This is a genomic window from Corallococcus sp. AB045 (assembly GCF_003668895.1).
Classification (GTDB): Bacteria; Myxococcota; Myxococcia; order Myxococcales; family Myxococcaceae; genus Corallococcus; species Corallococcus coralloides.
Map to the genome: position 1 here is coordinate 1 of NZ_RAWN01000001.1, position 56,574 is coordinate 56,574.

General features: G+C 69.9%; 49 protein-coding genes. 28 read left to right on the forward strand and 21 right to left on the reverse strand.

Translation table 11 applies throughout. The features are described 5' to 3' along the window. Nucleotides 1–127 precede the first annotated feature (127 nt). Nucleotides 128–526: a two-component system response regulator gene (locus D7Y21_RS00005; RefSeq protein ID WP_014399693.1), complete on the forward strand. Its 399-nt coding sequence runs from the start codon at nt 128–130 to the stop codon at nt 524–526. A gap of 1 nt (nt 527) precedes the next feature. Here the strand turns inward: D7Y21_RS00005 and rpe are convergent, their stop codons facing one another. Beyond that, nucleotides 528–1,187 carry a ribulose-phosphate 3-epimerase gene (gene rpe, locus D7Y21_RS00010; RefSeq protein WP_120561422.1) on the reverse strand — a complete coding sequence of 220 codons (660 nt, stop codon included), beginning with the start codon at nt 1,185–1,187 and terminating at the stop codon, nt 528–530. Between the two features lie 173 nt (nt 1,188–1,360). Between rpe and D7Y21_RS00015 the strand changes: the two genes are divergently transcribed. Then, nucleotides 1,361–2,869 (forward strand): HD family phosphohydrolase, encoded by a 1,509-nt coding sequence (locus D7Y21_RS00015; RefSeq protein ID WP_121710432.1) that lies wholly within the window; start codon nt 1,361–1,363, stop codon nt 2,867–2,869. A 9-nt stretch (nt 2,870–2,878) separates the two neighbouring features. Here the strand turns inward: D7Y21_RS00015 and pyk are convergent, their stop codons facing one another. From pyk to D7Y21_RS00035, 4 genes are all read right to left on the reverse strand, one after another. Beyond that, nucleotides 2,879–4,309, reverse strand: coding sequence for a pyruvate kinase (gene pyk, locus D7Y21_RS00020; protein ID WP_120561420.1), 1,431 nt, complete (start codon nt 4,307–4,309; stop codon nt 2,879–2,881). Nucleotides 4,310–4,408: 99 nt separating this feature from the next. Next, nucleotides 4,409–5,224, reverse strand: coding sequence for a hypothetical protein (locus D7Y21_RS00025; protein WP_120561741.1), 816 nt, complete (start codon nt 5,222–5,224; stop codon nt 4,409–4,411). Nucleotides 5,225–5,376: 152 nt separating this feature from the next. Continuing rightward, on the reverse strand, nt 5,377–6,837 hold the full coding sequence (locus D7Y21_RS00030; protein ID WP_120561419.1) for an NFACT RNA binding domain-containing protein: 1,461 nt from the start codon (nt 6,835–6,837) through the stop codon (nt 5,377–5,379). Nucleotides 6,838–6,961: 124 nt separating this feature from the next. Then, complete coding sequence (locus tag D7Y21_RS00035) at nt 6,962–7,168, reverse strand: excinuclease ABC subunit A (protein WP_120561418.1); 207 nt, start codon at nt 7,166–7,168, stop codon at nt 6,962–6,964. Nucleotides 7,169–7,515: 347 nt separating this feature from the next. On the opposite strand from D7Y21_RS00035, the gene D7Y21_RS00040 reads away from it, so the two are divergent. Next, nucleotides 7,516–8,844, forward strand: a complete 1,329-nt coding sequence (locus D7Y21_RS00040; RefSeq protein ID WP_121710434.1) for a glycoside hydrolase family 1 protein — start codon at nt 7,516–7,518, stop codon at nt 8,842–8,844. Here the strand turns inward: D7Y21_RS00040 and dusB are convergent. Then, nucleotides 8,823–9,836, reverse strand: a complete 1,014-nt coding sequence (gene dusB / locus D7Y21_RS00045; RefSeq protein WP_120561416.1) for a tRNA dihydrouridine synthase DusB — start codon at nt 9,834–9,836, stop codon at nt 8,823–8,825. The two genes, D7Y21_RS00040 and dusB, sit on opposite strands and share 22 nt — an antisense overlap. A gap of 96 nt (nt 9,837–9,932) precedes the next feature. Between dusB and D7Y21_RS00050 the strand changes: the two genes are divergently transcribed. The 3 genes from D7Y21_RS00050 to D7Y21_RS00060 all read left to right on the forward strand — a co-directional run bounded on the left by D7Y21_RS00050 (nt 9,933) and on the right by D7Y21_RS00060 (nt 12,823). Next, entirely contained in the window at nt 9,933–11,360 is a 1,428-nt protein-coding gene (locus D7Y21_RS00050) for a site-2 protease family protein (protein ID WP_121710436.1), read from the forward strand. A gap of 96 nt (nt 11,361–11,456) precedes the next feature. Beyond that, the gene (locus D7Y21_RS00055) at nt 11,457–12,044 is read left to right on the forward strand and encodes an RNA polymerase sigma factor (protein ID WP_233611876.1); all 588 of its coding nucleotides are present in this window, start codon (nt 11,457–11,459) and stop codon (nt 12,042–12,044) included. Further along, the gene (locus D7Y21_RS00060) at nt 12,041–12,823 is read left to right on the forward strand and encodes an NrsF family protein (RefSeq protein WP_121710438.1); all 783 of its coding nucleotides are present in this window, start codon (nt 12,041–12,043) and stop codon (nt 12,821–12,823) included. The genes D7Y21_RS00055 and D7Y21_RS00060 overlap by 4 nt, the downstream gene beginning before the upstream one ends. A gap of 16 nt (nt 12,824–12,839) precedes the next feature. Here D7Y21_RS00060 and D7Y21_RS00065 read toward each other — a convergent pair whose 3' ends face one another. Next, nucleotides 12,840–13,280: a peroxiredoxin gene (locus D7Y21_RS00065; protein WP_121710440.1), complete on the reverse strand. Its 441-nt coding sequence runs from the start codon at nt 13,278–13,280 to the stop codon at nt 12,840–12,842. Between the two features lie 176 nt (nt 13,281–13,456). Between D7Y21_RS00065 and D7Y21_RS00070 the strand changes: the two genes are divergently transcribed. Then, nucleotides 13,457–15,568: a chloride channel protein gene (locus D7Y21_RS00070; RefSeq protein WP_233591356.1), complete on the forward strand. Its 2,112-nt coding sequence runs from the start codon at nt 13,457–13,459 to the stop codon at nt 15,566–15,568. A gap of 69 nt (nt 15,569–15,637) precedes the next feature. Further along, nucleotides 15,638–19,198 carry a hypothetical protein gene (locus D7Y21_RS00075; protein ID WP_121710441.1) on the forward strand — a complete coding sequence of 1,187 codons (3,561 nt, stop codon included), beginning with the start codon at nt 15,638–15,640 and terminating at the stop codon, nt 19,196–19,198. A gap of 100 nt (nt 19,199–19,298) precedes the next feature. Here the strand turns inward: D7Y21_RS00075 and D7Y21_RS00080 are convergent, their stop codons facing one another. The 3 genes from D7Y21_RS00080 to D7Y21_RS00090 all read right to left on the reverse strand — a co-directional run bounded on the left by D7Y21_RS00080 (nt 19,299) and on the right by D7Y21_RS00090 (nt 22,476). Next, nucleotides 19,299–20,366, reverse strand: coding sequence for a glycosyltransferase (locus tag D7Y21_RS00080; protein WP_121710443.1), 1,068 nt, complete (start codon nt 20,364–20,366; stop codon nt 19,299–19,301). A 215-nt stretch (nt 20,367–20,581) separates the two neighbouring features. After that, nucleotides 20,582–21,142 (reverse strand): redoxin domain-containing protein, encoded by a 561-nt coding sequence (locus tag D7Y21_RS00085; protein WP_120561409.1) that lies wholly within the window; start codon nt 21,140–21,142, stop codon nt 20,582–20,584. Nucleotides 21,143–21,195: 53 nt separating this feature from the next. Next, complete coding sequence (locus tag D7Y21_RS00090; RefSeq protein ID WP_121710536.1) at nt 21,196–22,476, reverse strand: amidohydrolase family protein; 1,281 nt, start codon at nt 22,474–22,476, stop codon at nt 21,196–21,198. Nucleotides 22,477–22,801: 325 nt separating this feature from the next. On the opposite strand from D7Y21_RS00090, the gene D7Y21_RS00095 reads away from it, so the two are divergent. From D7Y21_RS00095 to D7Y21_RS00105, 3 genes are read left to right on the forward strand one after another with little or no spacing between them, the layout of a single operon-like run. After that, nucleotides 22,802–24,964 (forward strand): serine/threonine-protein kinase, encoded by a 2,163-nt coding sequence (locus tag D7Y21_RS00095; protein ID WP_233591403.1) that lies wholly within the window; start codon nt 22,802–22,804, stop codon nt 24,962–24,964. Nucleotides 24,965–24,973: 9 nt separating this feature from the next. Further along, nucleotides 24,974–25,990 carry a PHB depolymerase family esterase gene (locus D7Y21_RS00100; RefSeq protein ID WP_121710445.1) on the forward strand — a complete coding sequence of 339 codons (1,017 nt, stop codon included), beginning with the start codon at nt 24,974–24,976 and terminating at the stop codon, nt 25,988–25,990. A gap of 33 nt (nt 25,991–26,023) precedes the next feature. Continuing rightward, complete coding sequence (locus D7Y21_RS00105; RefSeq protein ID WP_255427285.1) at nt 26,024–26,764, forward strand: carbohydrate deacetylase; 741 nt, start codon at nt 26,024–26,026, stop codon at nt 26,762–26,764. 51 nt (nt 26,765–26,815) lie between these two features. Here the strand turns inward: D7Y21_RS00105 and D7Y21_RS00110 are convergent, their stop codons facing one another. Continuing rightward, nucleotides 26,816–28,720: an ATP-binding protein gene (locus tag D7Y21_RS00110; protein ID WP_121710449.1), complete on the reverse strand. Its 1,905-nt coding sequence runs from the start codon at nt 28,718–28,720 to the stop codon at nt 26,816–26,818. A gap of 201 nt (nt 28,721–28,921) precedes the next feature. On the opposite strand from D7Y21_RS00110, the gene queF reads away from it, so the two are divergent. Further along, the gene (queF, locus tag D7Y21_RS00115) at nt 28,922–29,287 is read left to right on the forward strand and encodes a preQ(1) synthase (protein ID WP_120525213.1); all 366 of its coding nucleotides are present in this window, start codon (nt 28,922–28,924) and stop codon (nt 29,285–29,287) included. 10 nt (nt 29,288–29,297) lie between these two features. Here queF and D7Y21_RS00120 read toward each other — a convergent pair whose 3' ends face one another. Next, nucleotides 29,298–30,311: a serine/threonine-protein kinase gene (locus D7Y21_RS00120; protein WP_233591402.1), complete on the reverse strand. Its 1,014-nt coding sequence runs from the start codon at nt 30,309–30,311 to the stop codon at nt 29,298–29,300. Between the two features lie 268 nt (nt 30,312–30,579). Between D7Y21_RS00120 and D7Y21_RS00125 the strand changes: the two genes are divergently transcribed. The 5 genes from D7Y21_RS00125 to D7Y21_RS00145 all read left to right on the forward strand — a co-directional run bounded on the left by D7Y21_RS00125 (nt 30,580) and on the right by D7Y21_RS00145 (nt 35,985). After that, nucleotides 30,580–31,353 carry a hypothetical protein gene (locus tag D7Y21_RS00125; RefSeq protein WP_147469150.1) on the forward strand — a complete coding sequence of 258 codons (774 nt, stop codon included), beginning with the start codon at nt 30,580–30,582 and terminating at the stop codon, nt 31,351–31,353. Next, nucleotides 31,350–32,285 (forward strand): DUF3396 domain-containing protein, encoded by a 936-nt coding sequence (locus tag D7Y21_RS00130; protein WP_120561402.1) that lies wholly within the window; start codon nt 31,350–31,352, stop codon nt 32,283–32,285. The genes D7Y21_RS00125 and D7Y21_RS00130 overlap by 4 nt, the downstream gene beginning before the upstream one ends. Before the next feature lie 86 nt (nt 32,286–32,371). Next, a complete protein-coding gene (locus tag D7Y21_RS00135) occupies nt 32,372–32,959 on the forward strand; it encodes a hypothetical protein (RefSeq protein WP_120561401.1) in 588 nt (195 codons plus the stop codon). Between the two features lie 118 nt (nt 32,960–33,077). Next, a complete protein-coding gene (locus D7Y21_RS00140; RefSeq protein WP_121710453.1) occupies nt 33,078–34,598 on the forward strand; it encodes a Ppx/GppA phosphatase family protein in 1,521 nt (506 codons plus the stop codon). 163 nt (nt 34,599–34,761) lie between these two features. Beyond that, entirely contained in the window at nt 34,762–35,985 is a 1,224-nt protein-coding gene (locus D7Y21_RS00145; protein WP_121710455.1) for a zinc-dependent alcohol dehydrogenase, read from the forward strand. Nucleotides 35,986–35,989: 4 nt separating this feature from the next. Here D7Y21_RS00145 and D7Y21_RS00150 read toward each other — a convergent pair whose 3' ends face one another. Together D7Y21_RS00150 and D7Y21_RS00155 are read right to left on the reverse strand one after the other, a co-directional pair. Further along, a complete protein-coding gene (locus tag D7Y21_RS00150; protein ID WP_199735334.1) occupies nt 35,990–37,012 on the reverse strand; it encodes an S-adenosylmethionine:tRNA ribosyltransferase-isomerase in 1,023 nt (340 codons plus the stop codon). After that, the gene (locus tag D7Y21_RS00155) at nt 37,009–37,725 is read right to left on the reverse strand and encodes an SDR family oxidoreductase (protein ID WP_304988547.1); all 717 of its coding nucleotides are present in this window, start codon (nt 37,723–37,725) and stop codon (nt 37,009–37,011) included. The genes D7Y21_RS00150 and D7Y21_RS00155 overlap by 4 nt, the downstream gene beginning before the upstream one ends. 90 nt (nt 37,726–37,815) lie before the next feature. Here D7Y21_RS00155 and D7Y21_RS00160 point away from each other — a divergent pair, with 90 nt between their 5' ends. From D7Y21_RS00160 to D7Y21_RS00175, 4 genes are all read left to right on the forward strand, one after another. Further along, nucleotides 37,816–38,373 carry a helix-turn-helix domain-containing protein gene (locus D7Y21_RS00160; RefSeq protein WP_120561396.1) on the forward strand — a complete coding sequence of 186 codons (558 nt, stop codon included), beginning with the start codon at nt 37,816–37,818 and terminating at the stop codon, nt 38,371–38,373. Nucleotides 38,374–38,738: 365 nt separating this feature from the next. Then, complete coding sequence (locus tag D7Y21_RS42150) at nt 38,739–40,010, forward strand: hypothetical protein (protein ID WP_199735335.1); 1,272 nt, start codon at nt 38,739–38,741, stop codon at nt 40,008–40,010. Beyond that, on the forward strand, nt 40,004–40,363 hold the full coding sequence (locus tag D7Y21_RS00170) for a DUF2019 domain-containing protein (RefSeq protein WP_199724152.1): 360 nt from the start codon (nt 40,004–40,006) through the stop codon (nt 40,361–40,363). Before D7Y21_RS42150 ends, D7Y21_RS00170 begins: the two co-directional genes overlap by 7 nt. A 200-nt stretch (nt 40,364–40,563) precedes the next feature. Continuing rightward, on the forward strand, nt 40,564–41,727 hold the full coding sequence (locus D7Y21_RS00175) for a serine/threonine-protein kinase (RefSeq protein ID WP_120561393.1): 1,164 nt from the start codon (nt 40,564–40,566) through the stop codon (nt 41,725–41,727). Nucleotides 41,728–41,731: 4 nt separating this feature from the next. Here D7Y21_RS00175 and D7Y21_RS00180 read toward each other — a convergent pair whose 3' ends face one another. Beyond that, nucleotides 41,732–42,097, reverse strand: a complete 366-nt coding sequence (locus D7Y21_RS00180) for a helix-turn-helix domain-containing protein (RefSeq protein WP_120561392.1) — start codon at nt 42,095–42,097, stop codon at nt 41,732–41,734. 98 nt (nt 42,098–42,195) lie between these two features. On the opposite strand from D7Y21_RS00180, the gene D7Y21_RS00185 reads away from it, so the two are divergent. Together D7Y21_RS00185 and D7Y21_RS00190 are read left to right on the forward strand one after the other, a co-directional pair. Further along, complete coding sequence (locus D7Y21_RS00185) at nt 42,196–44,010, forward strand: serine/threonine-protein kinase (RefSeq protein ID WP_121710463.1); 1,815 nt, start codon at nt 42,196–42,198, stop codon at nt 44,008–44,010. A gap of 26 nt (nt 44,011–44,036) precedes the next feature. Then, on the forward strand, nt 44,037–44,948 hold the full coding sequence (locus tag D7Y21_RS00190) for a DUF2381 family protein (protein ID WP_121710465.1): 912 nt from the start codon (nt 44,037–44,039) through the stop codon (nt 44,946–44,948). 188 nt (nt 44,949–45,136) lie between these two features. Here D7Y21_RS00190 and D7Y21_RS00195 read toward each other — a convergent pair whose 3' ends face one another. After that, a complete protein-coding gene (locus tag D7Y21_RS00195) occupies nt 45,137–45,883 on the reverse strand; it encodes a hypothetical protein (RefSeq protein WP_120561389.1) in 747 nt (248 codons plus the stop codon). A 172-nt stretch (nt 45,884–46,055) separates the two neighbouring features. Here D7Y21_RS00195 and D7Y21_RS00200 point away from each other — a divergent pair, with 172 nt between their 5' ends. Then, nucleotides 46,056–47,570 (forward strand): hypothetical protein, encoded by a 1,515-nt coding sequence (locus tag D7Y21_RS00200; RefSeq protein ID WP_121710467.1) that lies wholly within the window; start codon nt 46,056–46,058, stop codon nt 47,568–47,570. Nucleotides 47,571–47,645: 75 nt separating this feature from the next. Here D7Y21_RS00200 and D7Y21_RS00205 read toward each other — a convergent pair whose 3' ends face one another. Then, nucleotides 47,646–48,350: a hypothetical protein gene (locus D7Y21_RS00205; RefSeq protein ID WP_121710469.1), complete on the reverse strand. Its 705-nt coding sequence runs from the start codon at nt 48,348–48,350 to the stop codon at nt 47,646–47,648. Between the two features lie 253 nt (nt 48,351–48,603). On the opposite strand from D7Y21_RS00205, the gene D7Y21_RS00210 reads away from it, so the two are divergent. Continuing rightward, nucleotides 48,604–49,146: a hypothetical protein gene (locus D7Y21_RS00210; RefSeq protein ID WP_121710471.1), complete on the forward strand. Its 543-nt coding sequence runs from the start codon at nt 48,604–48,606 to the stop codon at nt 49,144–49,146. 26 nt (nt 49,147–49,172) lie between these two features. Here the strand turns inward: D7Y21_RS00210 and D7Y21_RS00215 are convergent, their stop codons facing one another. Beyond that, complete coding sequence (locus D7Y21_RS00215; RefSeq protein WP_120561385.1) at nt 49,173–49,775, reverse strand: 2OG-Fe(II) oxygenase; 603 nt, start codon at nt 49,773–49,775, stop codon at nt 49,173–49,175. A gap of 95 nt (nt 49,776–49,870) precedes the next feature. Between D7Y21_RS00215 and D7Y21_RS00220 the strand changes: the two genes are divergently transcribed. Together D7Y21_RS00220 and D7Y21_RS00225 are read left to right on the forward strand one after the other, a co-directional pair. Beyond that, a complete protein-coding gene (locus D7Y21_RS00220) occupies nt 49,871–50,488 on the forward strand; it encodes a DUF4230 domain-containing protein (protein ID WP_120561384.1) in 618 nt (205 codons plus the stop codon). Next, nucleotides 50,485–50,994, forward strand: a complete 510-nt coding sequence (locus D7Y21_RS00225) for an O-acetyl-ADP-ribose deacetylase (RefSeq protein ID WP_120561383.1) — start codon at nt 50,485–50,487, stop codon at nt 50,992–50,994. Before D7Y21_RS00220 ends, D7Y21_RS00225 begins: the two co-directional genes overlap by 4 nt. A gap of 1 nt (nt 50,995) precedes the next feature. Here the strand turns inward: D7Y21_RS00225 and D7Y21_RS00230 are convergent, their stop codons facing one another. After that, nucleotides 50,996–51,139 (reverse strand): hypothetical protein, encoded by a 144-nt coding sequence (locus D7Y21_RS00230; protein WP_199735336.1) that lies wholly within the window; start codon nt 51,137–51,139, stop codon nt 50,996–50,998. A gap of 465 nt (nt 51,140–51,604) precedes the next feature. Here D7Y21_RS00230 and D7Y21_RS00235 point away from each other — a divergent pair, with 465 nt between their 5' ends. Next, a complete protein-coding gene (locus D7Y21_RS00235; RefSeq protein ID WP_121710473.1) occupies nt 51,605–53,158 on the forward strand; it encodes an RNA-directed DNA polymerase in 1,554 nt (517 codons plus the stop codon). 64 nt (nt 53,159–53,222) lie between these two features. On the opposite strand, the gene D7Y21_RS00240 is transcribed toward D7Y21_RS00235, so the two are convergent. Both D7Y21_RS00240 and D7Y21_RS00245 read right to left on the reverse strand, forming a co-directional pair. Further along, nucleotides 53,223–54,479, reverse strand: a complete 1,257-nt coding sequence (locus D7Y21_RS00240; protein ID WP_121710475.1) for a tetratricopeptide repeat protein — start codon at nt 54,477–54,479, stop codon at nt 53,223–53,225. Nucleotides 54,480–54,513: 34 nt separating this feature from the next. Further along, nucleotides 54,514–56,547: a hybrid sensor histidine kinase/response regulator gene (locus tag D7Y21_RS00245; protein ID WP_120561738.1), complete on the reverse strand. Its 2,034-nt coding sequence runs from the start codon at nt 56,545–56,547 to the stop codon at nt 54,514–54,516. Between the last annotated feature and the right edge of the window lie 27 nt (nt 56,548–56,574).

Here is a 56,574-nt window from a genome sequence, read left to right on the forward strand (position 1 = left end):
CTCCCCCGACTGTTGTCCTACCTACCCTTCAGGACGGGACAATGTTCACCCTCTTCACAAGATCCAGGCCTTCCTGTAGTTCCAAGCTGTTGCACGTTGATCCGCCCCTGTTCCCCCACAGAGGACCATGACTGCTCCCACTGTCCTCATCTCGGATGATGAGCCCCTTGTCGTGTCCGCACTCGCCCGAGAGGCCAAGCGCTCCGGCCTCGTCTGCGTGTCCGACACCACCTCCGAACATGTGATGGAGCTGGCTCGCAAACACCGGCCCGCGGTCATCATCCTGGACATCAACCAGCACCAGGATGGACGGGATCTGCTCGCGCAGCTGAAGAAGGACCCCGTCACTCGCGACTGCAAGGTCATCATGCTCAGCGGCGTGGAGGATCAGTTCACCCGCCACGTGTGCTTCGAGCTGGGCGCCGACGACTACGAAGTGAAGCCGTGCGACCCCACCTTCATGACCCGCATCGCTCGCATGGCCGCCGCCGCCGTGCGCCCCCCCGCTTCGCCCGAAGCCGCCTGACTCACGACGGCCGCAGCGACCGGATGGCCTCCGCGCGGTCCTTCGCGCCAAACACGTAGCTGCCCGCCACCAACACCGTCGCCCCCGCCTCCACCACGCGCTTCGCCGTCTCGGCGTTGATGCCGCCGTCCACCTCGATGTCCACGCCCTTCAGCCCCCGCGCGTCCAACATCGCGCGCAGCCGGCGGACCTTGTCCACCGTGGACTCGATGAACGACTGGCCCCCGAATCCCGGGTTCACGCTCATCACGAGCACCATGTCCACGTCGCCCAGCACATCTTCAATCGCCGACAGCGGCGTGCCCGGGTTCAACACCACCGCCGGCTTCGCCCCCGCGTGACGGATGTGCTGCAACGTGCGGTGCAGGTGGGGGCTCGCCTCCTGGTGCACCGTCAGCACGTCCGCGCCCGCCTTCACGAACGCGTCCACGTACTTCTCCGGCTCCACAATCATCAGGTGCACGTCCAGCGGCTTCGTCGCCACCCGCTTGATGGCCTCCACGATGACCGGCCCCAACGTGAGATTGGGCACAAACCTGCCATCCATGACATCCACGTGAATCCAATCCGCGCCGGCGGCCTCGATGGCGCGGACCTCCTCACCCAGGCGGCTGAAATCAGAGGAGAGCAGCGACGGAGAGATGCGGACAGGGCGGGTCATGGCGGCGCTTCATAACCGCTTCCGGAGGCCCCTGGTACCTTCGCCCGGCAGGACAGAGGGCTGGCGGACAGAGGTGGACCTGGCAGGTGGGGGGGCCGGGCGGCCGACACACCGTGCGTGCTAAAACCTGGCGTGCCCGCGGCCATCCGCCGCATCCCACGGAGCCCGCCCCGGTGCTTCCCCAGTCCGTGCCCGCGTCCCCCAACCTGTCCCGCCGGCTCGCGAAGCTGACGTCCATCCTGGATGTCGCCAAGGCGATGAGCGCCGAGCGGGACCTGGACCTGCTGCTGCCCCTCATCCTCTATGAGGCCACCAAGGTCGTGGAGTCGGACCGCTGCTCGCTCTTCATCCTGGACCGCGAGCGCGAGGAGCTCTGGAGCAAGGTGGCCCAGGGCTCCAAGAATGAAATCCGCCTCCCCATGGGCAGCGGCATCGCCGGCCAGGTCGCCCACACCGGCGCCGTCATCAACATCCCCGATGCCTACGCCGACGCCCGCTTCAACAGCAGCTTCGATGTCTCCAGCGGCTACCGCACCCACACCATCCTCTGCGTCCCCATGCGCGACGCCAATGGAGAGGTGACAGGCGTCATCCAGGCCCTCAACAAGCGCGGCGGGCAGGTGTTCGACGAGGAGGACGAGGAGCTGCTGCTCGCCCTGGGCGCCCAGGCCGCCGGCGCGATTGAAAACGCCCTCCTCCACGAAGAAATCAACCGCCTCTTCGAGGGCTTCGTCTCCGCGTCCGTCGTCGCCATCGAAGCGCGTGACCCCTCCACCGCCGGCCACTCCGGCCGCGTCGCGGACCTCACCGTGTCCCTGGCCAAGGCGCTGGAGCACCACACCACCGGCCCCTATGCCCAGACGCGCTTCACCGCCGTGGAGCTGCAGGAGCTGCGGTACGCGTCGCTGCTGCACGACTTCGGCAAGGTGGGCGTGCGCGAGAACGTGCTCGTCAAGGCGGAGAAGCTGTATCCGCATGAGCTGGAGGCGCTAAGCGCCCGCTTCCAACTGGCTCGCAAGGATTTGCAGCTGCAGAGCTCCCGGCGCCGGCTTGCCTCCGTGGAGGTCCGAGGCCTGTCCGCCCTGCCCTCCATCCATCAGGAGGAGGACGCGCGGCTCGCCCAGGAGCTGGCCCAGCTGGATGAGGTGATGGGCTTCCTGCTCACCTGCAACAAGCCCACGGTGCTCGCTCAGGGCAACTTCGAGCGGCTCTTGGAGCTGGGCAAGCTCACGTTCACCGACGCGCACGACCATGGACAGCCGCTGCTGCTGTCCCATGAAATCCAATCCCTCTCCATCACCCGCGGCACGCTCTCCCCGGAGGAGCGCCGCGAAATCGAGAGCCACGTCGAGCACACGTACCGCTTCCTGTCGCAGATTCCGTGGACTCGCGCGCTGCGCCGCGTGCCGGAGATTGCGTACGCGCACCACGAGAAGCTGGATGGCACGGGCTACCCTCGCGCCATCCCGGAGATTCCGGTGCAGTCCCGGATGATGTCCATCTGCGACATCTACGACGCGCTCACCGCGAGCGACCGGCCCTACAAGAAGGCCGTGCCGCACACGCTCGCGTTGGACATCCTCAAGAAGGAGGCGGGGTCCGGACAGCTCGACAAGGACCTCTTCACCCTCTTCGTCGAGGCGGAGATTCCCCGCCGGGCTCTCAAGAAGAGCCCGGCGTAGGGCCCTGCATCAGGCGCTGATGGTGTGCAGCCGGAGGCTGTTGATCTTCCCCGGCTGGCCCACCGGCGCGCCGAACACCACCACGATGCGGTCACCCCGGCGCGCGAGGCCCCGCGACACCAGCTCCTCCTCCACGCGGCGGAGCATGGTCTCCGTCTCCTGGATGGGCTCCAGCACGCGCGGCACCACGCCCCAGAGCAGCGACAGGCGGCGGCGCACCTCCTGGTTCGGGCTGAACGCCACAATCGGCACCGTGGGCCGGTAGTGCGCCAAGAGCCGCGCCGTCACGCCCGACAGCGTGAAGGCCGCGATGAGCGTGGCGCCGCTGGCCTTGGCCGCCTCGCACGCCACGCGCGCGATGACGTCCGGGAAGTGCAGCGGCAGGCCCAGCGGGGCCTCAATCTGGCGCGGCAGGAGCTGCGCGCGGGAGGAGGACTCGGCCGCCAGGATGATGCGCTCCATCATCTGCACGGAGTCCAGGGGGAACTTGCCGCTCGCCGTCTCACCCGAGAGCATCAGCGCGTCCGCGCCGTCGTAGACGGCGTTGGCCACGTCGCTGGCCTCCGCGCGCGTGGGGCGCGGGTTGTCGATCATCGAGTTGAGCATCTGCGTGGCCACGATGACGGGCAGGCCGCGCAGGTTGGAGCGCCGGATGATGTCCTTCTGGACGGCGGGCACTTCTTCCGGGGGAATCTCCACGCCCAGGTCGCCGCGGGCCACCATCACGCCGTCCGTCTTGTCGAGGATGGCGTCCAGGCGCGCGATGGCCTCCGGCTTCTCCAGCTTGGAGATGATGGGCACCGTGCGGCCCACCTCCGCCATGGCCTGGCGCGCGGAGTCCAGGTCGGACGGCTGACGCACGAAGGACAGCGCGATGTAGTCCACGCCCGCCTTGAGGCCGAAGATGAGGTCCTCGCGGTCCTTGGGCGTGAGCGCGTCCGCGCGCACCGCCACGCCGGGCAGGTTGATGCCCTTGTTGTTCTTCAGGATGCCGCCGTGCACCACTTCCGTCTTGATGAGCTGCTTCTTGTCCGTCTCCACGACGCGCAGCTCCAGGAGGCCGTCATCCAGCAGGATGCGGTCGCCCGGGTTCACGTCCGCCGCCAGGTGCGGGTACGTGGTGGACACGATTTCGTCCGTGCCCTTCACCGTCTCGTCGGTGGTGATGTGGAAGGTGGCGCCGTGCTTCAGCTCCGTGCTGCCGGTGACGAAGCGGCCGGTGCGAATCTTGGGACCCTGCAGGTCGCCCAGGATGCCCACCGCCTTGCGCACCTTCAGCGAGGCCGCGCGCAGCATGTCGATGTTCGCCTGATGCTGCTCGTGGCTACCGTGGGAGAAGTTGAGCCGGGCCACGTCCATGCCGGCCTCCAGCAGCGCTTCCAACATCTCCGGGGTCTGACTGGCGGGACCGAGGGTGCAGACAATCTTTGCTCGTCGCATATGAGGCCGAACATCCGGCTCCACCGCGTTTCGGTCAAGACATCACCGAATGTGACCGAGCAGGTAAACCAGTAAATGTCCAGGCCGCTCGGCGTGCGCTCAACCGCGCAGCAGCGTGCCCAGGTTCTCGCGCTCCCAACGCAGCGCGGCGGCGTAGTGCGGGTACGTGCGCTCGCGCTCGCGGAAGGCGCGCGGGTGGTGCACGCGGCGCCCGGTGCGATTGCTGCTGGGGAACAGCTGGTGGAGCATCTCGTGGAAGACGATGAACTCCACGAAGAAGGCGGGCACGTCCGGCTTGTCCAGCGCGGGGTGGATGCGGATTTCGCGCGTCTGGTGGTCGTAGACGCCCAGGCGGATGGACTTGCGGCGGCGGCGCGGCGGCATGCGGCCCCAGCCGATGCGGGCCTGGATGGCGTTCTGGAAGTAGGCCTCGTTGACGCCGTTGTAGAGCGCGCGCAGGTCGAAGCAGCGGCCGAGCGGATTCAGCTCCGCGTCGGATTCCCGGCGCAGCTGGCGGATGAGCGGCTGCTGGCCCCGGATGTACTCGTCCAGGAGGGCGCCCGCGGCGCGGTGTCCCCGGCCCGCGTAGTCCGCCACCGCGCGCACGATGACTTCGGGTGCGTCCAGGAACATGTGGTGCAGCCGCAGCTGGAGCACCTGCGCGCCGCGGCGGAAGGACACCATGGTGGAGCGGTTGTCCGTCACGGCCAGGCGCACCGGCATGCCCAGGTTCGCGCTCAACCGCCACGCGAGCGACTCCGCGCGCGACCAGAGTTCCTCACGCGACGCGGTGAGGACGCGCGGCGCTTCCTCCGCGACGCGGTTGCGCGGCGGCAGGGGCGCGGGGCCATCCGGCACGCGCTGCGCGGGAATGGCGGCGCGTTCCGCGGACGAGCCACGCGGGAACAGGGACATCTGGCGGAAGGCTTCGGGCGTCACGCGGGGGGCATCGTACCCGGCACTTCCCGAACCTCAAGGCCAGGGGCTGGATGCCCGTCCGCCTGTCGACCGGGCCCACACGCCGAGCGTGACACCCCGGGTTGAATTCGTCCCAGAGGCATCGTCCTTCAGGACAGGCTGCCCGGGTCGCCATGGCGCGACTTGAGCAGCCGCTCCAGCCGCTCCGGCTCCATGCGCACCACGAAGGTCTTCTCCCGGGCATACGTCACCTGCCCGGGGGCCGCGCCCTTCAGCTTGCGCACGAACTTCACCGGCATGTAGCTCACTTCGCCGCGAGGTTCGCCCTTGGCCCCCGAGTGGTGCAGCGCGAGGTGCGCCGCGTCCAGGAGCACCTCCTGCGCCACCTCCGCGTTCTTCTCCAGCGGCACCACCACGTGGCTGCCCGGCAGGCCCCGCGCGTGCAGCCATATGTGCCACGGACGGGCCACCTTGAAGGTGAGCTGGTCGTTGTCCTCCGCGCCGCGCCCCACCCAGATGCGCGCGCCGCCGTGGCCCACGTACTCCTTGAAGGGGAGGCCCCCCTTCGGGCCCTCTTCCCCCTGGGTCACCTGGAGCACTTCCACCTGCGCGAGCAGCGCGGCGTCATCCATGGCTTCAATCTGGGTGAGCGCCGTCTGCGCGTGCGCCACCTCGCGCGCCAATTCCGCCTCGCGGTGGCGCGCCTGCTCCACGCCACGCAGGAGGCGCCGGTACTGGTGGAAGTGCCAGTCCGCCTCCTCCTTCGGGGTGCGCTTCGGGTCCAGCTTCACCTGGACCTCCTCCACGCCTGCCTCCGTATAGGAGGTGAGAGTCACCTGGGACGCGCCGCGCTTGAGCCGGTGCAGGTTCTGCGCGAGCAGCTCGCCCACCTCGCGGTGCTTCTCCGCCTCCGGGCCTCGCTGGGCCTCCGCGCGCACCTTCTCCAGCGTGCGCGAGGAGCGCTTCAGCCTCGCCCGGTACGGCTGCGCGAGCCGGCGGCGGATGGTGTCCGCGCGGCTGGTGCGGTCCTTCTGTCCGAGCACCCGCTCGGCGGCCTGCAGCCTGGGCAGCGCGTCTTCTTCCTTCGGCTCCAGACGCGAAGGCTGCGCGCGCCCCTTCGCCAGCGCCTCCGCGGACACGGGCTCCGGTGGTGACCACTGCGCTCCGGGATAGAGGTTGCGCCTGGGGCCGAAGCCTTCGCCGGAGAGCATCAGCACCCGGTTGTTATCGCTGAGGAGCAGCAGTCCTCCGGGCGCGCCCACCTCCAGCACCAGCCGGCGGCGCACGTCTTCGCGATCAAACTCCAGGATGATGGCGCGGCTCTCCTCCAGGTAGCGCGCGGCCTGGAGCTTGAAACCGGTGAGCTCCTGGCGCAGCCAGCGCTGGAAGGGGGCGGGCTCGCCTGGCGTGGGGAAGCGGTCCTCCGCGACGGACAGGCGCGACAGCTCGCCTTCGGCGCAGAGGCACAGCACGACCGATCTGCCGGGGACGCGCAGCTCCACGTAGGCCAGGCGGGGAAGCGGGCACCACGCCTTCTGGGCCACCGCGCCCACCAGCCGGGCCGCGGCCTCCGCCACGACCTCACCGAACTCCACCGGACGCAGCGACATGGGCCCCTCCCGGGCGGACACACGAGGAGACGTAAACCCCTGGCCCGCAAAAGAAAAACGGCCCGGCGGGTTTCGCCGAGCCGTTCACCGGACGTCAACCGACGTCCGAAATGACGTCGTTACTTCAGGCTTCCGGGGTCGACGGGGCCGCGGGGGTCGCAGCCTTCCGGCGGGAAGCGGTCTTCTTCTTCGCGGCCTTCTTGGCGACCGGCTTCTTCGCGGCGGCCTTCTTGGCCGTACCGCGCTTGGCGGCAGGGGCCTTGCGGGCGGTCTTCTTCGTCGCGGTCTTCTTCGACGCGGCCTTCTTCGCGGTCTTCTTCTTCGCGGCCATCGGAATCCTCCGTTCAGTGTTGAGGCCCGCGAGGACGCGAGCCCTGCACCCACTTCGAACTGAACGTGAGTGCTTGAAATGAATGGTACGGGCGACATGCCAGTGTGTCAACGCATGGTGATGTATTGCAGTGCGCGGCGAGGCCGATTTTTGGCCTCCGGGCGCGTCGAACCGTTCGTGGCGGTCATTTCGGGGGTCCGACGTGTCGCGCGCGAGGCCGAATTTCCGGCTCCGGACGCACTTCGAGGGTCCGCGCTACGGGGCTGGATGTCCGCTGCCGTGCATCCGGCGCGCGCGCATCGCATCGCTTCCCGTCGTGGAGGCGGCGGCCTACGGTGCGCGCCCGCATGAGCTCCACCGCGCTGACCTTCCCCGCGTCCTTCACCTTCGGCGTCGCTACGTCCGCGTACCAGGTGGAGGGCGGCATCGAGAACGACTGGGCCGAGTGGGAGCGGCTGGGGAAGTTGAAGGAACCCCATGCGAGATGCGGCATCGCGGTGGACCACTGGCGGCGCTACGCGGAGGACTACGCCCTGGCGAAGGCGGTGGGGGCCACGGCGTTCCGGCTGTCGCTGGAGTGGGCGCGAATCGAGCCCGAGCGCGGCCGGTTCGATGGCGCGGTGCTGGAGGGTTACCGCGAGCGGCTGCTGAAGCTGCGCGCGATGGGCCTGCGGCCGGTGGTGACGCTCCATCACTTCACCCACCCCACGTGGTTCCACGCGTCCACGCCCTGGCACCTTCCGGAGAGCCTGGAGGCCTTCCGCCAGTACGTGCGCCGGTGCGCGCCCCTGTTGGAGGGGCTGGACGCGCTCGTCATCTCCTTCAACGAACCGATGGTCCTCTTGTTGGGAGGCTACCTCCAGGGCCTGATGCCGCCGGGCATCACGGACGGGGCGAAGACGATGGCCGCGCTCGGGAACATGGTGCGCGCGCACGTCATCGCTCGGGAAGAGCTGGGCCAGCACCTGGGCCGGGTGGAGCTGGGCATCTCCCAGAACATGCTCGCGTTCGCGCCGGACCGCTGGTGGCATCCCCTGGACCGCTCGCTGGTGAGGCTGGCGGCCCCGGCCTACAACCACGCGTTCCACGAGGCGCTGTCGTCCGGCCACCTGCGCGTGTTCATGCCGGGCGTGGCGTCCACGGACGTGCGCATCGAGGGGGCGCGCGACTCCGTGGAGTTCGTGGGCGTCAACTACTACACGCGCGCGCACCTGCGCTTCATGCCGCGCCCGCCCTTCATCGACTTCAAGTACCGCGACCCGGACGGGCGCGGGCTCACCGACATCGGGTGGGAGCAGCGGCCCGAGGGCTTCCTCCAGCTCCTTCAGGAGGTGAAGCGCTACGGCAAGCCGGTGTGGATTACCGAGAACGGCATCGACGACCGCAAGGGGACGGTGCGGCCGGAGTACCTGCACGCGCACCTGCGCCAGGTGCTGGCCGCGCGCGAGGCGGGCGTGGACGTGCAGGGCTACCTTTATTGGAGCCTGCTGGACAACTTCGAGTGGTTGGAGGGTTGGGGCCCGCGCTTCGGCCTCTACCACGTCGACTTCGACACCCTGGAGCGCCGCCCCACCCCGGCCTGCGACTACTTCCGCGCGGTCGCCACCGGGCGCGTGCTGGTGCCGCCGGCTTCCGTCGCGGGCGTGGCCAGCGCTCAGCCCAGCGCCGCGCGGTAGTCCACCTCCGGCTCCTCTAGAGGTGCCGTGGGGTCCGTGTCCGCGCCCGCGAAGAAGCGGCGCACGCTGTCCTCCACCGCCTCCGGCGAGTCCAGCCCGTTCACCTCCGAGCGGAAGTGCGCCGCGCCCTTGAGGCCGTGGGCGTACCAGGCCAGGTGGCGGCGGAAGGAGCGCACCGCGCTCAAGGGCTCACCGACGAACTCCGCGTGGGTCCGGGCGTGCTCCAGCACCAGCTCGCAGCGCTCCTCCGGCGTGGCGGGTGGGCCGCCCGAAAGCTCGCGGAAGAGCCACGGGTTGCCCAGGGCGCCCCGGCCAATCATCACGAAGTCGCAGCCGGTGCTGTCCAGCATGCGGTGGGCGTCCGCCACCGTCTTCACGTCCCCGTTGCCCATGATGGGCAGCTCCGGGAAGTGGCGCTTCAGGTCCGCGATGTGGGCCCAGTTCGCCTGCCCCGAGTAGCCCTGCTCACGCGTGCGCGGGTGCAGGGCGAGCCCCGCGCACCCGGCCTCCTGCAGCGCCTCCGCCACCTTCAGATAGTTGAGCGTGCGCGCGTCCCAGCCCGAGCGGATCTTGCAGGTGACGGGCAGGCCGGTGGCTTCCCGGATGGCGCGGACGATGTCGGCGGCGCGGGGCACGTCGCACAAGAGGCCGCTGCCGGCGCCGTTGCGCACCACCTTCTTCACCGGGCAGCCCATGTTGATGTCGATGACCTGCGCGCCCGCGGCCTTGCCCACCTGCGCGGCCTGGGCCATGGCCTCCGGCTCGCCGCCGAAAATCTGGAGCGAGTAGGGCTTCTCCACGGCCGGGTCGTAGCGCAGGTACTTGAGGGTGCGCTGGTTCTGGCGCATCAGCCCCTGGGCGCTGACCAGCTCCGTGGGGCAGAGGGCCGCGCCCAGCCGGAAGGCGATGACGCGGAAGGGGCGCTCGCTCACGCCGGCCATGGGCGCGAGGATGTAGGGGTTGGGGAGCGTGTAGGGACCCAGCTTCAGCATGTCGGAAGACACCCTATAACCCGGAGGGGAACAGAAGCGCGCGGGCCATGAGAACGGCCCTGCGCGAGTGGAGGCCAACGATTAAGGTCCCTCCCCATGTTCCGTTTTCGGCTCGGGAGCGTCCCCGTCCACGTCCACACGAGTCACCTGCTGTTCTCCGCGGTGTTCGCCTACCAGTCCCTTCCCCTGCCGGGCCGGCACTCGGGTGCCGGGTGGCTGGGGGACCAGCTGGCCGACGCCGCGTCGCCCGGGCACATGGGCGCGGTGGTGACCTACGTGCTGGCGTGGATGTTCATCGTCTTCGTATCCGTGCTCGTCCATGAGCTGGGGCACGCGGTGGCCTTCCGCTTCTTTGGTTACCAGCCGAGCGTGGACCTGGTGTTCATGGGCGGCGTCACCCGGCCCAACACGGACGCGCCCCTGCCCTGGCACAAGGACGTGGTGAGCAGCTTCGCGGGTCCGCTGGCGGGGCTGACGCTGGGCGTCCTGTGCTGGGTGGTGCTGATGCAGGTGCGGGGCCGCTCGGAGGTGGCGGACTTCTTCCTGAGCAACTTCTTCTTCGCCAACATGGTGTGGGCGGTGCTGAACCTGCTGCCGGTGCCTCCCTTGGATGGCGGGCACATCAGCACGGCGCTGGCGACGCGGATGTTCGGGCGGCGGGGCTTCATCGTGTCGCACGTGCTGGCGCTGGGGCTGTGCGTGGGCCTGGTGCTGCTCAGCATCAAGAGCGGGGCCCTGTTCATGGGCGTCCTCTTCGCCATGTTCGGCTTCCAGGCGTTCCGCGTGCTGTCGGACGTGATGCGCGCGCGCAACGAGGCCAAGGAGGAGGAGGGCCCCACCGCCCAGGCCCTGCGCGAGGCGCAGCAGGCGCTGCGCGAGGACCGGCTGGACGACGCGTGGCGGCAGGGCAACCGGGTGCTGGAGACGGAAGGCCTGTCCCCGGGGCTCACCAGCCGGACCCATTACCTGCTGGGCTGGGTGGCGCTGAAGCAGGGCCACGGGCGGCCCGCGCTGGACCACTTCTCCCAGGTGCAGGGCCAGCCGGTGGAGATGCACGCGGTGGCGGCGGCGTTCTCGCTGGTGGGGGATGACGCCCGGGCGGTGGGCTACTGGAAGCAGGCGTGGGGCGAGTCGCAGGACCGCACCGTGATGCACGAGTACGCGGGCGCGCTCATCCGGCTGGGCCAGGTGAACGAAGCGCTGCGGCTGCCCGGCGTGGACCCGGCGGCCGCGTTCCGGTGCGCGGAGCGGGCGCTGTTCATCCGCGGCGCCTATTCGGAGGCCGCGGCGGTGAGCGAGGCGGCGTTGAAGCACGTGCCGGACCCGGGCATCGCGTACGACGCGGCCTGCGCCTTCGCGCGCGCGGGCAACGTGGCGGACGCGGTGCGGCTGCTCCAGCGGGCGGAGGACCTGGGCTTCAAGGACGCGGCCTATGCCGCCTCCGACGAGGACCTGGCCCACCTGCACGGCCACCCCGCCTTCGAGGCGTGGCTGGCGAGGCTGCGGCCGGCCGCGTCGTCCTGACGGGCGACTTTCTCCCGTGCGGCGCCTTTCGGGCCCTAGAATCCGGGCCCGCCCGTGAGCCCTTCGTCCCCTCCCGTGAAACCTGGTGCCGCGCCCGTGCGTACCGGGGACATGCCGGCGTCTTCAGGAGCTTCCGGCGACCCGGACGAGGTGTTGATGGAGCGGTTCTGCCAGGGAGACGCGCAGGCGTTCGATGCGCTCTTCCAGCGCTACGCGCGCCCCGTCCAGGGCTACCTGGCGCGCCTCACCGGCAGCCCCGCCACCGCCGAGGACCTGGCGCAGCTCACCTTCCTGTCCCTGGTGCGCGCGCGGGGCCGCTATCAGCCCGGGGCCCGCGTCCGGCCGTGGCTGTACGCCATCGCCACCAACGCCGCGCGCGACCATGCGCGCCGCCACCGCCGCCCGGAGGACCTCACGCCAGAGGGGGAATTGCCCCTCACCGCCGTGGCGGACACGCCGGAGCCTCGCGACGCGGGCCTGGAGCGCGCGGTGCAACGAGCCCTGGCGCAGCTTCCCGAAGGCCAGCGGCTGCCCATCCTCATGCACCGCTTCGAGGGCATGGGCTTCGCTGAAATCGCCGAGGCCCTGGGCCTCACCGAGAGCGCCGTGAAGGTCCGCGCCCACCGGGGCTACGCGCGGCTGCGCGAGCTGCTCGCGCCCCTTCAGCAGGAGACTTCACGATGACGCCCGAGTGCGAACGCGTCCTGGACCGACTGGACGGCCCGCTGCCTCCGGACCTGGCGTCACACGCGGCCGGGTGCGCGGACTGCCGCGCCCTGCTGGAGGGCTTCCAGGTGCTGGCGGCACCCTCCTCCGCTCCGCCCGCCGTTCCCATCGACGAGGCCCGGCTCGAACAGACGCGGCGCCAGTCGCTGACGGAGCTGGCGGCGCACCCCCGGCCCACGCCGTGGTGGAAGGAGGTGGCGGTGCTGCTCGCCGCCTATCTGGGCGTGGGCGTGGTGGGGCTGCTCTGGGTGGGCCGGCACGGGATGATGCTCAACTCCGCGTCGCCGCTGGCGGTGGCGCTCGTGGCGCTGCTCATCGTCGTGGGTGTGGGCGGCGGAGCGATGGTGGCCCTGGCGCCGAGGCAGCGCGCCTGGCCCTTCACGCTCGTGGCCGTGGGCGCGCTCGTCGTGGCGCTGGCGCAGCTGACCGGGCGCTCGGGCGTCCAGGTGCGGCCGTTCCTCGTCGGCACCCTGGGGTGCATGGGCGCGGAGGTGGCGCTGTCGGTGGTGCCGCTGGCCCTGGCGCTCGTCCTCTTGTGCCGCTCCGCCTTCCAGCCCGTGCGGGCGATGGCGGCGGGCCTGTCCTCCGCGGGTGTGAGCCTGCTCGTGCTGCACGTGCACTGCCCGGACGGCAGCGCGGGCCACCTGATGCTGGGGCACGTGCTGCCGTGGTTCGTGCTGGCGGGCGTGGCGGTGTTCATCCGCTCGCGCCTGCCGTCCCGCTCTTTCGCGCCTTGAGGGGGAGCTTGGAGTCCTACTGGAGCCGCGACAGCGCTTCCTGGGGGAAGGCGCGCGCGTCCACCTTGGCGTGCCACTCCTTGATGCGGCCGTCCGGCCCGATGACGACGCCCACCCTGCGCGCGTTGGGGGCCGAGGCGTCATCCGCCGCCCCGTAGGCCAGCCCCACCTTGCGATCCACGTCGCACAGGAGCGGGAAGTTGAAGCCGAACTTCTGGGCGAAGGCCTGGTTCTCCTCCGGCGTGTCGAAGCTGATGCCCAGGATGGCGGTGCCCTTCGCCTCGTACTGGGTCTTGTGGTCGCGGAAGGAGCAGCCCTCCGCGGTGCATCCCGGGGTGTCCGCCTTCGGGTAGAACCAGAGCACCACGTTCTTGCCCCGGTAGTCCGACAGCCGGTGCGTCTTCCCCGTCGCGTCCTGCACGGTGAACTCCGGCGCCACGTCTCCCTGCTTGAGCATGTGCGATGCCTCCTTCATGGGGTGGAAACCGGGGCGTCGTAACACGCTCCGGGGGCAGGGAGCCGGGCACCGCTCGGGTGATGTGTGGAGTGGAGTGCAGGCGGACGGCGCCGGAGCGCTGGCGTCATCAAGAGGCTTGAAACCCACCAGCCTCCTCCATTTAGTAGGTGCACCAAATGAACACCTCCGACGAACCTCCGCCTGCCGAAATGCAGCGGATGGCCGCGCTCACGCTCTGGGCGCGACAGAGCCTTTCACGCCTCATCTATTTCCTGCTGGGCGCGTCCAACCGCATCCGCCTGCCGACCCCCTCGGTGTTGCCCATCGCGGGCGCGGTCGTCGGGCTCTACAGCGGACTGGCCGCGGGCATCTTCTCCAACCTCATTGGCGTGATGAGCGGCATCACGTTCAGCGCCGCGGAGCTGGCGGCGACGTTCAAGCCGCAGCGGCTGCGCACGTTGATGGAGTCGCTCTCCTCCGCGCGCTGGCACCTGGAGTACGCGCTGGTAGGCGTGCCGCTGGCGCTGGGCGCTCTCCTGCTGGCGCGGGTGATTGAACCCGGCGGCCCTCGCGATGAGGTGAAGCGCCGCCTGCGCCTGCTGGCGCTGCTGACGCTGGGCGCGCTGTCGCTCTACTACCCGCTCGTGGGCCTGGCGGCCGTGAACGCCGTGTTCGGCCACGCGCACAACCTGCCTGCGGTGCTGCCGCACCTGCCCTGGTGGCTGATGCTGCTCGCTCCCACGGTGGGTGGCCTGGCGGTGGGGCGGCTCTTGCGCGACCGGCCGGAGACGCACGGCCACGGCCTTCCAGAGGTGGTGCGCGCGGTGAAGAGCGGCGCCAACGTGGTGCCGGCGGACCGCGGGTTGCTCAAGCTCATCGCGTCCGCCATCACCATTGGCAGCGGCGGCTCCGCGGGCCGCGAGGGCCCCATCGTCTATGGCGGCGCGGCGTTCGCGTCCAGCGTGGGGCGCGTGCTGGGCTTCAGCCGCAGGGAGCTGTCCATCCTGCTGGCGTGCGGCGCGGGCGCGGGCATCTCCGCGTCCTTCAACGCCCCCATCGCGGGCGCGGTGTTCGCGATGGAGATCATCCTGCGCGAGTTCGAGCTGCGCGTGTTCTCCCCCATCATCCTGGCGAGCGTGGCGGGCACGCTGGTGAGCCGCGGCGTGCTGGACGAAGCGCCCATGCTCAACCGGGTGAACTACGAGCTGGTCAGCGGCGCGGAGGTCTTCGCCTACGCGGCGCTGGGCATCGGGTGCGGGCTGCTCGCGTTCGCGTTCGTGAAGCTGCTGCACGGGGTGGAGCACTTCTTCCACGGCGGCATGGGCGGGAAGCTGTCCCCGTGGCTGGGCCGGAAGCCGCTGCCGGTGCGCGCCGCGCTGGGCGGCCTTTGCACGGGCGTGCTCGTGTTCCTGAGCCCCACGGTGTGGGGCAGCGGGCACGACTACATCAACCTGGCGGCGGCGGGCCAGCTGCCCTTCCTCTTCCTGGTGACGGCGTGCGTGCTGAAGCTCGTGGCCACGTCGCTCACCATCGGCTCGGGCGGGTCCGGCGGCACGTTCTTCCCTGCGGCGCTGATCGGCGCCATGGCGGGCGGCGCGTTCGGCACGCTGGTGCACTACTTCTTCCCGCACGCCACGGGGCCCAGCGGCGCGTACGCCATCGTGGGCATGGGCGGCGCGGTGGCGGCGCTCACGCGCGGTCCGCTCACCGGCATGATGATGCTGTACGAGCTGAGCGGCAGCCATGAAATCATCCTGCCGCTGATGGTGACGTGCACCATCGCGTCCGCGGTGTGTCACTTCCTCACGGAGCGCACGGCGCCCAAGGTGCAGAGCGACGAGGACCTGCTGGCGGCCACGCACGTGCGGGCCCTGATGACGGAGGTGCCGGCGGTGCCCGCGGGTACGCCGCTGCGCGCGCTGACGGACCAGCTGCTCACGTCCGAGGCCGGCACGCTGCCGGTGCTGGACACCGAGGGAAACCTCTACGGCACGGTGCAGGTGGAGCAGCTGCGCGAGGTGTGGCGCGACGAGTCCATGTACCCGCTGCTCGTGGCCAGCGACCTGGCGCGCAAGCTGCCCGCGCTGGCGCCGGACTCGGACCTGGCGCATGCGCTCCAGGTGATGGACCAGGAGGACGTGGACGCGTTGCCGGTGGCGCCCGTGCTGGGACTGGCCCCGTGCGGACTCATCACCCGCGCCGCCGTCCGGCGCTTCCTCTTCGCGCAGCACGCGCGCGCGCACTCGACGGGCAACTACCCCGTCACCCCCTCCGAGGCGGCGCACTGAGCATCGGAGAAAGGACTCGGTCAGGGCGGGTCTGTCAGGAAACCAGGGGAGCAGGCATCCTTGGGCGCCATGTCCGAACCCGCCCTGTCCACCCTGCGCGCCGAGCTGACCTCCACCTTCCATGATGCCCGGGTGCGCCACATGGTGGCCCTGGGGCGCAAGGCCCGGACGGACCCGGAGGCGCAGGCGCTGCTGGATGCGCTGGCCCGGGGGGACGCCTTCGAGCGGCGGCTGGCCCTGGCGGCCCAGTTCACGCGCCGGGATGGCGCGGCGGTGCTGAAGGCCACGGCGGACGAGTCCTCGCGCGTGCGCACGCTGGCGTTCGAGCTGGTGTCACTGGCCTGTGACGACGCGCAGGCGCTGGAGGCGCTGCGGATGGCGCACGGCATGCGCCGCGAGCAGTCCGTGCTGCGCCAGTTGGTGAAGCAGCGGCGCTACCCGGTCATCGACGCGTTCCTCGACGGGCTGGCGGAGGGGGGCGACCACGCCACCTTCGCGGACACGGTGCCCCTGGCCTCCGAGGCGGGCCTGCGCAAGCACCTGGCTCGGGCGTTGGAGCGTCCCAGCCACCGGTTCTGGGCGCGGCTGGCGCGGCGTGCGCCCGCGGTGCTGGGCGAGCTCTTGCTGGAGCAGCTGCGCGCGGTACCCGGCGAGCCGGACCCGGTGACCCGGCAGCATCTGGCGTGGGGCCTCGCGTGGCTGTCGGACCGGACGCCCGACATCGCGGAGACGCTGATGACGCTGATGCTGGAGCGAGGCATCCCGCCAGACGAATATCCCCTGCGGTCGCTGGCGCGGCAGCGCCCCATGCGCATGGTGGCGCTCCTGCGCCAGCACCCCTCGGTGGCCCTCTCGCATCTGCTGTTCGCGAAGTCCCCGGCGTCGCTGGACGCCGAGTCCCTGACGTGGATCGTCCAGCGCGATCCGACGCTGCTGGGCAGCGCGGAGGACGTGCTGGAGGACCTGCCGGAGCCGCTGCACGCGACGCTCACCGAGGCCTGGGCCTCGTCCGTGAAGCGGGCCCCCGCCTGGGGCACGAAGCTCATCGCCCGGATCGTGGCCCCGGCCGTGCGCGAGAGCGTCTACGCGCGCTGGACCGCGGGGGCGCGGAACAGGGACGGCGTCATCCAGTTGGAGCAACTGCGGCACCTGCCGGTGGACCTGCGCGAGCGCGAGGCGCGCCGGCACCTGCATGAGGTGATGGCGCTACATACCCGCGCCGAGAAGCGCATCGCCTACGCGCGCTACCTGCCGTGGAGCGAGGCGCTGGAAGTCCTCCGGGCCGAGATGGGCCACCCGGACGCAGGCATGCGCGGCGCGGCGCTGAGCGCCCTGCTGGCCCTGCCCGGCCTGCGTCCGGACGAGCCCGCGTGCATGGCCCCCGCGCTCGCGGTGGTGCTGGCCCGGAAGAACGAACAGGACCCGGTGCGTGGGCTGATGTTGCAGGCGCTGGCGGACTGGCCCCGGCGGATGTGGCGCGCTGAGCACACCGAGGCACTGGGCCGGGTGCTGCGCGACGCGCTGGATGCCGCGGACCTGTCGATGCCCACGGCGCAGGCGGCGGAGCGGCTGCTGGTGCGGGCGTTCCGCGCGGACCCGGCGTGGGGCGCACAGTGGCTGGGTACCTTCCTCAAGGAGCGCGGGCGCGTCCAGGACGGCGGGCTGGGGCACCGGTTGACGGACGAGGAGGTGCGCCTGTCCGCACCGTACCTGCTGAAAATGGCGAAGGTCTGGGCGGAGCGCGAGCGGGGGGGGCCCCTGCTCCAATTGGCGGCGAGCCTGGGCAAGCGCGCGGTGCTGGTACCCGGCCTGTCTGACTGGCTCGTCTCCGTGCGTGACACCACCCCCCAGGTGCGGTTGTCGCTCGCCCTGACGGTGTGGCTGTCGAGGGAGGACCGGCCCCGCTTCGAGGCGACGCTCGCGGCCACGCTCCGGCTCTGGAGGGACCGGGGCTGGGCCGAAGAGGTCGTGGCGCTGGCTGCTTCCGAGCAGCCAGGGGAACCCCTGCACCCGGAGCTGGTGGGAGAGTTGGAGCGGATGGCGCTGCGGCAGGGCAAGGCGTACGCGTCCGTCCTGTCGATCCTGCGCCACCGCGCATGGAGGGACTTCGACCGGCTCCTGCCCGAGCTGCTCAAGCGGGACGAGAGCATCATCGCCATTTCGGTGGTGCGCGAGTACCTGCACCGGCGGCGGCAGGACCTGCTGGGGCCCTACCTGGACGCGCCGGTCATCACCGGCCAGTTCGCCACGGGGGCGACGCACTGGCTCCTCCCCTTCTTCTCTGGCTTCTTCCGGTGGACGACGGAGCAGTGCCAGGCGTATTCGCGCGCGCTCGCGAGGCTGTGCGCGGACATGGAGCGGGACACACCCACGCTGCTGGGGGCGGTGTCGCTGATGGCGGCGCTGGACTGGGCGCCCATGGACGCGCTGCTCGCGCTGGCGGACGACAAGCGGCCCGCGGTGCAGGAGCGGGCGCTGCGGGTGATGGCGCGGTGCGACCAAGGCCAGGGCGTGCCCACGCTGCTGAGGGCGCTGGAGGATTCACGTGCGCGCATCGCCATCTACGGCCTGCGGCGTGCGTTCAACGGCATGCCGGTCGCGCGGGTGCTGTCGCAGCTCGCGGAGGTGCCGCTGACCAAGGTCACGGTGGCCAAGGAGGTGGTGCGCCTGCTGGGCGAGCTGCGCTCGGACGCGGGCTACGAGCGGCTGCTGGAGCTGGACGCGAAGCCGCTGCACCGCGACGTGCGCATCGCGCTCTTGCGTGCGCTGTGGGACCACCTGGACCGCGAGCCCACGTGGGCGGTGTTCGAGCGCGCCGTCACCGGCGAGGACGCCATCATGGCGGCGCGCGTGGGCGACATCCCGGCAGACCGGCTGACGGAGGCGCTGGATGCGCGGCTGTCCGGGCTGCTCGCGAAGGTGCTGGCGCGGCCGGAGCCGGATGCGCGCATCGACCTGCTGCGGCGCGCAACCTGGCTGTCCGTGAAGGACCGGGAGCGGGTGTTCCTCTCCGCCTGTGGCGCGCGGCTGGCCTCGCCCTATGACGACGAGGTGCGCGCGGCGATGGGGGCGCTGGTGTATCGGGCCGACGAGCGCGACGTGGCGCTGTTCGAGCGGATGCTGGAGGCGGTGGCGCACGACCGGCGCGCGCTGAGCGTGGCGATGGACGCGCTGCTCCAGCCCCGGGACCGGATGCGGCCCGTGCCATTGCATGCCGTGCAGGGACTGGTGACGGGGCTGCTCACGAAGGACCCGCGTCTGGCGACGCTGCGCGTGCGCTGCGCCGTGGTGGCCCTGGCTCCGCCGGCGTTCGCGGGCCACCTGGACACGATGGGCCAGGAGGGCTGGCTCCACGCGGACGCGCTGACGGCGGCGCAGGTGGCGGTGTCGAACCTGCCGGTGGAGACGATGGAAGACGTCGGAGGGCGACTGGCGCGGAGCTCCAGCCCGGAGGCGCGGCGCGTGGCCCTGCACTGCCTGGTGCGCGACGCGGGGGACGGACGCGGCTGGACGGAGGAACGGCTCGCGGCGCTCGCCATGTTCCGGCGGGACGACTCACCGCTCGTGGCCGGCGCCGCGCAGTTCGTTTTCCCGCCTCGGGAGATGGTGACGGCACCGGAAGGGGCATAGGCCCCCGGAGCGGTGCTCCAGAACCTGTCCGACTGTCGGACAGGTTCGTGCGATTCGCCGCCGACCGGGCTTCACGTTCAGCGCCCCGAACTCCGGACACTCAGTTCAGCGAGCGGACCGGGGCCATCCACGCGGCTCCGCGCTCCGCTTCGCTCGCGTATTGCTCCAACTGCAGCGCCCGGTGGGCCACGGTGTGTTCAGCCAGGACCCTGGCCCGGGCCCGCATGCCCAGTTGGCGCCGGTCCGCTTCCGGCATCGCGAGCAGGTAGCGCAGCACGTCCTGCTCCGTGCGGGCGACCATCACCTCCTCGCCCAGCGAGAAGACGTCCTCCAGGCCCGGCCAGGGGTCGCAGATGAGCGCCGCTCCACAGGCCGCGGCCTCGAACAGGTTCGCCCCCGGCGTGTGCTCGGCTTGGGACAGGGCCAGCGTGAAGCGCTGCGCACCGAGGAAGCCCGCGTGCTCCGGGAGTGACGGGGCCTCGTGCCTCGCCACGTTGGCGGGCCAGGCGTCATCCACCGCAGCCAGCGTGCCCGCGAGCACGAAGCGCCCCTCGGGCCAGCCGCGCGCGGCGCCCAGCAGCCATTGCGTCAAGAGTCCCCGCCGCTCCGGCGACGACGGCCCCGCGTACCCCAGGTCCCAGCGCGTCCGCCCGCTTCCAGGCGCGAAGTGCTCCGCGTCCACGCCCGGCAGGAACACGCGCGCGCGAGCCACGCCCCACTCGCGCTCCAGCTGGCGGGGCACCGGGCCTCCACTGGAGCAGAGATAGAGCCGGTAGCCCGTGAACAGGTCCGGCGTCATGCAGGCGGGGTCCTCTCGCAGGGCGTGCCGCGCCAGCGTCCGGGGCGTGTCCCGGTCCCAGAAGACCGTGAGCCCCCGCGCCGTGTTCGTGGCCCAGCGGCTCACGTCCGCGACCTGCGGCACGTCCGCGTCCACCAGCACCAGGTCCGCGCGGCGCACCCGCGAATGGAAGCGCGCGTGCAGGTCCGCCAGGTCCAGGTACGGCTCGGCGGCGGAGGGCTCCTCCCCACGTGCACCGGGCGCCGTGCGCTCCAGGAAGAGGACCGTGTGTCCGCGCCTCCGGAGCGCCTGCGCGAGCTGTCTCGGGGCCGTGGCCGCCTGTGCCTCGGCGGTGGCCCGGCACACGGGGCCCAGGAAGACGATGTCCATCCACTCGGGCCTCCTCACGCCCCCAGCCCGGCGGACGGAGGACGCCCCGCGCGCGGCATGCCCCAGGGCTATCGCTCCGCGACCGGGGCGGACAAGCCAGCAGGCCTCGTGCCGCGTGAACTCCTCAACGGCACGGCCAGCGTCCGGCCCGCGCGTGCCATGAGGACGTCCGCGAGTGGACCGTGCCCTTGTCCCGGAAGCCAGAGCACCTTGGGCTACTTCGTCGCGGGCGCGGCCTGGGTGGGCGGCGTGTTTCCCGCCGGGGCCGCCGCGGGCTTCGCGGCGCCGCCCTTGCGCAGGGGACACGCGGCGATGGCGCCCGAGACGTCGATGGCGTCCTTGCCCTCGCTCACATTGAGCACCTTGCGGTCCTCGCCCACGACGAACGTGTAGCGCTTGGACACCGTCATCACCGGCATCTTCACGTCGTACGCGCCCACCACCTTGCCGTCCGGATCCGGGACGAACACGAAGGGTGCCTTCAGCTCCGTCTTGAAGCGCGCCAGCGTCTCCGCGTCGTCCGTGGAGAAGGCCAGCACCTGGCCCTGCACCTGCTCGATGTCCTTGTAGCGGTCACGGTACGCGGTCAGCTCCTTCGTGCAGCCGCTGGTGAACGCCTTGGGGAAGAAGGCCACGATGACGGGCCCCTTCTTCACCATCTCCGACAGCGTGTAGGTCGTCCCCGCGGTGTCCTTCACCGTGAAGTCCGGGGCGGTTTCACCCACCTGGGGAATCGCTGCGCTGAGCCATCCGACGACGAGCAGGGAGTTGAGCATGCCCGGGACTTAACGGGCCCCGGACACCGCGACAAGCCCCCGCGCCCCCAGCGCTACGGCGACTCCATGCGGGCCCACACGGCGGCGGCGGCCTCGCGCGATTGCTCGGCCACCACGGTGGGGTTCACCGACAGCGGCCTGCGCGCCCACACGCGCCACACGCCGTCCACCATCACCGCCTCCACGTGGCGGCTGCCCAGCCCGTGCACCACGTGCCACGCCAGCGTCTCCGCGGTCAGCGGCGTGGGCGACAGGTAGTCCAGCACCAGCAGGTCCGCGAGCGCCCCCTCGCGCATGGGGCCGATGGCCGCCTCGAACACCTGCGACGCCAGCCGGTGGCCGTTGGCCAGGTAGCGCAGCACGTCGATGGGCTGCCCCGCCTCGCGCGAGCGCAGATACGCCGCCTGCGCCTCCGCGAACAGGTCCGGCGACGTGCCGTCCGTCCCCAGCGACGCGCGCGCCCCGAACTTCAGCGCGGGCGCGTAGCCCACCTCCTGGCCCTGGTTGGAGCGCGGTGTGTGCAGGAACCACGTCCCCGTGGCCAGCACCTGCGCCAGGTCCGCCCACGCCAGATGGCCCGCGTGCGCCGCCATGGCGCGGGGCGACAGCAGGTTGCTGGTGAGCAGCCGCGTCACCGGCGGGTTGCCGTGGCGCTCGGTGGACAGCCGCTCGTCCAGCGGATCCTCCGCGAGCGGGAAGTGCAGCCCGGTGCCGGTGGTGTTGAGCGCCTCGCCCAGGCCCTGGAGCGCGTCGTCGCCCAGCGTAAAGCAGGGGCCCGCGCCCACCTGCCCGCGGAAGCGGCCCCGGGCCTTGCGCGCGAAGCTGACCGTCTCCTCCAGCCCCTCCTCGCGGCCCACCGCGCCCATGCGGTCCGTCACCGCGTAGGACAGCACGCCGCGCACGCCCACCTCATGGAGCCCGCGCGCCGAGCGCAAGAGCGAGCCCGTCACCGCCTTGGGCGAAGCGTGCAAATCAAACAGGGTGGTGGTGCCGCACTGGATGGACTCCAGGCCGCTCGCGGTGGCGGCCACCTGCACCGCGTCCAGGTCCAGCGCGTTCTCGAAGGGCCAGCGCACCTGCTCCAGCAGGGCCTGGTAGGACGTGGGCATCGGACGGACCAGGCCGCGCGACAGCACGGTCGCCAGCCGGTGGTGGGCGTTGACGAGCCCCGGGAAGACGAGCTTGCCGGACAGCGCGACCACCTCGTCGTCGGGGCCGGGCGCAAGGTCCTCGCCCCGCGCCACGATGCGCTCACCTTCGATGCGCAGGTCCACCCGCTCCACGGACGCGGGCTCCAATTCGACGACGAAACCACCCTTGAGGACGGTGCCCAACATCCCTCCCTGCATCCGCGACGGTACGCGAGGTTCGTGAAGGCGGCCCCCTCCCCTTAGGGGTCACGCTTGAGACGGGGGACGTTAGCACTCCCGGCCCGTCCTCCGTCATCGGCTCCACACATCCCTGCACCCACACCCGTCGTCCCGGCCGGCCCAATACGGTGGGCATGCGCGGGGGGACCGGGGACAAGCAGGCAGGCGGCGCGTCATGACGTTGGGCGCCGGGGGCGCGGGCCCGTAGACTGCCGCTACCTTGGTGTCGGAACCCGGCGTTTCCTGGGCAGGCCGCTACCGCTTGAGCGCGCGCATCGCGACAGGCGGCATGGCGGAGGTGTATCTGGCGCGCGCCATCAGCCTGGACGGGCAGCGCGGTCCGGCCGTGGCGGTGAAGCGGCTGATGCCGCACCTGGTCGCGGACCGGCGCATCGTGCAGATGTTCCTCAACGAGGCGCGCATCACCGCGCAGGTGCGCCACCCCAACGTGGTGTCCATCCTGGAGCTGGGCATGGAGGGCGGGGAGCCCTTCATCGCCATGGAGCTGTTGGAGGGTCGCTCGTTCGCGGAGGTGCGGCAGGAGGCCGCCGAGCGTGGCCAGCGCGTTCCGCTGGGCATCACCCTGCGCGTGCTGGTGGATGCGTGCCGGGGATTGGACGCCGCGCACCGCGCCGTGGACGAGGCGGGCCGGCCGCTGCGCATCGTCCACCGCGACTTCACGCCGGACAACATCCACGTCGGGGCGAACGGCGCGGTGAAGGTCATCGACTTCGGCATCGCGAAGGCGGACGCGCTGGGGTCGGGGACGGAGCCCGGGACGCTGAAGGGGAAGTTCTTCTACATGTCGCCGGAGATGATCGCCGGCCGCAGCGTGGACCACCGCGCGGACCTGTTCGCCGCGGGGGTGATGCTCTACGAGCAGCTGTGCGGCCGGCGGCCCTTCACCGGCATGTCCACCGAAGAGGTGCTCACGCGCATCTCCGAAGGAAGGCCGAAGCCGCCCACCGCGTTCGACCCGTCGGTGCCGCAGGCGCTGGAGACGGTGTGTCTCAAGGCGCTCGCGAAGGACCCGGAGGCGCGCTTCGACAGCCTGCAGACGTTCATCGCCGCCATCGAGCTGCTGGGCGGGCCCGCGGAGGTCGCCGCGCCGGCGCAGGTGGCCGCGTACCTGGACACGCTGTTTCCGCCGGACCGTGACCCCAAGCGGCTGGCGCTGCGCAACGCGAGGCTCGCGGATCCGTCCAATTCGGGCGCGGATGGAGCCCCCGGCATGGACGTGCTCCCGCCGTTCGGTGTGCAGGGCATTCCGTCCTGGCCCGTGCCGCCACCGCCGGCCGCCGCTCCGCCGGCTTCACGTCCTCTTCCGCCCCTGGGCACCCACACCGTGTCGATTCGCGGTTCGACCCGGCCCATGACGGCGGAGATTCCGGTCGCGACCTCGGGAAACCCGGCGGAGGGCGCCGCGCACGGCGTGGCCTCCCCGGCGTCCGTGAGCAAGGGACGCGGAGAAGCTCCGGCGGGTGCTCGCGACCCGGCGTCGCGTGGAGCTCCCCGGTCGCGCAGAATCATCGCCATCGTCGCGGGTGTGCTCGCGCTGGGCGGACTGGGCGCGGGGGCCACGTGGTACCTGCGGCGCCCGGACCTGCCGCCCCCCGCGAGGATCGCCGCCGCCGAAGCCGCCACCACGGCGGAGGCGAAGGTGTCCGCGCTGGACGGGCTGGGCAAGGACGTGCGCGCCACGGCCAAGGAGCTGGCTCGCGCGGGCACGCTGCTGCTCGACGCGGGCGCCCACCCGCAGGCCCTGGCGCTGGCGGAGGCCTACACCTCGCGCTTCCCGAAGGAGGCGGAGGCGCACCTGCTCGCCGCGCGCGCCGCCACCGAGCTGCGCATGGGCAAGCGCGCGGAACGCGCCATCGACGAGGCCACCGCCCTGGCCCCCAAGGACGTCCGCGCGCCGCTGGCCCTGGCCGACCTGCGGGCCCTCCAGGGGGATGTGCCGGGCGCGCTGACGGCGCTCGCGAAGGCGTACGCGCAGGCGCCGGGCTCCGCGAAGGTCGCGCCCCGCTACGGCCAGCTCCTGTCCCAGGGAGGCCGGCTGGACGAGGCCGCCACCGTGCTGTCCGCCTGGACGCGCCAGCACGACGACGCCGAGTCCCTGGCGGAGCTGGGCTTCGTGCGCTTCCGCCAGGAGAAGCTGGACGACGCCGTCGCCCTGCTCAAGCGCGCGCAGCGCAAGGCCCCCTCGCTCGCGGTGGCCCATTCCTACCTGGGCGCCGTCCTCTTCCGGCAGGGCGACCTGCGCGGCGCCGAGCGCGAATACCGGGAGGCCGAGCGTCTGGCCCCGGACGACCCCCGCGCCCTCACCGCCCGTTGCCAACTGCACGTCCACGAAGGCGATGCCGCCCGGGTGGCCGAGGTGAAACGTACGCTGGCGGAAAAGTTCCCGGACCGGGCACAGGCCCTCTCGGCAGAGTGCGGCACGGGGGACTAGCTTCCATCCATGCGCCTTCGCCTCCTCGCCCTCGCCGCGTCCAGCCTGCTGCTGACCGCCACCGCGTGCGGCTCCACGGACGACTCCGGCACCCCGCCCGATGACGAAACGGGGCTTCCGGGCACCCCGGCCGGGGACGTGGCCCCCGCGGACCGCACGGCCTGCGCGGGCCTCACCGTGACGCCCGGCACCTACGACTGGACGGTCGAGCACGGCGGCCACACCCGCGCCTTCCGCGTCCACGTCCCCGCGGGCTACGACGCCACGAAGCCCACGCCCGTCGTCCTCAGCTTCCACGGCTTCGGCTCCACCGAACAGGAGCAGGAGCAGCTGACCGGCTTCTCCACCCTGGCCGACGCGGAGGGCTTCATCGCGGTGTACCCGCGCGGCCTCAACTTCCCGGAAGTCTACGGTCGCGGCGAACCGGACACGCGGGGCTGGAACGGCGAGGCGTGCTGTGGCCCGGCGCAGATTGGCAACGTGGACGACGTGGGCTTCGTGGACGCGCTGCTCGCGGACCTGGACACGCGCGTGTGCACCGACCCGCGCCGCGTCTTCGCCAACGGCTTCTCCAACGGGGGTTTCTTCTCCTACCGGCTGGCCTGTGAGCGCGCGCAGCGCATCGCCGCCATCGCGCCCGTGTCGGGCATGGAGGGCGTGACGGATTGCCGCCCGTCGCGCCCCGTCCCCGTGCTCCATATCCACGGCAGCGCAGACGAGACCATCTTCTACGACGGAGGCGAGAACGTCCTCGGAGGCAAGCCCTACCCGTCCGCTCCGGAGTCCGTGCGCCGCTTCGCGGAGTTCAACGGCTGCACCGGCCCCCAGCAACAGACGTATCAGCAGGGCAACAGTACTTGCGTGGCGTATACGGGCTGCCAGCCGGAGAGCGCCACCGCGAGCCTGTGCACCGTCACCGGCGGCAAGCATGCGTGGCCTGGGCAGCCGCTCTACAATGGCGGCACGACGGACCTGGACGCGTCCCTCCAGATGTGGCGCTTCTTCCAGGCGCGTCCCCGCCCCTGAAGGAGGCAAGCCACGCCGCCCCGCGCCCTCATCATCAACGCCGATGACCTGGGCTACGACCCGGGCATCACCCGAGGCATCCTCCAGGCACTGCGCGAGGGCGTCGTCTCCTCCGCCACCCTGCTGGTGAACGCACCGGACTCCGAGTCCGCCGCGAGGCAGGCCCGGGGGCTCGCCATCGGGTTGCACCTGAACCTGGACCGGGGCGCGCCCGTGGCCCCTGGCTTCCCGCGCGAGTGGAGCACCGTCGATGGAAGCCTCGACGGAACCCGAGTGGGAACGCTCCCCGCGGACGTGGTGGAGGCGGAGGCGCTCGCGCAACTGGAGCGGCTGGAACGGCTGCTGGGCCAGGCCGCCACGCACCTGGACGTGCACAAGCACCTGCACCGGAATCCCCAGGTCCTGGAGGGACTGTCACGCGTCGCGAGGCGCGCGGGCCTGCCGGTGCGGTCCATCGACGCGGACATGCGCGGCGCGCTGAGGGCCCGGGGCGTGGCCACGAACGACCACTTCGTGGGCGAGTCCGGCGCGACGGCGTACTGGACGCCAGAGCGCTTCTCCCAGTCCCTGGCGGCGCTGCCCGCGGAAGGCGTCACGGAGTGGATGTGTCACCCCGGCCACCTGCCCGAGCTCGTCACCACGCGCTACGCCGCGCAGCGCGAGGTGGAGTGGACCACCTTCGTGGACGCCCGCTCGCGCACGGCCCTGGAACAAGCGGGAGTGCGCCCCACGGACTTCCGCGTCCTGCGTGAGGCCCCACTCACGCGGGCGTGACGAGCGGAAGCTTCGACTCCACCGGCCTCAGCATCCTCCGCACGGGCAGTCTCACGCGGGCGTGACGAGCGGAAGCTCCGACTCCACCGGAGTCAGCGTCCGGCGCTTCTCGCGCGTCAGCACGGTGCGCACACCCGCGAGCAGCTCCTCCGGGCGGTACGGCCGGGGACACAGCGCGGCGTTCTCCTGCGCCCACCACGGCCGCGCATCCCCCGCCAGCAGGATGGGCACCGGCCGCGCGCGGGGCAGCGTGGCGAAGGTCTCCAGGAAGCTGCCCACCGCGGACTGCGTGGCGCTCGTGGACAGGACGATGAGGTCCACCGGCAGGTGCGTCGCCTTGCGCAGGGCCTCCGCGCCGCTCTGCACGGTGAAGACCTCGAAGCCCTCCGCCCGCAGGGTGCGCTCCGCCGTGGCCTCCTGATTCGAGTCCTCGTCCAGCACCAGCACGCGCCGGGGCAGCCTCCGCACCTCGTGCGCGGGCATGCGCGGCAGGTCCAAGAGGAACGTGGAGCCCTCGCCCTCGCGGCTGCGGAGCGCCAGCGCGCCGCCGTGCATCTTCACGATGGAGTGGCTGATGAACAGGCCCAGGCCCAGCCCGCCGAAGTTGCGGTGCGACACGTTGCGCGCCCGGTAGAAGCGCTGGAACACCAGCGCCTGATCCGCGCCCGGAATCCCGATGCCGTGGTCCTGCACCTGGATGCGCGCGGACTCGCCCGTGCGCCCCACCCGCACCGCGATGGGCGCCCCCGCCGGGCTGTACTTGTGCGCGTTCTCCAGCAGGTTCACCAGCACCTGCTCCAGCCGGTCCCTGTCCCCCAGGACCCAGACGCCGTCGTGCGGCACGTCCACCGTGAAGGGGCGCTCGAAGGCGTGCCGGAAGTGGTCCACCACCTCCGCCACCAGCTGCCCCACCTCCAATGGCGACGAGTCCAGCGCCAGCCGGCCCAGCTCCAGGCGGCTTGCGTCCAGCAGGTCCTCCACCAGCCCCGCGAGCCGGTCCACCTGCCGCTTGGACTTGAGCACGCTCGAGAGCGGCACCGGCTGCCCCGCGGCGATGCGGCGCTCCATGGAGTACAGGCCCAGCTTCAGCGGCGTGAGCGGCGTCTTCAGCTCGTGCGACGCGATGGACATGAACTCCTCGCGCACGCGCAGGGCGGACTGGGCCTCCCGCAACAGCCGCGCGTTCTCCACCGCCACCGCCAGCTGGCTGGCCGCCGCGCTCCACATCTCCAGCTCACGCACGGAGAAGGACGCGCCCTGTTCCTTGTAGATGAGCAGCAGCCCCACCGTGCGGCGCGGCGCGCACAGCGGCACCGCCGCGAACACGGAGCCCACCGCGTCGCCGTAGCCACGCTGGATGCCCAACTGTGGCTGGCGCAGGGCCAGGGCCTGACGGTAGGGGTCCTCGGACGGGTCGAACGCGTCCTGCGGCGCGTCCAGGCCCTCCAGGTCCGACACCGCCATGCGCTTGAGCGTCGCGTCGTCCTCCTCGTAGAGGAACACCTCCGCGCGCCGCACCTGGGCACACCGCACCAGCGAAACCACGGCGGCCGAGCAGACGCGGTCGACCTCCAGCGACTCACCCACCGCGCGAGCAATCTCCCGCACGGCCTGTGAAAACGCGCCCTCGTCGTCCACGCCGGACGGCTCCACCACCAGCCACGCCCCGGCCGTGCCGTTCGTGTGGGTGGGCTTCACCTGCACACGCACCTGCCGGAGCGTGCGGGTGATGACATGGCCGGAGTGGGCCCGGTGCTCGCGGATGGCGCGCTCCAGGGCGTCCAGGCTGCGGCCGGGCTCCAGGGCCTCCAGCAGGGTGCTGCCCGGGGAGAGCGTCACGCCCGTCTTGGCCGCGAAGCCCTCCTCGCACCATTGGACGCGCAAGTCAGGACCCACACGCAGGAGCGCTTGGGGCAGGCACGAGAGGACATCCTCGACGTCATTGGGTGGCAGCATGAGGGGCGGGACGCGCTCGCAACAGGGGTCGCCGGAGGGAGATAGGAATCCCCGAGCATGATCGCCAACCACCCCCGGACGTTCTCCTGTCCCGGAGGGTCGCGGCACGTTGGGCCCCGAACAGAGCCGGCACCGGGCGGCCAGGGAGGCGCCGTTGTGGAGGGCGGTGACACGCGCCGAACGTGTGCTACACGACAGCGCATGTCCTCTCAGCCGTCCAAGGAAATCCAGACCTTCCCCAACCCCGCCGCCGATCGCGACTACGAGATCGCCTTCGACGTGCCGGAGTTCACCTGCCTGTGCCCCCTGACGGGCCAGCCGGACTTCGCGCGCTTCACCATCAAGTACGTGCCGGATCAGCTGTGCGTGGAGCTCAAGAGCTTGAAGCTCTACATGTGGTCCTACCGCAACGAGGGCGCCTTCCACGAGAAGGTGACCAACACCATCGCGGACGACATCATCAAGGCCATCCAGCCGCGCAAGCTCACGGTGGTGGGTGACTTCTTCGTGCGCGGCGGCATCGGGACCATCGTCACCGTCACGCACGACAAGAAGAAGCAGGCCTGAGCCACGCCTCTCAGCGGGTGAGCTGCTCCAGGAGCGGCACCCACTGGGACTGGGACAGGTAGAGGCCGGTGCCCGCCGCCGCGATGCCGGCGGTGAGCGCGGCCAGCACCCATTTGAGTTTGCTCGGAGCGCGTGAGGGCTTCTTCGTGGCGAAGACGTCCAGCACGCCCAGCTCCTGCTGGGTCAGGTGGGCCAGGGCCTCCGTCTCCGTGAGCTTCTCGCGGTAGCGCAGGAAGGCCACGAGCAGCGCGGGGTGGGACACACGCACCTCGTGGGCGAGGAACAGGTCCAGTTCGCGGCGCATGGCCGCGGCGTCCGGGAAGCGGGCCTCCGGCTTCACCGACAGCGCGCGCTTCACGATGCGCGCGAGCGGTGGCGGCACGTTCGGAGCCACCTTCTGGAGCGGCGTGAACTTGCCGTCGCGGATGCGGGCAAAGACTTCGCCGGCCGTCTTGCCCACGAAGGGGCGGGTGCCGGAGAGGGCCTCGTAGAGAAGCACGCCCAGGGAGAAGATGTCGGTCCTCGCGTCGATGGGCGCGCCCGTGACCTGCTCCGGGGACATGTACGACGGCGTGCCCACGGCCATGCCCTGCTGGGTGAGGGCTTCGAGGCTGACGTCCTTGGCGATGCCGAAGTCCATGAGCTTCACCTCACCGGACTTGGTGAGCATGACGTTCGCGGGCTTGAGGTCGCGGTGGATGATGCGGCGGAAGTGCGCGTGGTCGAGCGCGCTGGCGATGCGCGCGCCGATGACGGCGGCGACGTCCGGAGGCAGCGGGCCGTCCTTGATGAGGCCGTGGAGGGTGGGACCGTCCACGTACTCCATGACCATGAAGAGGCTGTCGTTCTTCTCCACCAGGTCATAGAGCGTGACGATGTTCTGGTGGCGGAAGGCGGCGAGCGCCAGCGCCTCGCGGCGGAAGCGGGACAAGGCCTCCTGGTCGCGCTGGCCTTCGGGGAGCAGCTCCTTGATGGCGACCTCGCGCTGAAGCAGCTCATGCAGGCCGCGATACACCAACGCCATGCCGCCGCGGCCCAGCTCGCCGAGCACGCGGCAGGCGCCAATCTTGCGGTGACGGATCCTCTCACTCTTCTCTGCGGCGGCGACGGTCACGGGCCGCAGGGTATCGATTCACGTCTCATGCGTCGATGGGCCCTCCATGGAGGGGTGGGTTCGCACAGGTGTGATGGAAAGGCGCGGTGTCGCTGTCTCACGCCAGGGGGCCTACCTGTGGCGCGGGGACTGGCAGGATGGGGACACGGGACTGGGACGCGGGACGGATTGGCTGTGGGTGTTCGTGGCGGTGGGGCTGGGCGGCTGCGCGGGGCCACGTCCGCGCACGTATGCGCAGCAGGGCATGGACTCGGTGTCGAACACCTGCCGGACCCAGCCTGCGCTGTGCGTCGGGCAGGAGTCGGTGGTGCCCGTCCCACGCGCGGCGCAAGTGGCCACGCTGATGGCGGGGGCGAAGCTGGCCCTGGACGCGGAGGCGAAACGGGCAGTGGAGTCCGTGCTGAAGAAATGCGCGGAGGATGCACGGTCGGAGGTGATGCTCCGGTATCACGATGGGAAGGACCCTACGGTCGAGCAGTGCAACGAACTGGTTCGCAATGCTCGAGGCGAGACCGTGTCCCGTGCCATCTGGCTGGGGGAACAGATGCACGCCGTGGCGCTGGCGTGCGCCGCAGAGGGCCTGGAGGCCGTGATTCCAGGGCGCTTCAGCATCGAGCCGACCTACCGCCTTGCTCAACGCACCGGCACCTTCACGCCCTTGAGTCGCCAAGAGGTCGAACTGCTCAAGCAGCCCCGGTTCCTGTACGAGCTGAAGGGGACGGTCTCACCGGACGTTGTCATTCACTCCGGTGACCTCATCCGGGTCAGCGCGGTCTACGATTTCAAGTTCTTCTGTTCGAACGCCGCCACGACCTCCGCGCCCGGGTGGCGGCCCCTTTCAAAGAGCGCTTCGCCCACCGATCCGACACAGAAAAACACCTATATGGACGCCTTCAATCTAGGCCATGAGCAGGTTCTCCGCGTCATTCCCAGGTGGGGGATACTCCGATGACAAGCCTGCCCCGCGTTCGGATCTACATCAGAGATGACTTCGGGCCAGACCTCCTCGCCGTGAATGACGGCCTCCAGTTGTGTCTCTTCATGCCGCACGCGCACAACGCCTTGAAGCCTCGGATACAGCGGGCGCTCGACCTCTATCGGGAGGCCATTGGAAAGGACGCCCTGGGCTTCTATGGAGATCTCGACGGCCAATGGCAGACAATCGACACGGAGAGCTGGAAGCTCATCCATCATCGCCTTCACGACGAAGATGTCTGCCATCTTCAATTGCTGGGTGGATCCACCTCGGACGTTCCCACGGAACCCCACCGGTACAAGTTCCATTACGTGGGGTACGCGCTCGATCGCCCCCCCGAAGACCTCCATTGGCCGGACGCCGTCAGCGCACTGCGGCTGACCTTCCCCACGGAGTTCCTGGAAGCCCAGGGCCCCGAGCGCTTCCGAGCACTGGCGATTGAGATTGCCGGTATCCTCCCCTTCGGTTCAGGCCATGCGGGTCTTTCATTCAACGGCGAGCCTCTGGCATCTGTCGTCCGCGATGAGGTGAAGGCATTGAGCTTCCGCCATCCGGCCATGGACGTGCTTGAATTCGACGATGTGGCCCGGGACCTGGGCACGCGAGTCCGCGCCCCGGCCTGGATGAACTTCCTGGGTCCACCGGTCCTCCATGAACTGGGGGGAGTGGAAGGTCTGCGCTCCCGGCTGCACTCGCCGGGCACCACCGTGCAAGCACTGGGTCCAGACCGGGCTGTCGTCACGCTGGGCCCATGGCCGGAGGCCGGCGACACCGAGCAGGGACAGACCTTGCCTGCCTACCGGGAGCTCGCGCGCGTGCTCGAACCATGGCTCTACCAGGAGGCCGGGGCAGAGGACTCTGACTTCTTCACCACGACGCGCCGCTGGCAGCGCCGCTTCCTCGACTGAGCGCTCCGTCTCCCGTCCCCCTCCGCCCTGCACCGCCCCGCGGGCGTTCCCATGCTTCTTCCATTCAACGTGCCTGGGAGGACGCCATGACGGAACGGGACGCATACATCCAGAAGATGGAGGCCGAGCAGAGTGAGGCGACCGCTCGCTTCCGCGAAATCGAAGCCCAGGCGGACCTGGCCGACAGTGAGGACACCCTCGATGTCCTCACCGGCGCCCGTGCCTTCAACGACGACGTCAACCGCGAGATCCAGGCGCTCCGCCGCGCGGACCAGCGCGACTGGGACCGCGTCAAAGCCGGCGCGGAGAAGGCCCGCAGCCGATTCCGCGAGCACCTGGACCACGCGGGCAGCCGGTGGGGCGAGCTCCGCGAAGGCTACCAGCGCCAGCGCGAAGCCGAGCTGAAGGAGCTGGGCGCGCAGATGGACCGCTGGGTCGCCTCCCACAAGCGCACCCGGGCCGAGGACTCGCTCCTCACCCGCGAGGAGCTCGACTTCATCACGCGCGGCCTGAAGACCTCCGGCGAGATGCTCAAGAACCTGCGCAACGCGCACGGGCATGTCTGGAAGACCGCCCGCGATCAGTACGAGGCCAACTGGCGCGAACTGCAGGAACGCTCCCGCATCATCCGCTCCGACGGCGCCCAGGATGAATCCGGCGTCTCCCCCTCCTGAAGCCCCATCTTCACCAACGCCACACGGCTGTCACACGGCTACGCTAGGAAACGCCCCCACCTGGAGGGACACGGCCCGGAAGGACCGTGCCCCTCCAGGCGTTTTCGTCCGCGAGCCCATGGCCCTTCCAGCACGCCCCTCCCCGACTCCCGTCCTCGCCGCCATCGATGTGGGCACCAACGCCGTGCGCCTGGAGCTGGCCCGCCCGGACGCCGAGGGCTCGCTTGAAACCCTCCACCAGGAGCGAGACCCCATCCGCCCCGGCGAGGGCGTCTTCAACACCGGCGTGATGCCCCCGGAGACGGCCGACCGCCTCCTGTCCACCCTGCGCCGCTACGCCGCGCTCTGCCGCCGCCACAAGGCCCAGGTGCGCGCCGTCGCCACCAGCGCGCTGCGCGAGGCCCGCAACCAGCAGGACATCGTGCGCCGCGTGCACGAGGAGGCGGGCCTGGAGCTGGAGGTCGTCAGCGGCAAGGAGGAGGCCCGCCTCATCTGCCTGGGCGTGCTGCACAGGAAGCCCGCCAACACCCGCTCGCTCCTCGTGGACATCGGCGGTGGCAGCACGGAGGTCGCCATCGCCACCGGCGAGAAGGCCGACGAGCTCTGGAGCCTCTCCCTGGGCTCCGTGCGCCTCACGGAGGTGTTCGACACCGCGCGCACCGTGACGCCCAAGCAGCTGCGGCTGATGCGCAGCTTCGTGGAAGAGACCCTCCACAAGACACTCCCGGAGAAGCTCCCCGCCCTGCCCCGCGTGGCGCTGGGCTCGTCCGGCACCATTGGCGCCGTGGTCGGCTTCGCCGCCGCGGACAACGGAGGCAATGCCACCGTGCGACAGCTCACCCAGACCGTGGAGGCCCTGGCGAAGATGCCGCCGGAGCGCCGCCGCAAGCGCTTCGACCCGCGCCGCGCGGACATCATCGTCTCCGGCGCCGTCATCCTGGAGGGCGTCGCGCGCCACCTGGGCGTGGAGTCCGTCAGCGTCGTCAACCGCGGCCTGCGCGACGGCCTGCTGGTGGACCTGCTCTACCGCCAGGACGAAACACGCGAAGACCACAGCCTCGCGGACGCGGCCCTCGTCATGGGCCAGCGCTTCCGCTTCGACGAGAAGCACGCCCGCCAGGTGGCTCGCCTGTCCCTGACCCTCTTCGACAGCCTGGCCTCACTGCACCAACTGCCCCTGTCCGTGCGCCCGCACCTGGAGGTCGCCGCGCTGCTGCACGACATCGGCACGGCGGTCAGCTACGAGCGCCACCACCGCCACACGTACTACCTCATCCACAACGCGGACATCCCGGGCCTCGCGGACCGCGAGCGTGAAATCATCGCGCGCGTCGCCCGCTACCACCGGCGCTCCCCGCCGGAGCTGTCCCACTCCGGAATGGCCGGGCTCACTCCGTCCGAAGCGCGGCGCGTGCGCAAGCTGGCCACGCTGCTGCGCCTGGCGAACGCGTTGGACCACAGCCACCACCAGCCCATCCGCGACTTCAAGGTGACGGACGGCCGCGAGGCGGTGACGCTGCACCTGCACGCCCGCCACCCCCTCGACCTGGAGCTGTGGAACGCCGAGCGCGAGGTCGTGGCCTTCCGCAAGGTGTTCGGCAAGCGGCTCGCCTTCCAGGTCCACTCGACGGGACGCTAGGGCCACTGCCTCCCCGCCCGCTCTCCAGCAGAGGGAGCGCGGCGCCGGTCCTGCCCGGCCCCACCGCCGTGCCCAGAGTCCAGACGAACGGGTCCGTGTGCCTTCGAGTAGGCGCCGTGGGCCTTCACGTCTTTCGAGGCCCTGGCGGGGCAAGGAGCGGAACATGAAGGCAGTCGTTTTCCATGGCATCGGGGACATCCGGCTGGACGACGTCCCGGAGCCGAAGCTGAAGGAGCCCACGGACGCCATCATCCGGCTGACCGCCAGCGCCATCTGCGGCACGGACCTGCACATGATCCGCGGCACCATGGCGGGCATGAAGCCCGGCACCATCCTCGGCCACGAAGGCGTGGGCGTCATCGAGGAGCTGGGCAAGGACGTGCGCAACTTCAACGTGGGCGACCGCGTGGTCATCTGCTCCACCATCGCGTGCGGCAACTGCTCTTACTGCCGCGCGGGCTACTACGCCCAATGCAACGACGCGAACCCCAACGGCCCCGCCGCGGGCACCGCCTTCTTCGGAGGGCCGGAGATGACGGGTCCCTTCGACGGCATGCAGGCGGAGAAGGCGCGCATCCCGCACGCGGCGGTCACCATGGTGAAGGTGCCTGAAGGCGTCACCGACGACCAGGCCATCATGGTTTCCGACATCTTCCCCACGGGCTACTTCGGGGCGGAGATGGCGGAGATCAAACCGGGTGACACCGTGGCGGTGTTCGGCTGCGGCCCGGTGGGCCTGTTCGCCATCGTGAGCGCGAGGCTCCTGGGCGCGGGCCGCGTCTTCGCCATCGACAGCCACGAGGACCGGCTGGCGCTCGCGAGGGCCCAGGGCGCGGAGGTCATCAACTTCGAGCAGGAGGACCCGGTGGAGACGCTCAAGCGCCTCACGGCGGGCATCGGCGTGGACCGCGCCATCGACGCGGTGGGCGTGGACGCGCAGCACGCGCACCACGGCCCGGCCGCCAAGAAGGCCAAGGTGGAGAAGCCCGGGTTCAAGCGCGAGGTGGAGCAGGTCGCGCCCAAGCAGAAGCCGGACGGGGACAACTGGGTGCCCGGCGACGCGCCGTCGCAGGCCGCGCAGTGGGCGGTGCAGTCGCTGGCCAAGGCGGGCACGCTGTCCATCATCGGCGTGTATCCGCAGACGATGACCGCGTTCCCCATTGGCGAGGCGATGAACAAGAACCTCACCCTGCGCATGGGCAACTGCAACCACCGCAAGTACATCCCCAAGCTGCTGGAGCTGGTGCGCTCCGGCACGGTGGACCCCACGGCCATCCTGAGCCACGTGAAGTCCATGGCCTCCGCCATCGACGCGTACCGCAACTTCGACCTGCGCAAGCCGGGCTGGGTGAAGGTGGAGCTGGAGCCGGGCGCCACGCTCCAGTGACGCGTCACGAATCCAGGATGAGGCACGTGTCGCCGAACTCGTGCCCCAGGTAGCCCGCCGCTTCCGCGTGCGCCGAGGCCCGGAGCAGGAGCGGAAGCGGCGCGAAGGCTTGCAGCAGCGCATGGTGGCTGCTCCCCGGGTCGTGTACGCCGGTGAGCAGCCCGTGCACCACCCGGGGCACGTAGCCGGGCCCGAGCAGCAGGTCCGTCACGTCCTCGCCCGGCACCAGCCTCCCGTGTTGCGTCGCGCGCCCTTCCAGTGCACGCACCACGGTGGTGCCCACCGCCACCACACGTCCACCCCGAGCCCGAGTCTCCTCCACCAGCGACACGGTGCGCTCGGGGATGTCCGAGCGTTCGGGCCGGGGAAGCGCCGCGTCCAGCGCCGCGTCGCCCGTGGAGGAGAGCCCCGCCGCGTGCGTGAGGGACGCCCAACGCACGCCGCGCGCCTTCAGCCGCAGCAGCACGGACGCGGTGAGGGGCAGACCCGCGGAAGGCATCTCCGCGGCCCACGGCCGTGAGGCGTAGAGCGTCTGCACGTGCCACAGCGCGAGCGGCCCCGCTGTGTACGCGTACTGCACCGGACGGCCCGCGGAGTAGAGGGCCTGCCAGAGCGCCGCGCCGGTCCGGTCGAAGGCCACGCGCAGGAGCCGGGGGGATGGGGGCAGCACCTCCACCACCCGCGCGGTGAGTCCGCCGACTTCCAGGCGCGCGCCCACGGGGAGTTCGGGCGGAGGGGGCCGGTCCTCGGTGCGCCGTCGCCAGTCTCCCGCGCCGAAGAGGACGGCGGTCCAGGTGTCGTCGGGTTCGCGGGAGAGGAGTCGCAGCTCGATGGCGGCGCCCGAGCCGGTGCGGCCCGTGAGGGAGCCGGGCAGCGTGGCCGCGTCGTTCATCACCAGCAGGTCGCCTTCGCGCAGCAGTTGGGGCAGCTCCGAGGCGACGGTGTCGGTGAAGCGTTCGCGGCGGGGCTCCACGTGCAGGAGCCTCGCGGTATCGGGGTGTTCCCGGGGCCAGCGTGCGGCGTTCATGCGGCCTCCCATCTCGCGGCCTCGAAGCGCAGGCCGGACGCGGTGTCCCGGGCCTCCACGAGCGCGAGGATGCGCGCGGCCACGTCCTCCGGCTTCGCCAGCGTCGCGGGGTCGGCGTCCGGGAGCGCGTCGCGGTGCATGGTCGTGTCCATGTCACCGGGGTCCACGGTGAGCAGGCGCACGCCGCTGCCCTCGAACTCAGAGGCCCAGATGCGCGTCAGGTGCTCCAGCGCGGCCTTCGACATGCTGTAGGCGCCCCAGCGGGGATAGGCGGACACGGCGGCGTCGGAGGTGATGTTGAGGATGAGTCCCCGGCCCCGGACGACCATGCTCCCCGCGACGGCCTTCGTCAGACGGAAGGGCCCCAGCAGGTTGACCTCCAGCACCTGCGACACGTCCTCGCACGCCGTGTCGAGCAGGAGCGGCAGGGGCGTGGGACCCAGGGTGCTCGCGTTGTTGATCAGGACGTCCAGCGGGCCCACCAGCGCGGTGGCGGCGCCGACCAGCGGGTAGATGGCCTGCTTTTCCCCCACGTCGAAGGCGAGCCCGTGCACCGCCAGTCCTCGCGCCTTCAGGGGCGCCACCGCCGCCTCCAGCGCTTTCGCGTCGCGCGCCACGCCCACCACCCGGGCGCCCCGCCGGGCAAAGGCCTCCATCAGGGCCCGGCCCAGTCCCCGGCTCGCGCCCGTCACCAGCACTGCTTGATTCCGCATGTCCATGGCGTGTCTCTCCTTGAGGCATGGATAGCGGATGGGTGCCGACGGGATGGCATGGGCGCCAATTTGTTGGCAGAATGCCAGCGTATGAGCGAAGAGGACCTTCCAGGCAGGCTGGCGCGCAACCTGAGGACGCTGCGGGAGACACGAGGGGCCACGCAGGTGCAGCTCGCGAAGCTGGCGGGCGTGCCCCGGGCCACCTGGGCGCATCTGGAGTCCGGCGCGGCGAACCCCACGCTGTCGGTGCTGCACCGGGTGGCGGGGGCGCTGCAGGTGTCACTGGAGGAGCTGCTGGCCCGGCCCAAGGCGAGCGCCCGGCACTACCGGAAAGACAGCCTGCCGATGAAGCAGCGCGGCGCGGCCTTCCTGCGCAAGCTCCTGCCGGATCCGCTGCCGGGCATGGAGTTCGACCGGATGGAGCTGCCGCCCAAGGCGCGCATCACCGGCGTGCCGCACACGCCGGGCACGCGCGAGTACCTGGCCTGTGAAACCGGAACGCTGGCGCTGGTGGCCAGCGGCGAACGCTTCGTGTTGGAGGCCGGTGACGTCGTCGTCTTCCGGGGAGACCAGAAGCACTCCTACGAGAACCCCGGCGCGCGCACGGCGGTGGGCTACTCCGTCGTGCTGCTTGCGCCGTCGCTCTGAGAGTGACCTTGCCTGAAGCCGCGACACCGCAGCACCGGGCTGTCGCGCCTCGATGCCGACGTCATGTCGGCCCCGGGTGGAAGCATTCAGGGCATTCCCCTCCCAGGTGGACTCCCCGGAGATAGACGATGCGCGTGGGTGTCGTAGCGCTGTTCGCGGCCTTTCTGTTGGTGGGCTGCGCGGGCGTGGAGACTTCCTCCACGAGAAGCAGTTCACGGGCCTTCCGGCAAAGCGCCTCGCATGCATCGGACGCGTCCGACGAGGAGGAAGGCAGTCAACGACTCCACCGGCGTCAACCCGTCCGCATCCCTGCGGGGACGGTCATCCTCGCACCTCCTGGGAAGGTCTCGCGGCAGGCCCTGGAGATGGGCCTCCTGGATGTGGACGCCTTCGAGAAGCTGCTGGTGCGCGCCGGCATGGAGGACGTGGACGAGCTGCCCCTGCGCCGCAATCCCTTCACTCCGGACGACGCAGTGGAGGTGCTGGGCCGGCTGATGGAGAAGCCGGTGACGCTCGGTACCTTCCCGCCGCGCATGGCTGCGGGCTTCCTGCTGCGCGAGGTGTTGGAGCGCGGAGAGGTCTCCCGCGAGGAGCTGGCGCGGCGGGTGACGCGCTTCGCTCGCGAGCAGGTGGCTGTGCTGCGGCCAGATGGATACCTCGCGTGGGCACTCAATGGGCGCACACAGCAGAAGGTCGCGCCCATCGCTTGGAGGAACGGCGCCTTCCGCGCGGGCAACTTCGAACTGGGACGTTTCTACAGTGGCAAGGGCGGGGTCTTCCGCCCGGTCGATGAGCAACTCCGGGCGTCGGACTCAAGACCGCTGGCCGAGGTGTACGACGATGCGGACGTCGTCAGCCGCTCGCTGGATGGCGCGGAGGACGCCTTCGTGGAGCTGTACCACGCCTTGGGACAGGTCCTCACCCGCCCCGCGGACAGCATCGCGGGACTGCGCAACCTCCCCGCGGGCATCGTGGCCCTCATCGCGTCTTCGCCCGAGTACTGGGACCGGTTTCAGTACATGACGGCCGGCGAGCAGATCCGCGAGACGGCCCGATTGACGACGAGCGTGGTTGCCATCTGGGGAGCAACCTCGGCCACGACGCGGACACTGAAGGGGCTGGCGTCGGGTATCGACGCCACGGTGCCCGTGCTGTCGCTGTCAGCGGAGGGGGCGCTGGTGCTGGAGCGCATCTCGGTCCCCGTGGGACGCACGGCGGCGGTGTTGAGCAGCGCTCCCGGTGCGGCAATCATCCTCCAGCGAGGCGATGATTCAGGCTCGGGAGATGGAAGCGGTGGAGGTTCGCCACCGAGCGGCCCAAAGGGCTATTCGTCCTTCAAGTCGTTCAAGCGGGCCATGGGGCCGGCGGGGAATGGAAAGGAGTGGCACCACGTCGTGGAACAAACCGACGGGAACGTGTCTCGCTTCGGACCCCAGGCGCTCCACAACACGGAGAACGTCATCCCGCTCGACAAGGCACTTCATAACTCGGTGAGTGCGTTCTATTCGTCGCACCAGTATCGGCTCACAGGCTCGACATCGCTAACCGTCCGGCAGTGGCTGAGCACCCAATCATTCGAAGCCCAATGTGCATTCGGGCTGCGTGCCATCGAGAACATTCGGAACAGACTATGGTGACGGAAGATCTTCAGAAGCTTGTCGCGAAGTTCGAGCAGCATGCAGCGGCGCAATCAGAGGCCATCATGCGAGGGGACGCGAAAGCCGCGAACAAGCACGCGAAGGAATCCATCGCAGCGTTCAAACGGCTGAGGACCCACGGAGATGTAGGACGGGACGCGCTCGCAACCCTCTTCACCCATCCGCGCATGGATGTTCGAACGGCCGCTGCGGCACTGCTCCTGCGGTATCGCACCGTCGAAGCCAGAGCCGTGTTGGAGGAGGCCGCGAAGGGCAAAGGGCTGATCCCCTTTGAAGCACAGGAAGCCCTGAAGCGATGGGAAGAAGGAACCTGGTCCCTGGACCCTGCTTGAGAGAATGGCTCAGCACTCACTCGTTCGAAGCGAGTGGCGGGCCGGGAACCTGAAGTCCACGGAGGACTGAACATGCCCATGCGGAGCGCACGCCGCCTCCATTCAAACCTTTAAAGTCCAAATCCAATGGACTTTTAAGGTTCGTGACGTCCAGACTCCCGGATGGCGCCGCCGCGCCGAGCCCTGGCCCCGAGGAGTTCATGCCGACGCCCCCATCCAGCAGCGAGCCGGCCCGCTCCCGGGTCGCACCGTTCCGTCACGTCTTGCCTCCCACGCCCGGCCGGCCCCGGCCTCTCTTCACCATCGACGGCGTCCGCTACGAGGCCATCCGCGAGCTGGTGCGGATGCAGACAGGGGAGGTGCTGATGCTCGCCCGCCGATTCCCGGAGCGGGGAGACACCTTGCCCGGACTCTGCTTCGTGCGGCGCCTGGCCAATCCCTCCACCACGCCACGCCGCATGCGGCTGGGAGCGGAGATCCAACTGGCCTTCCGGCTCCGTCACCCCGCCATCGCCCAGGTGTTCCACCGCAAGGTGCACCAGGACTCGCTGCACGTGGTCATGGAGTACGTCGACGGTCCCTCGTTGGAGACCCTGGTGAGCGCGAGCGTGGCGCGCGGCCAGCCCGTCTCCGAGCCCTTCGCCCTCTACGTGGGAGCGGAGCTGGCCGAAGCGCTGCACCACGCGCACACGCTGACGGATGAGGCGGGCAAGCCCCTGGGAATCATCCACCGCGACGTCAATCCCCGGCACGTCTATGTGGGGATGCACGGCGAGGTGAAGCTCGTGAACTTCGGAGCGGCTTATTCGGTGGTCATCGGACGCGAGGAGTCGCCCGCAAGCCTCGTCCGGGGTGACGTGGCCTATGCCTCACCCGAATACATGGAGCGGCTGGCACTGACGCCACGCTCCGACGTCTTCAGCCTGGGCGTGCTGCTGGTGGAGCTCTTCACCGGCAAGCATCCCTTCGACGTGCAGAACGCGCCCCGGCGTCCCGAGGGACTGCGCCCGTTGCAGGTCGAGTTCCTCCCTTCCCTGCCCCTGACGCAGATGCGGGTGTTGCTGGCTTGCTTCGGCCCGACGGAGGTCGAGGCGGCGGTGGGACCGCTCTCACCAGAGGTGAAGCAACTGCTGCACAGGGCCCTGCGCGCCGAGCCTGAAGAACGGTTCGCCACCGCGGCGGACCTGCGCGACGCCCTTCGCTCGGCCCTGGCCAGACGACACCCGGGCTACGGGCGCCAGGAGGCCGCGGATGAAGTCGCGCGGTTGCTGGCGGAGGGCCGCGTGCTCCGGGACGTAGTGGAGTTTGGCGAGGGCGGCCTCTTCGAGGAAGGCATGGAAGAGGAAGGCCCGGCGGAAGAGTAGCGCCTCAACGTGCCAGGGCAGAGGCGACATGGAGGAGTGCGTCCAGTTTCTCCGCGTCCAGCTTGCGCGCGAGGTGCAGCAGGCGTCGCAGGTCCGGCGCGTCGCCGTCTTCCCGGGGCGACTGCTTCTTCGAGCCCTTACGCACCTCGCCCGACGGGGTCAGGCCCAACAGCGCTTCAGGGGAGACGCGAAGCTCCTGGCAGAGGCGATAGAGAGACGGGACGCTGGGCAGCATCTTGCCGCGCTCCAGGCGGCTGTAGACGGGGTGTACCAGTCCAATGCGCTCGGCGACTTCGGCCTGCGTCAGTCCCAGATGCTCGCGGGCGGCGCGTGCCGCCGTGCCAATGGTGATGCCAAGTTCTTCATTCATGGAGGGCGCGCAGCGTATCCGAGATATGCGCTGAAGCCCCTCGGGCCTTCGCGAGGAGGCCGCATGCGCGAGACACATGAACCTGGAATGAGGACGCCATGAGGCCACCGCCCGCCATCCTGGCACCCGGAGCGGAGGTGCTGGGATACACGGTGGAGCGCCAGCTGGGACAGGGCGGCTTCGGCACGGTGTATCTCGCACGCAACGCGGGACAGCCATTCGCCTTGAAGCTGCTGTACCTGCCGCGTTCCGGCGAGCGGGTGGAACGAGAAGTCTCCATCCTCCTGAAGCTTCACCACCCCCACGTCGTGAGCCTCCAGGGTTACGGGCTGTGGCCCCCACGCGAGCCGCGCTTCGCGGTCATCGTGATGGAGTACGTGGACGGGCCCAGCTTGGACCTCTGGGCCCACGAGGAGAATCCCTCCGCGCGCCAGGTGACGCGGGTGTTGGTGGACGTGGCGCGGGCGCTCGCCGCGACGCATGCGGCGGGAGTGCTGCACCGGGACGTGAAGGAGGCCAACATCATGGTGCGCGCCTCGGACGGACCGGCCAAGCTGGTGGACTTCGGCGTTGGCGACTACACCGGCGCGCGTGATTTGACGGTGGACATCCTCCCGCCCGGGACGCCGGAGTACCGCGCGCCCGAAGCGTGGAGGTACTTCCGGCAGCATGCCCGGGTGCTCGGGGCCCGCTACGAGGCGGGCACGGCGGATGACCTCTGGGCGCTGGGCGTGGTCTTCTACTGGCTGCTGACGGGGCGCAGGCCTTTCGATGGCGATGATGACCCGAGCTTCATCGAAGCCGTACTCACCCAGACGCCCGCGCTACCGCATGAAGTGAACGAGCGTGTGCCGCATGCGTTGAGCGACGTGTGCCTGCGTCTTCTGGGAAAGACGCCCGAGACTCGCACACCGAGCGCCCTGGCCGTCGTGGCCGCGCTGGAGGAAGTCCTGCGGGGCGCGGACGCGGCGTGGGACGTGCCCCTGTGCGACGCGTTCGCTGAGGACACCGCGACGACGGAGAGCGAGCTGGACAGCTTCGATAAGTGGCTGAGCCGTCCCAGGCACAGGCACAGGCGGGGCATGCGTGCACCGCTGGAGGCTCCACCGACGCAAGCCGGAGCCACGCCGCCGGAGACGAGGGCGAAGCCACGACATTCCTTGCGCGCGTGGGCGGTGGTGGTGACGGCCCTGGTGTTGATCACCGCGGGCGCGCTGCTGCTGCACAGGACGGTGCGATTCCCAGGAGTGGTCACGCTTCGTCAGGAAGTAGCGCCCACGGACAAGTCGCCTCAATCTGACCGGGCCGCGGCGCCCAGCGGGCCAGAGGCCACCGCCGCGGCCGTCGCCCTTCCCGCGACGCTCCAGGAGGTTGCCGCCACCGTGACGACGCAGATGCCAGAGACTTCCTCCCTTCCGCTCTCCTCGAAGCCCGCGAAGAAGGTCCGGAGTGCCATGACCCGTGCGGCGGGCATGGCCACCTGCACTGCGTTGCTGGGATGCCCCGGCACTCAGGTGCGTCCGCCCCCACCACCAGAGCCCTGCCCTGTAGGGGCGGTGAAGGCCATGAAGGAATGGGGCATCAGGATGGGGGACGAGTACATCGCAGCCTTCGACTTCTCGCGACCGCGCATCATCTCGGTGTCAGAAGGCCCCACCCAATTTCTCCTGGCCGAGAACGTGGGAGACCTGCGGGGCGGTGCGGAACTGTCAGGCCGGCTCATCGTGAGAGACCGCGTCTACGGGCGCCTGACCTGGGCGACGACCAACCAAGGCGACAGCTTTCCCGTGTGCCTGGAGGTCTACGCGGAGGAGGGAGGCCGGGGCCTGCCGAGGGAGCCTGGAGACGACTCACCGTCGAGCGCCCGGGTCTTCACCACGGTGAGCGTGAAGGCAGTGCGTGAGTTCGAGTAGCAGTCCTGCCTGGGAGATGCAGCCAAGTGCCCTCTTCATCCACGGTGGTCCTCCTGGCGCTCGTGTTCGCGAGTGTGGGGGCATTCGCCCAATCCGAGAGTTCGGCCTCCGTGCCGGGCGCCCGGCGCATTGAACTGTCCCCGGATGGGACGCCATTCGTCGCGGAAATCGCGGTCAGTGCAGGGCTCTCCACGAGCCTCTACTTCGACTCGGAGCTGATGCGTGACGGCATCGAACTGGAAGGGAGGGAGCGCTTCACCCTGGTGGACATCGGGCAGGCCACTCTCCGCCTGGTTCCCTCTTCGCGTGTCATCCCTGGCGAGCACTCCCGGCTCGTCGTGCGCTTCAAGGATGGCGCGGCTCCGGTGAGTGCCTCGTTTCTCCTCCAGGTGCATCCCGCGAAAGCGGAGCCCGTCATTGAGGTCTATCGCGGGAAGCGGACGCTCGAGACCTATCAACAAGAGGTCCGGGAGGTCCGTGCGGAATTGGAGCGCTGCCGGAATGAGAGGTCACGGTTGGAGGCCGAGCATGAGGCCCCAGCCGGACTGGCGGGGCTCCTCTCCACCGGAACCCTGGATAAGGATGGTGTGGCGGGGCGTGTCGTGACCAAGGACATCCTTCTGTCTTCTGGAAATGCCTTGGAGGCGACCTCCGTCATTACCTACCGCGCAAAGAGGGCTGTTGCCGTCGTGGTCACGCTGACGACGAAGGCGGGGGTGCAGCCCTGGAACTCAAAGGGGGCGACACTTCGAAGCAGGAGTGGAGCGGAATTGCAGGTGCTCCGCATCTGGCTGCAGCCATCCCGTCCCTTGGACAAGACCTCAAGCATCGTGGTCGAGGCCGAGGCCCCGGAGGCCGGTATCCAGGGACCGTTCTCCTTGAAGCTCTGGGAGGATGGCCCCCGCACCATCACGCTGGGCAACGTGACGTTCCCATAGTCACAGCTGCGTTTGGGCTCCGCGCAATGGAGAGCATTCGGAAACAGCCCATGGTGACGGAAGACCTTCAGAAGCTCGTCGCGAAGTTCGAGCAGCATGCGGCGGCGCAAACGGACACCATCTGGCGAGGCGACGCGAAAGCCGCGAACAAGCACGCTCCCTTGCCCCCGCGTAAGCCAGGCCACCCGCTACGCCCCACCGCCCTGCCACGTCAGCATCCCCATCACGCCCACGTCGCGAGCTCCTCCTGCGTGGAGCCTCCAGGGCACCGCCACTCCGAACTCCAGGGACTTCAGCGGACGCGCCAGCAGCCCCGGTGACAGGAGCAAGGTGGAGGTACCGTCCTCGTCCCTCCAGCCGGCTTCCACCATGGGCCGCAGCGGCCCCAATGCGAGCACCGCTCCGGCAGCGAAGTCCGGGTGGAGTTCGTTCCCCAGGCCGCGCACCCCGGGCAGCTCCTCCGCCTTCAACTGGAGGTTGAAGCCCACCGGTCCCACGTCCTGATACGCCAGCAGGTACGGTTCGAAGCCCGGGCGGAAGCGGTCGTCCGTGAGGTCGCGCGTGGCTTCCAGGTCCATGCCCACGCTCAGCGTGAAGCCTCGCCGGCTGTCGTTGATCAGCGCCAGCCCGATGCCCACCTCCGCCGTGTCCAACCCTCGCGGATCCTCCGGCGTCGTCAGCGCCACCTTCGCTTCCAACTGCACGCGGTCGCTCAGGCCGTACTCACCGCGCACCGGCAGCTCGAAGCGCGTCTCATCGTCCTGACGCGTCCACTCCAGCCCCGTGCCCAGCTCCACCTGCCCCCGCTGCTGCGGAGGCGCTCCGTCTCCCAGAAAGAACTCCTGCACCCGCCCCTGCACCCCTTCCTCCGCCACCGCCGGTACCGAGAAGAGGCCCAGGAGTCCCACCGAGACGAGCCACCGTCCGTTCGCCATGCCCGTACGGTGGACACGCGCCTCATGCCCCGGGGCCTCCCCGCCGTCCCCGCCACCGCTCGGCTGCCCGCCCGCTTCGGGAACAACCCAATGCGCTGGCGCTCCGCGTGGGGGCTTGCATCACCGTGCGTGAGGGTGGCAAGCCTGCGCTCCCACTTCTTCGAGAACGACCATGCCCCTCCCCTCCGCTCGACACACCGTGGCCCTGCTGGCCCTGAGCCTCACCGCCTGTGGCGGCAAGGACGTGCGCCCCGGCGATGATGAGAACCCCAACCCCGTCACCGACCCCTGCGTGGAGAGCACCACCGCCGACCCGGCCAGCGGGACGTGCGCGCCGCTGCGGTTGCAGTGCGCAAAGGACCTGAGCGGCTTCAAGACGGACCGCTACGTCTGGCGCGACCGCGACTGCCACGTGCGCTCCGTGTCGCTCGTGCGCAACGACGCGGCGGACCCCGCGGGCTGGAACGGCGGCTACATCCGCCGCTACACCTACGAGGTCGCGGGCGCCGAGCGCACCTGCGATGGCCAGAGCACCCAGGTGCCCGGCTGGGGCATGGTGACCAGCCACCTGAAGGAGGGCCAGACGTGGGGCGCCTGGACGCAGGACGTGCGCGGCACCGGCCGCTTCGTCTTCAAGGGCGCGCACCATGCGCTGCACGAATTGAAGTGGCCGCTGTCGCTGGATGGCCGCGTGGTGCAGGTGACCGTGCAGTACCTCTTCGCCACCGGCCGGGACCACCCGCTGTATGCCATCACCCACGACGCGTCCGGCTTCCTTGCGAACCAGATTGAAGCCGACGTGCGCTCGCCCTACGGCGACCTGGCTTTCGACGGCAACGCCAACACGGACATCGCCGGCCTGGGCTGGGGCGACCGCTACCGCTTCGTCACGCTGTCCTCCCCCGTGACGATGAACACCGGCTGGGACTACCGCGAACCCAACGTCGTCCCCTACACGCGCATGTGGACCGCCGCGCCGGACGCGGAGATGGGCGCGGTGCAGACCCAGACGTGGGAGCAGAAGCCCGCGGGCGGCTACTGGCTGTATCCGGAGTGGGAAACGCGCCACGCCAACGGCCCCATGCCCGTGGCCTACAACTGGCCCTACCAGCTCAACCAGTACGAGCTGCCCTCCGTCACCAACTCCCACCGGCTCGCGTGGGGCAGCAACTTCGGCGCGGTGGGCCTCTCGCAGTACCCGCGCCTGGGCGATGACGGCGTGATGCTCTCCGGCCACCCCTACCAGAGCTACTCCGTCTTCATGGTGCTGGGCACGCACACGGCCAACCCCGTGCTGTCGCTCGTGTCGGAGGTGGAGGCCTGGCAGGGCGTGAAGCTCACCGCCTCCGAGGGCACCGTGCGCACGCGCGGCCCAGGCGGCGTGGGCCGGACAGACTCCGTCACCTACGACGTCGCCGGCTACAACCCCGTCTACGCCACGTGGGAAGCGGACGCCGCCTCCAACCGCGTGACGCTGGCGTTCGACACCGCGGGGCGCACGCTCGCGCGCCCCATGCTGGTGGTGCATGGCTACACCGCCACCACCGCGCCGAAGGCGGTCACCCTGGATGACCAGGCGCTCACCGCGGACACGGACTACTTCGCGTCCGTGGATGAGGCGGGCAAGGCGCTCTGGCTCACGCTCCAGCGCGACCTGAAGGGCTCCGCCACCCTGAAGGTGGAGTAGCCCCACGCAGGGGACAGGCCCCTGGCACCCTCGCGAGTGCCCGGGGCCTTCCCTTCATCGCTTCACGCCGGACCGTCAGTCCGCGTCGCCGCTGCCGCCGTAGCCCTGCGGGGCCTCCGAGCGCAGCCGCTGCCACTCGGCGCGGGCGTCCTGCTCCACGCGCTTCTGCTCGTCCACGCGGCGCCGGGCGTCCTCCACCTCGCGCTTGGCCTCCGCGACGGCGGCCATGTAGTTCGCCTCGGACATGTCCTTGGCGCGCACGTCGCCGCTGCGCTCCAGCGCCTTGTACTGGGCCAGGTTGAGCTCCGTGTCCGCCACCTTCAGCTCCGCGGAGCGCAGGTCCTGCTCCGCCTTGGCGGTGTCCGTCTTGCGGTCGTGCCAGGACACCTCGGCGTCCGCGGCGACGCGCCCCGCCTCGGCGCCCTGGAGCTTGGACTGCGCCTGCGCGATGGGGCTCCGCTGACCGGTGGCCTCGGCGGCCTTCACCGCGGCCTTCTCCGCCTCCATGCGGCTCTTGGCGGCGTCGCCATTGCGGCGGGCCACTTCCGCGGCGCGCTCGGCGTCACGCACCGCCACCTCGGCGCGCGTCACGTTGTCGGCGGCCTTGGTGCGGGCCAGCTGCGCGTCACGCACCTCGCCCAGCTGGTCCTCCGGGACGCGAGCCATCATCGCGTCGTCTACACGCGCGGCCTTCGAACTGCCGCAGCCGGCGAGGAACGCCATGGACGCCCCCAACGCCAGTCCCATCACCCAGTGCCGCTTCGTCCTGTTCTGGAACATGCTCTCAATCCCCCGTACGAGATGACTGGGGAAGAACCTAGACACGCCCCCGTCACGCGACAGGGGCCACGGACGCCGCCGTTGCCCCTGGAATCCGCCCGCGTCCGGGCAGGCCGTGGAGCAGGCAGGCGCGGCCCCTCTTCCGCCCCGCGCCGTTGCCGTCCGGCACTTTCGTCACGGGGCATGTCCCAACCCGCACGGGGTGCGTGTCTCAAGGTCGCGCGAACGACGCGCCACCAGGGAGAGGGACCACATGAAGCGAACCGGATGGGGATTCGTGCTGGGAACGGGCTGCGCGCTGATGGTCGCGGCCTGCGGCGCCGGCACCGAGGACTTCGACAACCTCGAGGGCACGGAGTCCGTGAAGATGAGCATCTCGCTCGCGGGTGACGCGTGCGGCGTCACTTCGGCCGCGGCGACCGTGAGCGCGCCGGACCTTCCGACCTCGTACCCCCAGTCCCTCTACGTGGGGAACGGCTACATCGAGGGCTACCTGAGCAACATCCCTGTCGGGCCCGGGCGAATCGTGGACGTGAGGGCCTACAACAAGGCGGGGCTGGAGGTGTACGCCGGCAGCGCGGTCGTGGACGTGTACTCGGGCTCGGTGGCGTACGCGCAGCTCCAGATGAGGCGCAATCCACAGAACTGCCCGGGCGGGGGGACGGGCGACATCTACATCATCGGCACGCTGGAGGGCACGGGCCCGGGCTGGGACGCGGGCTACGACGCGGGCCCCGGTCCGTCCTACGATGGGGGACCCGTCTTCGACGCGGGCAGCGCGTTCGACGCGGGCTAGAACGCGCGGAGGTGTCGCAGCCCTCCTCAAGTGCCCCGGCCGTAGAACCATGCGGTGAGGGCCAGGCGGGAGGCGTGGGCGGGCATCACCTCGTGCTCCAGCCGCTCGCTCAGGAACACCACCAGGCGGTCCAGCACCGGCGCCACCTCCACGGGGGCGCCGGTGTCCTCCGGGAACAGGCGCAGCACGCCGCCGTGCTCCGGCTTCCAATCCGCGTTCGCGTACCAGATGGCGGTGATGCGGCGGTTGGATTGGCCGGGGAACGCGTCGCGGTGGCGGGCGTAACGCGCACCGCCGCCGGGATAGCAGGCGAGCTGCACGTCGAAGCGCCCCAGCCCCAGGTACGCGCCCGAGGACACGGACTCCCCCAGTGCCTGGAAGCGGTGCCACAGGGCTTCGAGCTCGGGGGCGGCGCCGGGCAGTACCCACTCGATGTGGTCGCCACGCACGGACGTATCGAGCGCATGGTCCGCGCCGCGCCGGATGCCCGCGGGCTTCAGCGTCCCAGCCTCTACTCGCGCGAGCGCCGCGGCCCTTGCCGCCAGCGCCCGCGCGACGCCAAGGAAGGCGTCCCGCACGAAGTATCCCTGGGAACCCAGGGCCTCCGCCTCCGCGTCCGTCAGCTCCATCCTGCGTGACTCCTTCGCGAGTCCCTGTCCGGAAGCCCGCGTCCGACACGCTGCACCAGGATGCCCCCGTTCCGGAAGCGGGTAGACTTTCCCCCATGGCGAAGAACCTCTCGCGAGCCCTCTCCCTCCTCGCCGCGGTCGCGCTCGGCGCGCTGGGGGCCTGGGTGCTGCTACGCCCCACGTCTCCCCGGCTGCCGGACACGGCGGCGGTGGTGGAGCAGATGCGGGAGGTGGCCCGGCTGGAGACGCTGGACGTGTCCCTCTACAAGAAGGTCACCTTCACGCCGGAGCCGCAGGCCACGGACGCGCTGTGGAAGGACGTGCTGCTCTGGGCCAGCTACACGCTCCAGAACCCGCACGGCCGCGCCATCGTGTTCGCGGACGCGCACCTGGGGTTCGACTTCCAGCGCTTCGACTCGAGCCACCTGCGCGCCGTGGGCACGCGCGTGGACGTGCTGCTGCCGCCGATGCAGGTGACGGTGGCCCTGCGGCCCGGGGAGACGGAGATCATCGACTCCAACCTGGACAGCGCGCAGACGGCGCAGCTGTTGGAGAAGGCGCGTCTGGCGTTCGAGAGAGAGGTGCGCCAGGACCGGCGCCTCCAGGAGAAGGCGCGTCAGTCCGCGGAGCGCTCGCTGCGGGGGCTCTTGCTCACGCTGGGCTTCCGCGAGGTACGGTTCGTGGAGACCTTGCCGGTGGGGAGCGCGGGATGACGGAACGGTTGGAGTTGATTCAAGGAGACATCACGCGCATCGCGGCGGACGCGATCGTGAACGCGGCGAACTCCGGCCTGTCGGGTGGCGGCGGCGTGGACGGTGCCATCCACCGCGCGGCGGGTCCGGAGCTGGTCGCGGAGTGCCGCACGGTGGGCCGCTGTCCCACGGGAGAGGCGCGCATCACGCGGGGCTACCGGTTGCCCGCGGCCCACGTCATCCACGCGGTGGGCCCCTCGTGGTGGGGCGGGGACCGCGGCGAGGACGAGCTGCTTGCCTCGTGCTACCGGAGCACGTTCGCGCTGATGGAGCAGCACGGGCTGCGCACGGTGGCGTTCCCCGCCATCTCCACGGGTGCCTACGGCTTCCCCATTGAACGGGCCGCCCCCATCGCCCTGCGGGAGATCCGCGCGGCCCTGGCGCGGCGGCCGGAGCTGGAGCGCGTCACCGTGGTCCTCTTCAGCGAACAGGACTTGAAGGTGTATCAGCGGGCGTTGGGCGCGTAGGTCACGCGCTTCGCAGTGAGTCCCCATCCAGGACGAACGACCCGGGCACGCCGTCCGGCGCATGCCCCAACGCCGCGAGCCTCCGCACCGATTCACCGTCCGAGTCTCGGCACAGGAGCGCCACTTCGCGCCGGCCCAGGCTCACGCGCAGCGGTCCTCCACCCGTGGCGGCCTCCAACCTGCGGCGCTGCGCTTTCCTAACTGGAGATAACCCAATCTAGAATGGGCAGCACACAGGCAACATTTCTCCCGATTCCAAGAAAGCCAAATCGCCGCCCTACAGCTCGGAATCCGCAAGGAACAATGCGGCTCCTATCAAAACCCTTCTCCTACAAGATTTAATGTTCATTCCGATTGCACTCAAATGCGCCTCAAGAAACCCCTATCAGAAAACAAACCCAAACAGCACCACAACCCACCTAAACATCCGTACAGACACAGCAACCTCAAGGGCGCCAGAAAGCTGGGTAACCCAGGACCCAACTGCCGGAAATCACATCTCCCCGCAATAATAGGCCCACAATAGAAATATCCATCTATACAAACCCCATCGACCACCATTTCAACCACTCAAGCACCCGCCCCTTTTTCCAATTCTCACACCCACCACATGAGCACCAACCCAAAACCATCCGACACAGACATCATTCGCGCACTAGAACTCGTAACGGAAGATCAGCGCGGAAACCTATTCTATAAACACCCCTTCGAAATCGACATCCTCAAGAGAGAGCTATCGTGGCTTGAGCGCATCGCGACACTGCTTGCCGAAAACAAATACACCGCCGCACAAGCTCGACCCGTCGACGTTCCAAAGCCCGGATACCACATCCGCCCGGCAGCGCATCTCTCACTAGAGGATCAAGTCGCCCTAAGCTATCTTCTAATCAAGTTCAAACCAGCAATAAGATCAGCCATCGCTTGGTCAGAAGGGACAGTCCGCCAGTCCCACTGGATCTCAGACGGAGGCAGTTGGTTTCGAGACGCCTACGATGGATGGACGCACTTCCGAGAGAAGTCCATCCAGACAATACGCAATGGCGCGAACTTCGTCTTCATCACAGACATCGCAGGCTACTACGAAAACATCGACCTCTCAAAACTCATCTCAGACCTAAAGAATCTAAATGTTTCCTCGAAAATCGCAGACCAAATTTCAAGCTGCCTAAACAAGTGGGCAGGACCGAGGCGCCGCGGCATCCCCCAGGGATACAACCCAAGCCACCTACTGGGAGAGCTATACTTAGATTCGATTGATCACAATCTACAAGACGAAGGGTTCACACACCTCCGTTATGTCGACGACATTCGGGTTTTCGCCAAAACAGAACAAGAAGCGCGACGCGCACTTCATAGAGTAACTGTACTTCTCCGAGAGCGCGGGCTCAATCTTCAAACATCCAAGAGCAAGATCATCTCGAGAGACGAGGCAGCCGCCCTCTTTGATGGAGTCGCTCCGACAATCAAGAACGTGAGCAATGAAATCGCCAAAGAACTCGATTCACTGGAGGAGGTTGGCTACGTTGGACTAGAGGAGTCCAGACGGGCACTGGAAAACCTCTCTTTCCCGCCGCTTGAAGTACTCCAACGAACCTGGAGACAGTTTGAGCAGGGAAATCTCGGCGGATTCGACAAGACACTCTTTCACTATCTCTTGAACCGTCTTGGCAAAGCCAAGGCGCCCGACGCGGTTGACTACAGCCTACGGCTATTAACCGAACGCCCAGAAGAAACTGCCACATGCCTTCACTACCTCCAACAGACAAGCGGGCGAGAAGCCGATATCACGAAAGCAGTAGCTGAAATAATCCAAAGCAAAAACACACTCTTCATATACCAAATCTACACCTGCCTGAGATGGCTCTACGACAACAAAATCAGAATCGAATCAGTAATAGAACACTGCCGCTCTCTCTCCACTTGGTCACCGGAACGATTCATTGTTCGCCCATACGCAATCGCGTACATTGGCCTCTTCGCATCACTCAGGGACTTCGAGCGATTGGAGGGCCTTTACAGAGACTCCTCCGACTGGCTTGATCGAGCGACCGTAATATGCTCGTACCGAAACGCCATCACCGACATGCGCAACGCCTTTTATGGCCGGGTCAAAGGCGAGCACGAGCTGGTAGACAGAGCGATTTCTTATTCAAAGGCAGCCTAATCCCCTTGTCACCAAACCACCCACTAGCATCCAAACAATCCTAGACCCTCAAGGGGCCAGCCATTCATACGGGCAATAGCCCATCGCCCTCCAGGACAAATGACCCGGGCACACCGTCCGGCGCGTGCCCCAGCGCGGCGAGCCTCCGCACCGATTCACCGTCCGAGTCGCGGCACAGGAGCGCCACCTCACGCCGGCCCAGGCTCACGCGCAGCGGGCCTCCGCCCGTGGCGGCCTCCAGCCTGCGGCGCTGTGCCTTCGTGAGCAGCCGTGCACCGTCGTGCCCGTCGCCGCCCGCCACCGCCCAGATGCCGGAGAACGCCTCCGCCAGCCGCACCTCGCCCTGGTCGATGACGACGGGCCGCACGTCCACGGGCCGCAGCTCCAGGTTGTGCCATGCCGCCGCGTCCACCGCTTCGAGCGTGAGTCCTGCGTCCTTCAGCGCGGAGGCCGGCAGGTAGCGCACGAACTCCGCGTCCTCCAGCACGTAGAAGACCTCCAGCCCCTCGGGCCCCGGACGGAACAGCGCGCCCTGGCTCCCCGCCACGAAGCCCGAGGGCCGCAGCACCGGACGCAGCGCATCCAACGACACACCCGTGGGCCCCACGCCCGAGGACAAGCCGCCCAGCCTCGACGCCAGCGCCTCCACGTGCGCGGTGAGCCCCTGCGTGCCCGGTGCCTCCTGATACGCGGCATACAGCGAGCCCACGTCCACGCGGCCCACGCCACCCGAGGCCAGCTTCACCAGCAGGTCGCGCCCCTGACGGCGGAAGGCCACGCCCGCGCGGCCCAGGGCAGCGGTGAGCGCGGCGGTGAACTCCGGACGCAACACCTGCTCCTCGGGCGCGGGCGGCGGAGGAAGGTCCGCGGCCTCCAGCTCCGCGCGCAGCAGCTTCGCCTCCGCGTCGAAGGGGTCTCGCTCCACGGCCTCCGCCACGTAGGCGCGGGCGCGGGCACCCTCGCCCTGCCGCAGCGCGAGCACGGCCAGCACCTTGAGGGCCTCCGGGTCGCCGGGGCTCAGGACCAGCGCTTCCCGCAGCTCCGCTTCCGCCTCCCGGTGCCGCTCCAATCCCAGCAGCGCTCGCGCGAGCCCCAGGCGCACCTGGAGGTCCTTGGGGAAGTCACGCCGCAGGGCCTGCATCAACGGCAGGGCTTCGCGCTCCGCGTCCGCGTTGACCAGCGCATGCGCCACGGTGAGGCGCAGCGTGGGTCCGGGCGTGCGCGCGGCCTCGTCACGCAGCGCCTCCAGCTCCGCGCCGCTGAGCACTTCACCCGCCTCCACCTTGCGGCGCAGGCGCTCCAGTTCCGCCGGGGAAATCACGCGCGGACTCTACTCCCTCCGGAGCTCAGGCCCGTCAATGCGTTGCATCGTGCTCGGCGGGTTCCTCCTCGCCCCGGTGCTGGGAGAGGAAGTCGTCCAGGGCGCCCACGTCGATGGGCTTGCGGAACACGGCATCCACCTGCGCCAGGCTCGCGCGGTTCTGGCCGCGCACGTCCATGCCGGTGACGATGGCCAGCAGCGCCTGGGGCGTACGCTGCCGCAGCTCTCGCGCCAGCTCCCAGCCCGTCATCTCCGGCATCACCGCGTCCAGCAGCGCGGCGTCGTAGGGGTGCTTCTCCCAGATGCGCAGGGCCACGTCCGGGCTGTGCGCCACCTGCACTTCGTAGCCCTCCTCGCCCAGCACCTCCGCCATCATCCGCGCGTTGTCCAAATCATCGTCCACCACCAACACGCGGCGCGCGCGCCCGGGCATGCGCGGCATGCGTCCCGCCGGCGGCGCTGGCGGCTGCGCGGTGGGCTCGGGAGCACCTGTCGGCGCTTCGCGGAAGCGCGGCAGCCGCACGATGAAGCTGGCGCCCGAGCCGTCGCGCCGGTTCTCCACCGTCAGCTCTCCGCCCCAGCGCTGCACCTGCGTGCGCGCCACCGCCAGGAACAGCGAGAACTGCGGCGCCCCCGGGTCCCGGCGCAGCGGGTCGAACAGGCCCGCCAGTTCATCCTGCGCGTAGGGCCGCCCCCCATCCTCGATGCGCAAGTCCAGCCAGTCCTCCCGGGCGGGGCGGGAGCGGATCACCAGCGTGCCGCCGCCCTCCATCCGGTCCCGCGCGGACAACATCAGGTTGACGATGAGCTCGCGGAAGAAGCCCGCGTCCGCCTTCACGCCCCACGGGAAGCCCAGGTCCAGCTCCGTGTGCACCGGGTGCTGGCGCTGCTCCAACTCTCCCCGGGCCAGCTCCAACGCCTCGCGCACCGTCTGGTCCACCGGCACGTCGCCCAGGCGCTCCTCGGTGCGCTGAACGCTGAACTCCTGCAGCCGCGCCACCAGCTCGCCAATGTTGCGCACCGTCTTGTCCAGCGCGTCGACGTGCTCGGGCTTGTATTCGCGTTGCAGCAGCGTGATGCGCAGCCGCAGCACGTTGAGGAAGTTGTTGAGCGCGTGCGCGGCGCCGCTCGCCAGCTGCCCCAGCGCCTGCTGCCGGGTGCGCCGCAGCAGTTGTCCCTGGAGCCGGCGCACCTCGTCGTGCGCGTTCTCCAGGGCCTTGGTCTTCACCGCGGCCTCGGTGCGGTCGCTGAAGGTCTGGATGACCCCCGCGAGGACCTGGTCCTCCTCCCACACCGGCGTGGCGCTCATCTCCAGCGTGGCGTCCCCGCCGCCAGGGCGCTCCACCTGCATCATCACGCCGCGCACCGGCGCCTTCTCGCGCAGCGCGCGCAGGAAGGGCATGTCCTGCACCTTGAAGGGCTCGCCCGTGGTGTGCCGCGCGTTGACCTGGGTGAGCACGGGCCCCAGCGAGCCGGTGGCGCGCGCGCCCACCACCGCGCGCATGGGCACCCCCATCAGGCGGCTCACCGGCGGCGAGGCGAAGGACACCATGCCGTCCGTCTCCGCCAGCAGGATGCCCACCTCCACGTGGTTGAGCACCGACTCCATCACCGCCGCCTCGCGGAAGCGCACCTCCTCCGTCTTGAGCACGCGCGCGTAGGAGGCCTGCGCGGACGCGTCCGCCTCCCACACCAGCTCCGACACCAGCTCCGCCACGTCCGCGTGGATGACGCCTCCGTTGCGGCGTGAATAGACGTAGAGCAGCACCTCCTGGAGCGACTTGAACTCGCGGGTCAGGTCTTCGGGCTCGAAGTTCTGGTCGTACCGGAAGGCCCCGTGCGAACGCACCACCTCCGGCCACAGCCGCACGGCGTCCTCGCCCCGGTCCTCGAGCAGCCGGGCAAGCTCATCCAGCAGATGGCGCAGCGGCGCGCGCAGGTCCCGGCCGGGGACCTCCACCTCGTACGTCTCCGCGCGCAGGCGCTTGGACCACAGGCGCGTGATGCGCTCGCCCTCGTCCGAGAGCAGGCCTGACAGCGCGGTGATGGCATCATGGGAAGAAGGCACGCTCAAGGGCGCACGATGCGCACGCCC

Coding starts and splice junctions, on each gene's coding strand:
- D7Y21_RS00155 (WP_304988547.1), bottom strand. CDS start 37,725: ATGCGGAATCAAGCAGTGCTGGTGACGGGCGCGAGCCGGGGACTGGGC.
- dusB (WP_120561416.1), bottom strand. CDS start 9,836: ATGCTGAAGCTGGGTCCCTACACGCTCCCCAACCCCTACATCCTCGCG.
- D7Y21_RS00030 (WP_120561419.1), bottom strand. CDS start 6,837: ATGTCGCTGCGTCCGGTGGAGTTCGGTGAGGTCGTGGCGGAGGCCGCG.
- D7Y21_RS00085 (WP_120561409.1), bottom strand. CDS start 21,142: ATGCTCAACTCCCTGCTCGTCGTCGGATGGCTCAGCGCAGCGATTCCC.
- pyk (WP_120561420.1), bottom strand. CDS start 4,309: ATGCGACGAGCAAAGATTGTCTGCACCCTCGGTCCCGCCAGTCAGACC.
- D7Y21_RS00175 (WP_120561393.1), top strand. CDS start 40,564: ATGCCGACGCCCCCATCCAGCAGCGAGCCGGCCCGCTCCCGGGTCGCA.
- D7Y21_RS00070 (WP_233591356.1), top strand. CDS start 13,457: ATGAACACCTCCGACGAACCTCCGCCTGCCGAAATGCAGCGGATGGCC.
- D7Y21_RS00065 (WP_121710440.1), bottom strand. CDS start 13,280: ATGCTCAAGCAGGGAGACGTGGCGCCGGAGTTCACCGTGCAGGACGCG.
- D7Y21_RS00050 (WP_121710436.1), top strand. CDS start 9,933: ATGTTCCGTTTTCGGCTCGGGAGCGTCCCCGTCCACGTCCACACGAGT.
- D7Y21_RS00145 (WP_121710455.1), top strand. CDS start 34,762: ATGAAGGCAGTCGTTTTCCATGGCATCGGGGACATCCGGCTGGACGAC.
- D7Y21_RS00035 (WP_120561418.1), bottom strand. CDS start 7,168: ATGGCCGCGAAGAAGAAGACCGCGAAGAAGGCCGCGTCGAAGAAGACC.
- D7Y21_RS00025 (WP_120561741.1), bottom strand. CDS start 5,224: ATGTCCCTGTTCCCGCGTGGCTCGTCCGCGGAACGCGCCGCCATTCCC.
- D7Y21_RS00100 (WP_121710445.1), top strand. CDS start 24,974: ATGCGCCTTCGCCTCCTCGCCCTCGCCGCGTCCAGCCTGCTGCTGACC.
- queF (WP_120525213.1), top strand. CDS start 28,922: ATGTCCTCTCAGCCGTCCAAGGAAATCCAGACCTTCCCCAACCCCGCC.
- D7Y21_RS00040 (WP_121710434.1), top strand. CDS start 7,516: ATGAGCTCCACCGCGCTGACCTTCCCCGCGTCCTTCACCTTCGGCGTC.
- D7Y21_RS00140 (WP_121710453.1), top strand. CDS start 33,078: ATGGCCCTTCCAGCACGCCCCTCCCCGACTCCCGTCCTCGCCGCCATC.
- D7Y21_RS00200 (WP_121710467.1), top strand. CDS start 46,056: ATGCCCCTCCCCTCCGCTCGACACACCGTGGCCCTGCTGGCCCTGAGC.
- D7Y21_RS00180 (WP_120561392.1), bottom strand. CDS start 42,097: ATGAATGAAGAACTTGGCATCACCATTGGCACGGCGGCACGCGCCGCC.
- D7Y21_RS00135 (WP_120561401.1), top strand. CDS start 32,372: ATGACGGAACGGGACGCATACATCCAGAAGATGGAGGCCGAGCAGAGT.
- D7Y21_RS00170 (WP_199724152.1), top strand. CDS start 40,004: ATGGTGACGGAAGATCTTCAGAAGCTTGTCGCGAAGTTCGAGCAGCAT.
- D7Y21_RS00075 (WP_121710441.1), top strand. CDS start 15,638: ATGTCCGAACCCGCCCTGTCCACCCTGCGCGCCGAGCTGACCTCCACC.
- D7Y21_RS00060 (WP_121710438.1), top strand. CDS start 12,041: ATGACGCCCGAGTGCGAACGCGTCCTGGACCGACTGGACGGCCCGCTG.
- D7Y21_RS00120 (WP_233591402.1), bottom strand. CDS start 30,311: ATGGCGTTGGTGTATCGCGGCCTGCATGAGCTGCTTCAGCGCGAGGTC.
- D7Y21_RS00080 (WP_121710443.1), bottom strand. CDS start 20,366: ATGGACATCGTCTTCCTGGGCCCCGTGTGCCGGGCCACCGCCGAGGCA.
- D7Y21_RS00235 (WP_121710473.1), top strand. CDS start 51,605: ATGAGCACCAACCCAAAACCATCCGACACAGACATCATTCGCGCACTA.
- D7Y21_RS42150 (WP_199735335.1), top strand. CDS start 38,739: ATGGGCCTCCTGGATGTGGACGCCTTCGAGAAGCTGCTGGTGCGCGCC.
- D7Y21_RS00205 (WP_121710469.1), bottom strand. CDS start 48,350: ATGTTCCAGAACAGGACGAAGCGGCACTGGGTGATGGGACTGGCGTTG.
- D7Y21_RS00185 (WP_121710463.1), top strand. CDS start 42,196: ATGAGGCCACCGCCCGCCATCCTGGCACCCGGAGCGGAGGTGCTGGGA.
- D7Y21_RS00195 (WP_120561389.1), bottom strand. CDS start 45,883: ATGGCGAACGGACGGTGGCTCGTCTCGGTGGGACTCCTGGGCCTCTTC.
- D7Y21_RS00130 (WP_120561402.1), top strand. CDS start 31,350: ATGACAAGCCTGCCCCGCGTTCGGATCTACATCAGAGATGACTTCGGG.
- D7Y21_RS00215 (WP_120561385.1), bottom strand. CDS start 49,775: ATGGAGCTGACGGACGCGGAGGCGGAGGCCCTGGGTTCCCAGGGATAC.
- D7Y21_RS00225 (WP_120561383.1), top strand. CDS start 50,485: ATGACGGAACGGTTGGAGTTGATTCAAGGAGACATCACGCGCATCGCG.
- D7Y21_RS00150 (WP_199735334.1), bottom strand. CDS start 37,012: ATGAACGCCGCACGCTGGCCCCGGGAACACCCCGATACCGCGAGGCTC.
- D7Y21_RS00005 (WP_014399693.1), top strand. CDS start 128: ATGACTGCTCCCACTGTCCTCATCTCGGATGATGAGCCCCTTGTCGTG.
- D7Y21_RS00220 (WP_120561384.1), top strand. CDS start 49,871: ATGGCGAAGAACCTCTCGCGAGCCCTCTCCCTCCTCGCCGCGGTCGCG.
- D7Y21_RS00160 (WP_120561396.1), top strand. CDS start 37,816: ATGAGCGAAGAGGACCTTCCAGGCAGGCTGGCGCGCAACCTGAGGACG.
- rpe (WP_120561422.1), bottom strand. CDS start 1,187: ATGACCCGCCCTGTCCGCATCTCTCCGTCGCTGCTCTCCTCTGATTTC.
- D7Y21_RS00110 (WP_121710449.1), bottom strand. CDS start 28,720: ATGCTGCCACCCAATGACGTCGAGGATGTCCTCTCGTGCCTGCCCCAA.
- D7Y21_RS00210 (WP_121710471.1), top strand. CDS start 48,604: ATGAAGCGAACCGGATGGGGATTCGTGCTGGGAACGGGCTGCGCGCTG.
- D7Y21_RS00095 (WP_233591403.1), top strand. CDS start 22,802: ATGGCGGAGGTGTATCTGGCGCGCGCCATCAGCCTGGACGGGCAGCGC.